A 55,932-nucleotide genomic window follows, 5' to 3' on the forward strand; every position below is an offset into this window, starting at 1 on the left:
GAAGCGTCGGACATGGAAGTTGCTGCCATGGCGACGAATATGGTGGTCGTCGCCACCTACTGGCTGTCGTACGAGTACGTGCGCAACCCGCGCAAGTACAGCGAGCAGCAATCGATGTCCGATGCGCTGGCGCGCGGCTGCTACCAGGTGCTGTCCCTGATCGGGCCGTATTTGCGCAATGAAACGCATTTGCTGTTTCGCAAACTGTCGGAAGAGTATGTGACCAAACTCAAGAACGACTGACGCGGCTGCTGGCGCCACGTCGTCAATTACAGGAGAGAGATATGGCTTGGAAACAATTCCCTTATCCGGACGAAGCATATGTCTACACGCCGCAAACCCTGGAAGCGGCCTGGCCGCGCCTGCATGCGGGCGATGTGGAACCGTTTCCCACGCACCCTGCGCTGCTGCAAGCCTGGCTGGCTTTCCATGCGGGCGACTTCGAGCGCGCCGTGAAGCTGGGCCTGGCCGTCGGTGTGCCCGGCTATGCGGTGGCGCACAAGGCCACCTGCATCTATGCCACGCACCTGGAAGGAAACGACAGCCAGAAACTCGACATGTACGAGGAAGTGGCCGAGCGCTGCGAGCGCCAGCAGAGCGAGCAGCCTGACAATCCGGCCGGCTACTACTGGCATGCCTACAGCCTGGGCCGCTACGCGCTGGGCACGTCCGTCGTCAAGGCACTGGCGCAGGGCATGGGCGCGCGCGTGCGCAACAGCTTGGACCGCACGATGACGGTAGCGCCCATGCATGCGGAAGCGCATATCGCGTTTGGGATTTATCATACGGAAATTATCGACAAGGTCGGCGCCATGATAGGCAGCTTGACCTACGGCGCCAACAAGGAGGACGGCTACCAGCACTTCAAGACGGCGCTGGCCCTGACGCCATATTCGGCGCTGGCGCACAGCGAATATGCGCGTGCGTTGAACATGCTCGACGGAAAGAAAAAGCTGGCGGAAGCGCTGGCCCTGTATGAAAAAGCGGCCGAGTGCGTGGCATTGGACGCCAAGGAACGCCTCGAAGTCGAGGCGGCAATTGATGAATTGAAAGGGTAGGGATTACTGTGATCAAGGCTTTATGTGTGTACTGTGGCGCCAACGCGGGCGTTTCGCCGGACTATGCCGTGGCGGCGCGCGCACTGGCGCGCGTGCTGGTGGCGGAAAATATTTCGCTCGTGTATGGCGGCGGCAAGGTGGGCCTGATGGGCGTGATCGCCGATGAAGTGCTGCGCCTGGGTGGCGAGGTGACGGGCGTGATTCCCACCCAGCTGGTCGAGCGCGAAGTGGGCCACATGGGCCTGACGCGCCAGTTCATCGTGAAGGACATGCATGAGCGCAAGGCGATGATGGCCAGCCTGTCCGACGCCTTCATCGCCATGCCCGGCGGCTATGGCACCCTGGAAGAACTGTTCGAGATGCTGACGTGGGCCCAGCTGGGCTTGCACGCCAAGCCCATCGGCCTGCTCAATGTCGACCGCTTCTACGATGGCTTGATCGCTTTCGTGCAAAACGGCAAGGAACAGGGTTTCATCCGCCCGCAGCACGCGGCATTCCTCAATGCCGACGCCGATCCGGCAGCGCTGCTACAGCGCCTGAAGGAGTGCGCGCCGTAAGAGACCATGTTTGCCTGGCCGTGCGTGCGCCGCCGATCAACTATTTTTTCTGTCGCCTGAAAGAGCCATGCGGTGCTGAACTGCATGGCTTTTTTATTTCTGCACGGGAAAATTGATCGGGCTGAATGACTTAATTAATAAAAATATGGCTATAAAATTGCTCTGTAGGCATGTTTTTTTGAAAATGAAGATGATTTTTAATCATGGCTGTGGTCTACTGTCAGGGTTCAAACGTTAGGAATATCGGACACCGACGAGCGTTGTACAGACTCCCCAAAAAAAGTGCCGAGCCGTTTCAAGTTGCCACAACCACGCTACTTCTTCATCTCGAAAGGATGCTATTTTGAAACCTATGACCCTCTTGCGAGCGACCGCTGTCGCTGCCATTCTCGCTGCCGCTGGCGGTGCCCACGCAGAAACCACCACCATCGGCTTCGATTCGCTGGAACAACCGGGCTACTTCGGTTCCGTGTTCAATTCCTACTCCGAAAGCGGCTATAACTTCGACAGCAGCTTCCTCGGGCTGCTGAGCTCGGCACATCAGGATAGCTTCGCCTATGCCGGCTCGGCCGGTCTCGGTGCGACACCCCTGTCGACGACGACCCTGAGCCGTGCCGATGGCGCCGCCTTCTCGCTGAGCTCGATCAGCCTGGCCGACTTCGTGAGCTTTCCCGGTTCCTTTGATGTGACGTTCGTCGGCCACCAGGTGGGCGGCGGCACGGTGACCCAGACCTTCACCCTCGGTGGCGGCCACACTTTTGCCGATTACACGTTTACGGGTTTCAGCAATCTGCTGTCGGCAACGTGGAAGGAAGGCGCTCTGCACACCTTCCAGGTCGACAATATCGCCGCCACTGTCAGCGCCGTGCCGGAACCGGCCACCTACGGCATGCTGCTGGGCGGTCTGGGCCTGCTGGGCTTCATGCTTCGCCGCAAGAACGCCGCCTGAGCTTGAACATGGTGCCGGTCATGCCGGCGCGCATGTGAAAAGCCGCCCGTTTTACGGGGCGGCCATGCTGACGAACCAGCGCACACGAACAATGCCGTCCAGTTGATGCTGGACGACATTGTTACTTGGACCCCATGAGCGTGACTTTCCCTGGACTTCATCACCCTGGACTTCATTACCCTGACCTCATGACCAGGACTTTACGATCAGGACTTCATGACCACAGGCGCTGGCCTGACAGGTCGAGCTGGGTCAGGTACAGGCGCACGTCGAATTCGTACTGGTGGTACTGCGGTTCCATATACGTGCACAGCTTGTAGAACGCCTTGTCGTGCTGCTTTTCCTTGACGTGCGCCAGTTCGTGCACGGCAATCATGCGCAGGAATTCCAGCGGCACTTCCTTGAACATGGTGGCCACACGGATTTCATGCTTGGCCTTGAGCTTGCCGCCCTGCACGCGCGAGATCGAGGTATGCAAGCCCAGCGCATGCTGGATCACATGGATCTTGCTGTCGAACGCCACTTTGTTGATGGGCTCGGCATTGCGCAGGAATTCATTCTTCAAATCCTGCACGTACTGGTACAGCGACTTGTCGTTGCGCACATCGTGCGCGTTCGGATAGCGTTTCAACAGGACGTCGCCCAGCTTGTCTTGCGCGATCAGTTGCTGCACTTGCGCCTGCGTTTGTTCGGAATAGGCGCTCAGGTATTTCAGGGATGGCTGCATGCGGGGAAGGGCGGGGCGTGGCGCGGAGGTGTCGGTAAGGCGAGAATGTACCATACCACCGCGCCCCGCGCTGCGCCATGGCTTGCACAGGACCGCCAGGGCCGCCCCGTGCCTTCCTGCGTCAAGCCGCGCACTGCCGGGCCAAGCCGCTCAGCCCGGCCATTCGCGCCAGCCCCGGTCAGCCCTTGTCGTCTTCGTCCTTGCCGCCTTGCCGGCCAGTGCTGCCGCTGCGCGCCGCCGTGCTGCGGCTTTCATTGACGCGCTGGGCCGATTGCCGGCTTTCGCCGCCTTTGCGGCCGATTTCCGCCATGTGTTCGCGGTTGCGGCTGACGGCTTCGCCGCCTTTCTGCCCGGCCCGGCGCGCTTCCTCCGAATCGAATTCATGCGCCGTGCCCTTTTGATGGGCTGCCTGGCCGCCCTTGCTGGCAATTTCGCGTTGCTGCTCCTCATTCATGGCGGCAAAACCGCGTTTGCTCGTGCCTTTGGCGCTGCCCGATTCGCTGGTTTTCTGGCTGCTGCCAGTGCCTTTGCCCTGTTCATTTCCTTGATTGCTAGCCATGTCGCTCTCCTTGCTGTCGAGTGGGGTCAAGTGGTCAATGCAGACGCTCAATGCGCCTGCTCGGATTGCCTGCTGGTATCGCGGCTGCTGCCCGAGCCGTTGCGGTGGCCCGTGGCATGCATTTTTTCAATCATTTCACGCTGACGCTGCGTGGCTTTTTCCGTTTCTTCTGCCGTCTTGCGCACTAATTCGTCAGCGAAGGCCACGGCCGTGCGGCCCGCTTCGGGCAGGTGATTCTCTGCAGTGCGGTTCATTTCAACATTGGCGTTGGCGACGAGATTGCCGAGTTGCTGCTGGTACTGGCGCAGCTTGTTGCCGCTTGGCTGCAACTGGCCGGCGGCCATCGACATGAACTCGCCTGTGTCGCGCGCGCACAGCAGTTGCTGGCTGGCGCTGCTCCATTCTTGCAGCAGGTCTTGCGCCAGCCGCAGATGCAGCTCGCTCAATTGCTGCACCGTATCGAACATCTTGCGCGATAGTTCCGTGGCGAAATTGCACTGGGCCTCGAGATGGGACTTCAGGGCGGGGCTGAGACTGGGGGAAATACTGTTTGGGAACATGTTCTACCTCAATGAAAAACTGATCCGGGAAACACCCGGTGCACCGGGTGCGACGTATGGTGAAACAAGCAAAGAGATAGACGCCCAATGGCGTGTCAGGTTCCACGCCTGATGCCGGTTTGACGCGAGAATGGGGGCTGGCAGGTGGAAAAACGCGGCGACTTTGTGCCAGATCAAATGAACGTCAATCGGCTCGCCGCCGCCAGCAGCCATGCCGCTTGTGTGGAAAATGCATGTTTACAGGCCCGGCCGTGCGACAATAGCCGGCTCGCGGCAGCGCAGCCGATGGCCGGCGCGCGTGGCTGAGCCGAGCATCGCCTTACTTTTTACCTGATTCCGCGACCATGACGCATCCCGAATACATCCTGACCCTGTCCTGCCTGGACCAGCGCGGCATCGTGCACCGCGTCTCCGGCTTCCTGGCCGAACACGGCTGCAACATCCTCGATTCCGCCCAATTCGGCGACCAGGAATCCCAGCTGTTCTTCATGCGCGTGCATTTCGCGCTGGAAGACGGCGCCGTCAGCGACGCCCAGTTGCGCAGCGACTTCGCCGACTTGTCGCAAGCCATGCAGTTGAACGGCGCCTTCCATGGCCAATTGCACGATGCGCGCGTCAAGCCGCGCGTCATGCTGATGGTGTCGAAGATCGGCCATTGCCTGAACGATTTGCTGTTCCGCTACAAGAGCGGCTTGCTGAACGTGGAAATTCCCGCCATCGTGTCGAACCACATGGAGTTCTACCAGCTGGCGGCCAGCTACAATATTCCCTTCCACCACCTGCCGCTGGCCACCGGCGCGCCGGAAGCGGCCAAGCTGGCGCAGGAAGCGAAGATCATCGACCTGATGGACACGCACAAGATCGACCTGGTGGTGCTGGCGCGCTACATGCAAATCCTGTCGCCGGGCCTGTGCCAGGCGCTTGATGGCCGCGCCATCAATATCCACCATTCCTTCCTGCCCAGCTTCAAGGGCGCCAAGCCGTATGCGCAGGCGCATCACCGCGGCGTCAAGCTGATCGGCGCGACGGCCCATTTCGTCACGGGCGACCTGGACGAAGGCCCGATCATCGAGCAGGACGTCGAGCGCGTCGACCATGCGATGGATGCGGACACCCTGACGGCCATCGGCCGCGACGTCGAGTGCGTGGTGCTGGCGCGCGCCGTGAAATGGTTCGTCGAGCACCGCATCCTGAAAAATGGCGACAAGACGGTGGTTTTCCGCTGATACCGACTTCACTATTCACTTTACCGAGACAGAAACACGATGGCCCTTAAAGCAACAATTTTCAAAGCCGATCTGCAGATCGCCGACATGGACCGCAATTACTACCAGGATCACGCGCTGACCCTGGCACGCCACCCGTCCGAAACGGACGAGCGCATGATGGTGCGCCTGCTGGCGTTTGCCATCCATGCCGACGAGGCGCTGACGTTCACCAAGGGCCTGTTCGACACGGAAGAGCCCGACCTGTGGCAGAAAGACTTGACGGGTGCCATCCAGCTGTGGATCGAAGTGGGCCAGCCCGACGAAAAGCGCATCCTCAAGGCGTGCGGCCGTTCGGAACAGGTCATCGTTTACAGCTATGGCGCAACGAGCCACATCTGGTGGAAGCAGATCGCCAACAAGCTGGAGCGGGCGAAGAACTTGACCGTGATCAACCTGCCATCCGAGGCGGCGCAAGACATGAGCAAGCTGGCGCAGCGCACGATGCAGCTGCAATGCACGATCCAGGATGGCCAGATCTGGCTGACGGACAGCGTCAACACGGTCTTGATCGACCGCGAACCGGTCAAGCCGGCCCGCTGATTTGACTGTTTGAAATGCAAAAAGCCCGGAGCGATCCGGGTTTTTCTCATTGTGATTGATCAATTCGGTGCTGCGCCCAGGCGGCGGATGCTGCTCGAACGCTGCATGCTGCGGCTGATGCGCGGATCGCCGTAGTAGCTCACTTCGCCCGAACCGCCGATGCTGATGGCCAAGTCTTGCTTGGCCCACACGGTGGCTTCGCCAGAGCCGCCGATGCTCACCTGCACCTCGCGCGCGGCCAGGCGGCCCGCCTCGATATTGCCGGAGCCGCCGATCGATGCCGTCAGCTGCTCCGTCTTGCCGCTGGCCTTGAAGCTGCCGCTGCCGCCGATGGCGATGGAAACCTGACGGCTGTCGAGGTCGCGCGCGTGGATGGAACCGGAACCGCCCACGTCGAAGCGCAGGTTCTCGGCGCGCAAGCCCGTTGCCGTGATGTTGCCCGAGCCGCCCACGCTGACGCGCTCCACCTGGCGCGCCTGGATGACGATGGTCAGGCTGCTCTGGCGGAAGTTGGCGTTGCGCTTGGCGGGGCGGATGCGCAGGGTGCCGTTTTCCACGGCCGTGTCGATCAGCGGCAGGATATTGTCGTCCGCTTCGATCGTGACGCTGTCCGTGTTGCCGATGCGCAGTTCGACCGTGCCCGGCACGTTCAGCGCCACGGCATGGAAACTGCCCACTTCGCGCGCCTGCTTTTGCAGCTTGCCGCTACCCTGGATGCTGTTGCCGGAAATCCAGTCAAGCGGCGACGCCAGCGCCGGCGCGGCCGGGAGGGCCAGCGCGCAGGCGGCCAGCAGCAGGGCGCTCACGGCGCTAGCGTGGCGGCGGTGGAAAAGTGGCTGTGTCATTCTTGCTCCCTGTTGGAATTGGTATGAGAGCATGGTATGCCAGCCGGCCGCGTCTGCGTACCGTCCTGCGACAGACTGCGCCAGCAGCGGCATGGAATGCAGGAGGCTGCGACAGGATGGCATGAGGTATCATGCCGGTATTGGACATACGACGAGCGGCACGCGCCGCTCACACTACTGGAATTACATGCTGATCATCACCATCAAACAGGGCAAGGAAAAGAGCTTGCTGGGCCAATCGTGGATTTACGCATCCGCGATTGAAAAAGTCGAAGGCAAGCCGCAGGAAAAAATGAAGCCCGGCTCGACGGCCATCGTGCAAAGCTCTTCGAAGCAGTTCATCGCCCGCGCCGCCTACAATTCGAAGTCGCAGATCCGCGCGCGCATCTGGAGCTTCAAGGAAGACGAACCGGTCGACCACGCGCTGATCAAGCGCAGGGTCAAGGCCGCCATCGAGAAAAAACTGCCAGCCATCAAGAAGGCGGGCGAAAACCAGCTGCTGACTCTGATCAAGGGCGAGGACGAGGGCTTGCCGGGCCTGGTGGTGCAGCTGTTTGGCGGCGTGCAAGGCTATCTGATCTGCGAATTCAACGCTGGCGGCGTCGACGCGTGGAAAGTGGCCATCGTGCAATCGCTGATGGCATCCACCGGTTGCGCGAACGTGTACGAGCGCTGCGATGACCTGATGCGCAAGGGCGAAGGCTTGCCTTTGATCGATGGCGCCCTGGCCGGCGAAGAGCCGCCCGATGAAGTCATGCTGACGGACAATGGCGTGCGTTATGCGCTGGATTTGAAGACGGGGCGCAAGAGCAAGTTCCGCTGAGGATTACTGTGGTTCATGAAAAAGCCGGCGCAAGCCGGCTTTTTCATGTCTCCTATTCCAGCGGCACGCTGCGGTATTTATTGACTTCCAGCGCAGAAACCGCCGGCGCATCATTGCCCCACGACGCCCGCAGATAGGTGACCACGGCTGCCACTTCCGCGTCATCCATGACGGGGCCGAACGGCGGCATGCCGTAGGGACGCGGGTTGCCGCGGGTGCCGGGCGCGAAGCCACCGTTGAGCACGAGGCGGATGGCGTTCACGGCCGACTGCGTCGTCAGCGCGCGGTTGCCGGCCAGCGGCGGGTAGCCGGGCGGCACGCCCTTGCCGTCGGCCTGGTGGCAGCTCGCGCATTGCGCCTCATACAGTTTCGCGCCCAGCGCCAGTTGCTGCCTGGCTTGTTCCGACGTGTCGCGCGGCGCCCGTTGTGCGGGCTGCGCGGGGCCGGGCAGGCTTTTCAGGTAGACGGCCATCGCCTGCACGTCGGCGTTGCTCATGTGCTGCAAGCTTTGCCGCACGACTTCGGCCATGGGGCCGAAGACGGTGGCGCGCGGCGATACGCCCGTTTGCAGCAATTCCACGATATGCGCCGTATCCCAGTCGCCCAGACCCGCTTCCGCATCCGACGTCAGCGACGGCGCGTACCAGCCCAGCACGGGGATCAGGCCGCCCGACAGGCCGTCGTCGCTGCCGCCCAGGGTGGTGCGGCTGCTATGGCAGGCGCTGCAGTGGCCCAGGCCTTGCACCAGATAGGCGCCGCGGTTCCATTCCATGCTTTTGTTTGTGAGCGGCTGGTACACGCCCGGCTTGAAATACAGGGCGCGCCAGGCGGCCAGCGCGATCTGCTGGTTGTAGGGAAAGCGCAGCGCGTTCGGCGCGTTCGGCTGCTTGTGCGGCGGCACGCTCTGGAAATACGCGTACAGGGCGTCGCTGTCTTCGCGCTGCACCTTGGTGTAGCTGGTGTAGGGGAAGGCCGGATACAGTAGCCGGCCATCTTTCGACTTGCCGTTGTGGATGGCGCGCCAGAAATCGTCGGCCGTCCAGCTGCCGATGCCCGTTTCCCTGTCCGCCGTGATGTTGGGCGAGAGCACCTTGCCGAACGGCGTCTGCAAGGCCCGTCCGCCCGCGTAGGGCACGCCGCCCCGCGTCGTGTGGCAAGCCATGCAGTCGCCCGCCTTGGCCAGGTAGGCGCCGCGCGCGACCAGCTGATCCTGGCTCAGGGTGCTGGCTACGGCGGGCGGCCCCATGTCGTCCGCTGGCCACAGGAGGACTTTGGCGCCGACCGCAACGATGGCGACGCCGGCCAGCGCGAACATCCATTTTTTCATGGCGCCACCTGCGCGCTGGAACCAGGCACGCCGCCGCAATGCAGCGGCAAGGGCAGGGCGATGCTGCTGGCGGGACGCGCGTCGACGCTGGCCACTTGCGTACCCAGCCAGGCCGAGACGGCGCCCACGTCCGCGTCCGACAGGCGCTGCGCCACTTGCGCCATGCAGTCGGGAGAGTGGGCGCGGCGGACGCCGTTCTTCCACGCGCCCAGCTGGGCGTTGATATAGTCGCGCGGCAAGCCCAGCAAGCCGGGGATGGCGGGCGCCACGCCGGCCAGCTGCTGGCCGTGACAGGCGATACAGGCGGGAATTTTTTTGCCGGCGTCACCGCGCAGCACCAGTTGCTGTCCCCGCGCCAGGGCGACCGCGCCAGCGCCGCTGGGCTGGGCCGGCGGCGGGACAGGGTGCTGCGCCGCAAAATACTCGGCAATTTCGCGCAGGTAATCGTCAGGCAAGTGTTCGACCATGTAGTTCATCAGCGGATACTGGCGCCGCCCCTCGCGAAAGTTCAGCAGCTGGTTGTACAGGTAGCCGGCCGGCTTGCCGGCGATGCGGGGAAAGAAGGCGTCGTGCTTTTCCTGTTGCGCATGGCAGGACGTGCACGCCTTGATGCGTTGCTCCAGGCTGTCGTGGCTGGCGGAGATGGCAGCGGGCGCGGCCAGTGCCATGCCGGGCAGCGCGAGGGTCAGCACCAGCACGAGGGGGGAATGCAGTAGCATGGAGAGTTGCATGGGAAAATAGCCTGTCTCGTCGGTCGATATTGTGTGCCGGTGTTGCTGCCCGGTTAATTTTTATGAGCCTAGCATATACCGGGCGCTGTCACTGTGACAGGATCAGTTGTGCAATAAAACTACGGATCAGTTTGAGGAGCAGGGTTGAAACGATATGAGGAGTTGGCGGAAGAAGTCGCCGCCATGATCAGCGCGCAGCTGTTGCTGCCTGGCGATAAGTTACCGTCCGTGCGCCAGCAGCATGCGCGCAGGGGCGTCAGTCCGTCGACGGTGTTCCAGGCCTATTATTTGCTCGAAGCGCGCGGCATGATCGTCTCGCGCCTCCGCTCCGGCTATTACGTGGCGCCGCAGCGTGCCGCGCTGGCGCCCGAACCGGACAGTTCCCATCCGCTGGCCGCCAGCACCACCGTCGACGTCAGCGACCTCGTGTTCGAGGTGCTGGGCGCCGTGGGCGCGCGCGATATCGTGCCCTTCGGCTCGGCGTTTCCCAGCCCGCATCTGTTCCCCTTGGAACGACTGGCGCGGGCCGTGTCGGCCAGCATGCGCCGCCTCGACCCGTGGAGCACCGTCACGGATTTGTCCTTGGGCAATGCGGAGCTGCGTCGCCAGATCGCCCTTCGCTACCAGCTCGACGGCGTGCCCGTTTCCAGCGACGACATCGTCATCACGAATGGCGCGCTGGAAGCGCTGAACCTGTGCCTGCAAGCCGTCACGCGGCCCGGCGACACGGTGCTGATCGAGTCGCCCAGCTTTTATGCCTGTTTGCAGGCGCTGCAGCGGCTGGAACTCAAGGCCGTGGAAATTGCCACCAGCCCCCGCGATGGCGTCGACCTGGCTGCGCTGGAAGAGCTGTTGCAGCGCCACCAGCCCAAGGCGTGCTGGCTGATGACGAGTTTCCAGAATCCCCTGGGCAGCTTGATGCCGCCGGAAAAGAAGCGCGCGCTGGTCGAATTGCTGGCGCGCCATGGCGTGCCGCTGATCGAGGATGACGTATATGGCGAGCTGTACTTTGGCAGGCAGCGCCCGGGTCTGACGAAAAGCCACGACAGCGCGGGCTTGGTGATGCATTGCAGCTCGTTTTCCAAGACCCTGGCCCCCGGCTTTCGCCTGGGTTGGGCCGTGGCGGGCCGCTATGCGCGCCAGGTCGAGCGCCTGAAACTGACGACCAGCCTGTCGGCGCCCATTCCCCTGCAGATGGCGCTGGCCGATTACCTGGCGCAGGGCGGCTACGACCGCCATTTGCGCCAGCTGCGGCTGACCTTGGCGGCGCAGCAAAACACCATGCTGCAAGCCATCGCCGTGCATTTTCCACCCGGCACGCGGGTGACGCGGCCGCAGGGCGGCTATTTCGTCTGGGTGGAGATGCCTGCCCGTATCGATGCGCTGGCCTTGCACCGCAGCGCGCTGGCGGCCGGCATCAGCATCGCGCCCGGTCCCATTTTTTCCGCCACGCGCGCATTTCGCCATTGCATTCGCCTCAATTACGGCCACCCGTGGAGCCCGCAGCTGGAAGAGGCCATCGCCACCCTGGGGCGGCTGGCGCAGGCGGCGGCAAGCGGTGCCTGAAAAAAAGGGCTCTGTCATCGACAAGTAGGGGAAATGCCGGAATCTTCCTGTGGCTGTGCTGTCTGACTCTGCATACCGATTACGCAGGGAGCAGATCATGCAGCCAGCCGAATGGAGAAGCCTTATCGCGCAGTTTGCTCACCTGAGCAGACGCCAGCGGAAGGCAGGCATTGTCCTGCTGCGTGGCAACGCGCCGCACGACGCGACCGTCGCGTTGCTGGAAAGTGTGACCCAGCCGCGCTTGACCTGTCCCGCCTGCCACTCGCATCACTTGCACCGACATGGTCACGCGCACGGTCTGCAGCGCTACCGCTGCGTTCCCTGCGGACGCACCTTCAATGCGCTCACCGGCACGCCACTGGCGCGCTTGCGCCATAAATCGCTGTGGCTCGATTACGCCGATTGTCTGCTGGCATCGGATTCCGTGCGCAAGGCCGCGCGCCAACTGGGCGTGCACCGTAACACCTCGTTTCGCTGGCGTCACCGGTTTTTATCGCTGGCAAAGACGGACCGGCCGCATGGTCTGCACGGGATCGCCGAGGCCGACGAGTTATATCTGCTGGCATCGGAAAAGGGATCCAGAAACATGACGCGTCCGCCCCGCCGCCGGGGCGGCCATGCCCATAAACGCGGCATATCGAACGAACAGGTCTGCATCCTGGTGGCGCGCGACCGTACGGGACAGACCCTCGATTTCGTCACGGGAAAAGGAGCGCTAACCAAGGCGCAGTTGCACCACTGTTTGTTGCCCGTCATCGACAAGGATGTGCTGCTGGTCACCGATGGTCATGCCACCTACCGGGCCTTCGCCAGGGAAGCGGGTATTAGCCACGTGGCCGTCAACCTGCGCGCCGGCATTCGCGTGCAGGGCGCCGCCCACGTGCAGAACGTCAACGCTTATCACAGCCGCCTGCGGCAATGGCTCGGCCCGTTTCACGGCGTGGCGACGCGCTACCTGCCAAACTACCTGGGGTGGCGCTGGATACTCGATGCCGGGCGCATCCGTTCTCCAGAAATATTATTGAAGGCAACACTGGGCGCATTCCCACATCTGACGGTGACATAGCCAAAAAAAGTGCTTGCGCCAGCAAGTGTTTCATTCCAAAAGGAAATATTGCTGTTATATTGAAGTATCTATAACTAATGATGGGAATGATAATGGATAACACGCAGCCGGAAGTGGGTCGTACGCAAGATACGACGATCGCCATTCTGTCCCACGTTGGCGGCCTGTTCACCAGTTGGGTGGCGCCGTTGATCATTTATTTGATCAAGAAAGATGATGCGGATAAATTCTCGGCCGAGAACGCCCGCGAAGCGCTCAATTTCCAGATTACCCTGATCATCTGGTATTTCGCCTGCTTCATCCTGTCGTTCGTGCTGATCGGCCTGTTCCTGTTCTGGATCGTGGCGCTGGCCAACCTGGTGTGCTCGATCGTCGCGGCCGTCAAGGCCAGCAATGGCATCACTTACCGCTATCCGCTGACCTTGCGTCTCGTCAAATAAGGCTGCGCCGGCCGCCGGGGTTCAGCCCGGACGGCCGGGCAGTATCAGGAATGACGCATAGTCGGGCGCCACCGCGCCGGTGGCGCCTGTTTCGTGCGACCACAGCACGACCACCGGTTCACCGGCCGGCCCCGTTTGCGCATAGTCAAAACAATAGTAATCGCCCGTGCCGAACTGGGCAAAGGGCAGCAGGCTGGCGGCATCGTTGCCGCCACCCACATTCTCCAGCCATTCCTGCCAGCCCGTGTTGTAGTGGCGCTCGATTGATTCCCACGTCTTGCGCGCATTGGCCGCGTCGTAGACGGGAAATACGCTCAAGGCACCCAGTGCACGGCCATTGTTTACCAACAACCATTGCACATAGGACGCGGGCAGCGAACGCCCCAGCGCCTGTTCGGCGGCGGCGATCGCCTCAAGCGTGGTTCCGATGGACTTGTTCTTGTTCATGCTGCAGGAAGGCGCCAGCTTCAGGCGGGGGCGGGCGGCGGGGCCGGTGGCGTGCTGGCGCGCGGGTTTTTTTGCGGCGCCACTTTACCGCCTTCGGCGATCCAGCGGCGGTATACGCGCAGCGCCACTTGTGCATCGTCGGCCGCGTACAGGATCTGCTTTTCCGTCAGGCGCGACGTGGCCCAGTTGGTGGTGGAGATCTTTTTCGATTTTTGCAGGTGCAGGCCGAAGAACTTGGCCACGGCCGTCTTCGCGCCCAGGTCGTTGCGCTGGCCGCCGCGCAGGGCGACGGACAGGTCGAGCACCTGGGCCGGGGCGATACCGAGCTTGTTGCGCAGACGCTTGACGTCGTCGGACAGGCCAAAACCCACCTTCAGGGTGGTGGTCGATTCGAGGATGGCTTTGAGTTCGGCCAGCGCCGGCGCCGGCGTGCTGCCCACCTGGAACAGGTAGGCGATGTCGTCGGTGGCCAGTTGGATCAAATGCGGTCCCGTGGAAGACTCGCCCTTGACGAACGTCGGCTTCGATTCCGTATCGAAGCCGATGGCGTCCGCTGCCAGCAGGGCGGCCATGGCCGCTTTTGCATCATCGCTGGTGCGTACCAGCTTGACGTGCTCGAGGGCGATGCCTTGATACGGGGGGAGTGGCGGTGCGGCAGCTGTGTCCATGAAACCGGATCAGCCTTTGCGCGAGAATTTCGCGGTCAGCTGATTCAGTTTTTCCAGGCGCAAACGGTTCGCTTCTTCGGCGGCCGCCGCATCGCGCTCGGCTTTCTTGCGCTCGGCTTCCTTCTTGAAGCGCTGCTGCAATACTTGCGTGGCGTGGTCGCGGTGGGTTTGCGTCACTTCCGCGCCGGCGGTGCCGTCGAGGTCGTAGCGTACCTTGGCTTTTTCCATCACGCGCAGGTAGCGCAGCGAACCCGTGTGGATGCCCAGCGCCGTGCGCATCAGCTTGCGGTCCAGGTCCGGCAGGCGTGCCAGGATCTGCTTGTCGATACCGATCGACAAGGGCAGGCAATCGCGGAATGGCGGGAATTGCTCCTGGAACTGCTTCAGCAGGGCGCGCGCGGTCAGGCCGGCAGGTGCCGGCGTGGTCGCTGCGGCCGGTGCCGCCGCTGGGGCTGCATCGACTGGCGTGTCAGGAGTGGTGGCTTGCTGGTCTGGCGTGGAGCTGGTCATCGACATCATTGGTTGGGCTATAAAAGGGGAGCATAGCACGCGCCACAGGCAAGTGCATTGTCTTTTTTGGCAACTTGACCTGCGATAAACGGCTTCGCGCTACAGTGGGCACAGCGCGAAATGCGGGAAATGTGTATAATGTCGGCTTGCGCTGATGACTGGACCCTGTTTTTGACGGTCTGGCTCAGGTGTGCAGGGGATAGGAGCAGTGCGGTACAGGCCATCACTATTAGTATTTTTGATATCGGATATTCCGCTTATCAATTATCCAGATAACTGGCCTTCGTGCATAATCTTGCTCTCCGCTGTGTCTTCACTGAACAACAATAGATTCAAGCCCGTTCTGGTACGGGCTTTTTTTCATTCCGCAATGTACATCGCTTATTTATCTGACCCGGCTTCGGCCCCGCCGCTCCGCATGACGGATGCGCGGGCTTTGAACGTCCCGATAGACAGGCGCCGCTGCCGTTAACACGGCAGCCGCAACAATACGCTCCATCGAGTCCGGTTTCGCAGGCTTAGGTGGAATCATTCACTTCGCGCCGACACCATCTGGTCTCGCATTAAGAGATATCTCATGAAGAATACGCCAAAAACTTTAACGTTGTCCGCCAAGGCGCCACGCCCAGCCGCGGCACCACTTGCCGTACCCAAAACGACTTTATCTTACTTCATCGATAATGCGCAAGCGAATCCGGAAGCGACCGTCACGACGGCGCCGACCGTCGTCACCGTGGTGAAGAAAAGCCGCTCGCGCCTGGCCGCCGTGCCACCGGCCGATGCGGCTGCGGAAGCGGACGTCAGCGCGCCGGCCGCCGAGGCTGTTGCCGACGTGACCGAGGCCGCTGAAGCCGCCCCGGCGAAGACGCCAAGCGTGAAGATCGCCCCCGGCGTCAAGGCCCCGGCCGCGCCGCGCAAGGTCAGCGAAAGCGCCGCCACGAATAAAGTGGTGACGGCAGCCCGTTCGAAAGTCGTGCGCGCCAAGCCGGAAGCGGCGCCCGTGACCATCATCACCGGCGCGCAAGTGGTCAGCAAGACCACGGACGCCGATGCCCTGGCCGCCATCGATACCTCGAATTACTTCCTGCCAACCGTCAAGGTACCAGGCCGCCGCGGCCGCAAACCAAGCGAATTCACGCCGGAAAACGATGAAGTGGCAGCACTGAACGCCGTCGAGCGCGCCGAACTGAAGGCCGTGTCGAAAGCGCGCGACCGCAAGGCCAAGGGCGGCCTGGCGGACGCATTGGGCGATCCGGAAGCATCGGCAGCGGACTTGGAACGCCGCCGCAAGCAGATCACGGGCTTGATCAACATGGGCAAGGAACGCGGTTTCCTCACCTATGCCGAGATCAATGACCAATTGCCGGAAAACATCATCGATCCGGAAGCGATCGAAGGCATCATCGCCACCTTCAACGACATGGGCATCGCCGTCTACGAGCGCGCCCCTGACGCGGAAAGCCTGTTGTTGACCGACAACGTCGCCACCGTCACCAGCGACGATGAAGTGGAAGCGGCTGCCGCGACCGCCCTGTCGACCGTCGACTCCGACTTTGGCCGCACCACCGACCCCGTGCGCATGTACATGCGTGAAATGGGCGCCGTGGCGCTGCTGACGCGCGAAGGCGAGATTGAGATCGCCAAGCGCATCGAAGGCGGCCTGAAAGACATGATCCAGGCCATTTCCGCCTGCCCGACCACGATCGGCGAAATCGTCGCGCTGTCGCAAAAAATCGCGCGCGACGAAATCAAGGTCGATGAAGTGGTCGACGGCTTTGTCGATCTGAACGAAAGCAATGCCCCGGCGCCAGCCGCTGCCGCCGCGCCTGCCGCCGCCAGCGGTGACGACGAGGAAGAGGAAGAAGAAGCCGAGGAAGAAGACGGCGACGCCAATGGCGGCGCGGCCGGTTTCTCCAGCGAGCAACTGGCTCAGCTGAAAAAGAATGCGTTGGAGAAATTCAACGTCATTTCGACGCAGTACGACAAGATGCGCAAGGCGCCCGAGGGTTACAACTCGAAAGCCTACATCAAGGCGCAGGAAGCTATTTCGCAGGAATTGCTGGGCATCCGCTTCACGGCCAAGGTCGTGGAAAAGCTGTGCGACACCCTGCGCGGCCAGATGGAAGAAGTGCGCCACATCGAGCGCGCCGTGCTGGAACTGTGCGTGAACAAATGCGGCATGCCGCGCGCCCACTTCATCAAGGTGTTCCCAGGCAATGAATGCGACCTGGAATGGGTCGACCGCGAAGTCGATTGCAAGTATCCGTACAGCGCCATCCTCAGCCGCAACGTGCCTGCCGTCAAGGAACTGCAAAAGAAAATGATCGACCTGCAAGCGCGCGTGGCCTTGCCGCTGGCTGACTTGCGCAAGATCAACAAGCAGATGGCTGCCGGCGAAAAGCGTGCCCGTCACGCGAAACGCGAAATGACGGTCGCCAACTTGCGTCTGGTCATTTCGATCGCCAAGAAATACATCAACCGCGGCTTGCAATTCCTCGATCTGATCCAGGAAGGCAACATCGGTCTGCTGAAGGCCGTCGACAAGTTCGAATACCGCCGCGGCTACAAGTTCTCGACCTACGCCACATGGTGGATACGCCAGGCGATCACGCGTTCGATCGCCGACATGGCCCGCACCATCCGCGTGCCGGTGCACATGATCGAAACGATCAACAAGATGAACCGCATCTCGCGCCAGATCATGCAGGAAACGGGCAGCGAGCCGGACCTGGCGACCCTGGCAGTCAAGATGGAAATGCCGGAAAACAAGGTGCGCGAAATCATGAAGATCGCGAAAGAGCCGATTTCCATGGAAACGCCGATGGGCGAAGATGGCGATTCGCAACTGGGCGACTTCATCGAAGACAACACGACGTTGGCGCCGCTGGACGCCGCGCTGCACGCATCGATGCGCAACGTGATCAAGGAAGTGCTGGACTCCCTGACGCCGCGCGAAGCGAAAGTGCTGCGTATGCGTTACGGCGTGGAAATGTCGAACGACCACACACTGGAAGAAGTGGGCAAGCAGTTCGACGTGACGCGCGAGCGCATCCGCCAGATCGAGGCAAAAGCCATGAGCAAGCTGCGCCAGCCTTCGCGTTCGGACAAGCTGAAAACTTTCTTGACGCAAAACTAGAGACACCTGTCAGAACCTACTGCGCGTCGTGACTTGCGGCCTGCGATGCTCACTGTACTAAAGTACAGTTCCGCGTCTCGGCCACAATTCACTTCCGCTCGCTACGGTTCTGTCAGATGTCGCGATAGTTGTTGAGTATATTTAAAAAGAGGCGCAAGCCTCTTTTTTTCGTCCATCCGCAGCGTTGGCTTACATGAAATACGTACGCTGGCCTTGCAGGCCGGCGCGGTGATGGCGCTGCAGCTTGTACAGCGCCACGCCGCTGGCGCCGACGATGACGGTCATGAAGAACCAGTCCAGCGGGTTGCGACGCGGCGGCGCCGGCGACGCTTGCGACGGCACGGCGAAGGCCTGGAACTTATGCCCCGTGTAGACGGCGCCCACCACCAGCCCGGCGTCCGTGATCTTGTTGGTCAGGTACAGGCCATCGTCGCGGCGGCGCACCGTCATCACGCCTTCCTTGTAGACAAAGGTCATCGGTTCAAAGCCGTTGATGTTGACGCTGCCGACCACGTGTCCGGCCGCGTTGACTGCCGTGGCGTAGCTGTCGCCCTGGCCGATCATGGCGCCCAGGTCGAGCATGCGCTTGCCGTCCCAGGCAAAAGCGTGCCAGCGCCGTTTCTCCGTTTCCGAGGCGCCCACGATCAGGCCCGCGTCATTGATGGCGGTGGCCGAGCTGATGCGTCCGCCGGGCAGGGTGCCGATTTCCTGCATGCCCGCGCCGGGGCGGTAGACGAAGGCGCGGCGGTAGCCGTCGTCGCGCTGGGCCGTACCCACCACCACGCCATGGCTGTTCAGGCCGCTGGCATAGCTGCTGGCGCCGCCCAGGGTGCCCAGGTCTTGCAAGCTGTGGTCGGCTTTCGTCACAAAGGCGTGGAAATCGCCGCCGCTCGTATCGGCGTAGCCGGCCACCTGGCCGCCGCGCGCGATGGCCGTGGCATAGCTGCTGGTGCCGCCCAGGGTGCCCAGGTCGCGCATGCCGCCCGCCGCGTCGTAGCGGAAGGCGTGCCAGGCGCCGCTGGCCGTCTGCGCCGAACCGACCACCACGCCATGGATATTGATGGCCTTGGTAAAACCTTCATCGCCGCCCAGGGTGCCCAGCTCGCGGATGCGGCCATGCTGGTATGTCACGGCGCGGCGCCGTCCTTCTTCTTCCATGATGATGCCGGCCACGAGGCCCGCCGGGTTCAGGTCGGACGCGATGCTGCCGTTGCCATCCCTTTCACCAAAGCCCCGTTCGGCATAGATGGTGGCGCTGGCGATGGGGGCGGCGGCCAGCAGGCACAGGCCAAGCAGTGGGGAGCGGAAGCGGGAGAGCCGTGGCAGCATGATAGTTTCCTCAAAGAAAAAAACTTACTATACTTTTTAATGTTTAAAATACATACTTAATTTTCTACTGTTTTTGCTAATTTTTGTGTTGCGTCATGATTGGCTGGGTGGCCTTTCCTGGCCCGCGGCAAGTGGATAGCCAGCACCGTGCCCTGGCCGGTCTGGCTGTCGATACGCAGTTCGCCGCCCAGCGCGTGGACACGTTCGCGTATGCTTTTCAGTCCGAAGGCGGCCCGCTTGCCGTGGTCGCCCGGCTGCATGCCGATGCCGTTGTCGCTGATGCGCAGCACGATGGCGTCAGCGTCCTGTTCCAGCGCCACTTCCACTTCGCTGGCCTGGGCGTGGCGCACGATGTTCGACAGCGATTCCTGCAGCACGCGGAAGATGGCCGACGTCTGGCGCTGGTCCAGGCCCAGGTCCGGCGCTTCACTGTCGAGCTTGAGCCGGTAGCGGATGGCGCCGCGCCCCTCCATCTGGCGGATCAGCCATTCGGCCGCCGGGCCCAGTCCCAGTTCGAGGGTACTGGGATGCAAGTCATTGATGATGGTGCGCACGGAGCGGATGGTGGTATCGATGGTGTCGAGCACGCGCTGCGCGTGGCGGTGCAGGCGCGGGTGGCCCTTGGCCGTGCGCGCGTGCAGCAGCGATACATCGATGCGCAGCACCATCAGGTTCTGGCCCAGGTCGTCATGAATGTCGAGCGCGATGCGGCGCCGCTCTTCTTCCTTGATGGTTTGCTGGTGGTCGGTCAGTTCGCGCAGCTGGGCCAGCGTGCGTTCCAGGTTTTCCTCGTTGCGCTTGCTCTCGGTGATGTCGATGGCCATGGCGATGATCATCTGCGGCCGGCCGTTGGCGTCAAACACGGGTTTCTTGTGCGTCTGCACGAGGCGGTTTTCCTGCAACTGCGCGTTCCATACCAATTCTTCGCGGATCACCACCTTGCGGCTGGCAAACGCTTCCCGGTCCGCCGCGCGGAAGCCCACGTTCTGATCGCTGGGGAAGTGCTGCAGGTCGCGTCCTTCGGCGATGTCCTGCTGGCGCACGCCCCATTGCTGTTCGCAGGCCTGGTTCATCAGCAAAATGCGCGAATCGGCATCCTTGAGGAACAGCGACAGGGGCATCATGGAAATGATGTCCTGCAGCCGCTCTTCGCTGCGCGCCAGGGCCGCTTCCGTTTGCGCGCGCATGGCGATTTCAGCGGACAGCTGGAGATTCACGTCGAGCAGCTGGGCCGTGCGCAGGGCCACGCGGCTTTCCAGTTCCGCATGGGCGACGCTCAACGCGTGTTCGGCCCGCTTTTGTTCCGTGATGTCGCTGGCCAGCACGAGCGCGCCCGTCAGGGTGCCCAGCTGGTTGTACAGGCAGCGGCCTCTGATCATGGCCCAGCGCTCCGAGCCGTCGCCATGGCGGTACTGCAGTTCCCCCATGCAGCTGCGTTCCTGCTCGCGCATCAGCGGGCACAGGCGCAGCAAGGTCGCTTCATCGTGGAATTCGCTCATCTTGTGGCCCAGCAGCTTTTCCGCCGGAATGCCCAGCATGTCGCACAGGCGCTGGTTGAGATGCAATATCGTGCCTTCCGCATCCGTTTGCCACATCCCGTCCTGCGCCGTCTCGCTCAGGTCGCGGTAGCGCATGACGCTGGCGTCGAGCTGCAGTCGCGTGCTGGCCAGATGGTTGCGCAGCATGCGCAGCAGCCACAGTGCGATGCCGCCAGCGGCCGCCAGCAGCAGCGACAGCCAGACATGTTCCCAGAAGTCGAGCTCCTGCCAGGCCGCGCCCGCCAGCCAGCCCAGCACGATCAGGATGAGGGCGGCGCATGCCGCACCCAGCGTTTCAATCGACCATTTGCTCATCCGCGCTCCTGGCGTCGTGGTTGGCCGCTGCGGTGCGCCTGGCGCCGGAGAGGGAAAGTGTCAAGCACTAGTGTAATACCAAATGTTGCTTTCTTGAGAATATTTTTCCATTGAGCAAGCAAAAGGGCCGGCCCTTGCGGTGCCGGCCCCTGTCTGCCGATGGCAATGTAGTGCGATCAGCCCGTGTTGCGCAAGCCTGCCGCCACGCCGTTGATCGACAGCTGGATGCCGCGGTGCACCCGTTCATCGACTTTAACGGCGCTGGACAGGGCGCGGTTGCGCTTGATCAATTCCACCTGCAAATGGTTCAGCGGGTCGAGATAGGCGAAGCGGTTCTGGATCGAGCGGGCAAGCAGGGGATTGCCCGCCAGGCGCTCGGTATTGCCGGTGATCAGCTCCAGGCAGCGCAAGGTGTTGCCATGCTCGTCCGTGATGCGCTTGTAGATGCGTTCGCGCAAGCCCTGGTCCGCCACCAGTTCCGCATAGCGCGAGGCGATCGCCAGGTCCGTCTTGGCCAGCACCATGTCCATGTTCGACAGCAGGGTGGCAAAGAATGGCCATTCGGCGTACATGGCGCGCAGGGTGGCGATCTTGTCATCTTTCGCGGCGCCGTCGGCCTCGTTGATCCAGGCTTCGATGGCGCTGCCGAAGCCGAACCAGCCCGGCAGCAGCAAGCGGCATTGGCCCCAGGAAAAGCCCCAGGGAATGGCGCGCAAATCTTCGATGCGCTGGTTGGCCTTGCGCGAGGCGGGGCGCGAGCCGAGGTTCAGTTCGGCAATTTCCGCAATCGGTGTGGCCGAGAAGAAATACTCTGTAAAACCCGGCGTTTCATACACGAGGTGGCGGTAGGCGTGATAGGCGAGGTCCGACAGCTGCGCCATCACGGCTTCGAACTGCGCCAGCTGGCTGTTGCGGGCCGGATTGGCTTCGTGCGGCGCCAGGCTCGCTTCCAGGGTGGCGGCGACCAGCAATTCCAGGTTGCGCCGGCCGATTTCCGCGTTGGAAAACTTCGAGGCGATGATCTCGCCCTGTTCCGTCAGGCGGATTTGGCCGTTGACGGTGCCCGGCGGCTGGGCCAGGATGGCTTCGTAGCTGGGTCCGCCGCCGCGGCCCACCGTGCCGCCGCGGCCATGGAACAGGCGCAGCTTGACGCCGGCCTTTTGAAAGTCGGAGACGAGCGCCAGTTCCGCCTTGTACAGTTCCCAGTTCGACGTGAGGAAGCCGCCATCCTTGTTCGAGTCGGAATAGCCGAGCATGACTTCCTGCAGCTGTCCCTGCTTGGCGATCAATTGTTTTACCAGGGGCAAGGCCATGACCTGGCTCATGATGCCGGCCGCGCGCTGCAGGTCGGGTATCGTTTCGAACAGGGGGATGACCATCAGTTCGCACGTGCTGTCGCCGTCGCCTCCGGCCTTCCAGTCCGTGCGCAGCAAGCCTGTTTCCTTTTGCAGCAGCAACACTTCCAGCAAGTCGGACACGGTTTCCGTGTGCGAGATGATGTAGTTGCGAATCGCCCGCGCACCGTAGCGCTGGCGGATGTCGCGCGCCGCGCGCAAGATCGCCAGCTCGGAATCCGTCTCCGTGGCGTAGGCAATGTAGGGCGAGTACAGCAGGCGCGGCTGGGCCAGTTCGTTCAGCAGCAGCGCTTGCTTGTCTTCCTCGGACAGGGCCGTGTAATCGGCGGCCACGCCGCTTTTTTCGAACAGGTCGGCCAGCACGCGCTCGTGCACGTCGGAGGTCTGGCGCATGTCGAGCGACGCCAGGTGGAAGCCGAAGATGTCGGCCGCGCGCGCCAGGGTCGCCAGGCGCGGGCGCACGAGGGCGGCGCCGTGGTGCGACTCGAGCGAGGCGACGATGGTGCGCAAGTCGGCCACAAAGGCGGCCGCGTCAGGATAGGCGGCTGCCGCGCCCACTTCCTTGCGCAGGATGTTGGTGGCGCCCAGCGCGCGGGCCGTGGCGGCCAGACGCGCATAGATGCCGATCAGGGCGCGGCGGTACGGCTCGTCGCTGCGGTGCGGCGAAGCGTCCGGCGACTGGTCGGCCAGCGCCTGCAGTTCCGCGCTCACGCCCACCATCAGGGTCGAGACGGACAATTCCGCGCCCAGCGCGTGCACTTCGTCGAGGTAGAAATCGAGGATGGTGGTGGCATGGCGCGCCAGCGCGTGCTGCATGGTGCCCGCGTTGACGTTCGGGTTGCCGTCGCGGTCGCCGCCGATCCAGCTGCCCATCTGCACGTAGGCGGCATTGATCGGTTCTCTCGTGCCGTCGCCGTTCGGATACTCGGCGGCGATGTCTTCCTCGATGTCGTCATACAGGCCCGGCAGTTCGCGCAGGAAGGTGATGCGGTAGTAGGACAGGGCGTTTTCGATCTCGTCGGCCACGGTCAGCTTCGAGTAGCGCAGCATGCGCGTCTGCCACAGGGTGGCCACGCGCGAGCGCAGCAGCTGCATATTGGCTTGCCGTTCTTTCGGCGTCTGCGGCAAGTCGCGCTCGGCCAGCAGGCGGGCGATGTCGTGCTCGGCGTCGAGGATGCTCTTGCGCTGCACTTCCGTCGGGTGGGCCGTCAGCACGGGCGCGATCAGGGCGTCCTGGAAGAAGGTGTCGACGGTCTTGCGCGGCACGCCGGCCATGCGCAGTTTTTTCAACGCGAAGCTGACGCTGCCCTTTTGCGCTGGCGAGCCGGCCAGCAGGTGGGCGCGGCGCCGGCGGATGTGGTGCTGGTCCTCGGCAATGTTGGCCAGGTGCGAAAAGTAGGAAAAGGCGCGCACGACGGAAATCGTCTGTTCGCGGCTCAGTTCCTTGAGCATGGCGTCCAGTTCCAGCGCGGCGTGCGCGTCCGCTTCGCGGCGGAAGCGCACGGAAGTCTGGCGTATGGTTTCCACCACATTGAAGACGGCGTCGCCTTCCTGCTCGCGCAGCACGTCGCCCAGCAGGCGGCCCAGCAGGCGGATGTCTTCTTTCAGTGGCGCGTCCTTGTCGGAGGCGGCCGCTGGAACTATTTCTGGTGCTACTGCGTCATTGAGCATAATAAAGAACCAAAGTAAGTGTAAAAGCAAGGGAATGTGGATCGCACCGGGCGTTTGGCCGCAGAGGGGAGGGGGCGCATGATAAAATTTGTGGTCTTCAACATGGACGCTAGCCTGACTTGGCCTTCTAGGCCAAGGGATAACGATTATAGCGACGCCGGGCGCCATTCCGATACAAATTGATATCGGACGGGCGAATTGGCAACGATAATGACAACGACAGTCACAGCGAAAGAACTTGTTTTGAAAGCATCCGAATTGACCCCGAACGAATTGAATATTCCTGCCCGCCTGGTGATTGCCACGCGCGAGAGCCGTCTTGCCATGTGGCAAGCTGAACACGTGCGCGCGCGCCTGGCCGCCCTGTATCCGCAGTGTAGCGTTGAAATTCTCGGCATGACCACACGCGGCGACCAGATTCTGGACCGCGCCCTGTCCAAGGTAGGCGGCAAGGGCCTGTTCGTCAAGGAGCTGGAAGTGGCGATGGAAGAAGGCCGTGCCGACTTGGCCGTGCATTCGCTGAAAGACGTGCCGATGGAGTTGCCTGAAGGCTTTGCCCTGGCCGCCATCCTCGAGCGCGAAGACCCGCGCGACGCGTTCGTGTCGAACGATTACGCCAGCCTGGCCGAGCTGCCGCATGGCGCCGTCGTCGGCACCAGCAGCCTGCGCCGCCAGTCGCTGATCGCCGCGCGCTATCCGCACCTGACGATACTGCCCCTGCGCGGCAACCTCGATACGCGTTTGGGCAAGCTCGACCGTGGCGACTATGCCGCCATCATCCTGGCCGCCGCCGGCTTGAAACGCCTGGGCCTGGCATCGCGCATCCGCGCCGTGCTGGCGCCGGAAGACAGCCTGCCGGCGGCAGGCCAGGGCGCCATGGCGATCGAGATCCGCAGCGGGCGCGCGGACGGCGCCGACCTCGTGCGCCTGCTGGCGCCGCTGAACCACACGGCCACGGCGCAAGCCGTCACGGCCGAGCGCAAGGTGTCGAAGATTTTCGGCGGCAGCTGCCAGATCCCGCTGGCCGCGTTCGCCACCGTCGAGGGCGAACAGATGCGTTTGCGCGCCATGGTCGCCACGCCGGACGGCGCGCGCATGGCCAGTGCCGACGTCAGTGGTCCGGCGGGCGCACCCGAACTGCTGGGCGAGCAAGTGGCCGAACTGCTGCGCGGGCAAGACGCCGCCGGCATCCTCGCCTCGTGCGCCGTCACGCCCGACAACCATGAAGGCCTGGCGCCGCATGCCTGACACCGTGGTGATCACGCGGCCCGCGGCACAAGCGGGGCCGCTGGCCGCCCACATCGCGGCGCTGGGCTTGCCCGTGCAACTGCTGCCGCTGCTGGAAATCCATGCGCTTGACGGCGAGGACGAATGCGCGCACTTGCAAGCCGTGCTGGCGCGTCTGCGCGAGTTTGACTTGGTGGCGTTCGTCTCGCCGAACGCCATCGACTGCGTCTTTGCGCACTTGCCCGCGTGGCCGCCAGGTGTGCCGCTGGCGGTGGTGGGCGAGGGCAGCAAGATGGCCCTGGCCGCGCATGGCGTCACGGAGGTCAACGCGGCCATCACCAGCCCGCTGGATACGGCGCGCAGCGATTCCGAACATTTGCTGCTGGCGCTGGACTTGCCGGCCCTGCGCGGCAAGCGCGTGCTGATCGTGCGCGGCGATGGCGGACGCGATTACCTGGCCGACGGCTTGCGCGCGGCCGGCGCCGAAGTCGAATTCGTCACGGCCTACCGCCGCAAGGTGCCGACGCTGACGCCGGCCTTGCGGGCGACCCTGGAAAACCTGTTGCAGCATAATAATGACTGGATCATCACCAGCTCGGAAGCGCTGCGCGGTTTGCTGGCGCTGCTGGGCGAAATGGATGCTGAAAAGACGGCTGTTGTGAAAATGCAACAGCAGCATCTGATCGTGCCGCACGCCCGCATTGCACAAACGGCGGCGGCCCTGGGTTTTGCCCGTGTCACCCTGACAGGATCAGGCGACGCAGGAGTGCTCGCCGCGTTACAATCACGACCATGAACGAAATGCCTACACTCTCCGAACCGAATGCAACGCCTGGCGGCGCCGTGAAGACGGCGCCGCAGGCGGCCGACCAACCTGCCGGCCGCGCGCCGACCTTGCTGGAACAGCTGCAAAAGCCCATGAGCATCGCCGTCATCGTGCTGGCCGTGCTGCTGGCTGCGCAAAGCTGGTCGACCAGCAAGCAGATCCGCAACCTGCGCGAAGAAGTGGCCAAGCGCCTGCAAAAGGGCGATGTCAGCAATGCCGAAACGGGCGTGCTGGCGCGCAACGTGCAAGAAGGCACGAAAGAGCTGGAAATCAAGGTGGGCGCGCTGGAAAACCGCCAGAGCGAAACGCAAAGCCAGCAGCTGGCGCTGGAACAACTGTATAACGACTTGTCGAAGAACCGCGATGAGTGGGCGCTGACGGAAATCGAGCAAGTGCTGTCGACGGCCAGCCAGCAGCTGCAACTGGCCGGCAACGTGCCCGGCGCGCTGATCGCCCTGCAAAACGCGGACCGCAGCCTGTCGCGCTCGGACAAGCCGCAATTCATCACCATCCGCCGCGCCATCGGGCGCGACATGGAAAAACTCAAGGCCCTCCCTAGCGTCGATTCGACGGGCGTGGCCCTGCGCCTCGACGCCGTGATCGCCCAGATCGATTCCTTGCCGATGCTGTCCGACGAAACGCCGGCCTTGCCGGCCGCGCCGGAAAAACCGGGCAAGGCCAAGCCCGTGCGCGATGCCGCCGGCAAGCTGGTGGGTCCGCCTGCGCCGGAACCGATGCTGCAAAAAGTACGCGACGGCTTCAATACCTGGAGCGGCGACATGTGGGCCGACGTGCGTCAGTTGATCCGCATCCGCCGCGTCGATACGCCGGAAGCGCTGATGCTGTCGCCGACGCAATCGTATTTCTTGCGCGAAAACGTCAAGCTGCGCCTGCTCAATGCCCGCATGGCCTTGTTGTCGCGCAATGAAACGGCTTTCCGTAACGACTTGATCGCTGCGCAGGATGCGCTGGCCAAGTATTTCGACACCCGCGCCAAGAGCACGCAGACGGCGCAAGCCCTGCTGCGCCAGGTGCAGGGCAGCAATCTGGCCATCGAAATGCCAACCTTGTCCGACAGCCTGACGGCTGTGCGCAACTACAAAGCGAAGTCCTGAGCCCATGCGTCTATTTCTCTGGTTACTCGCCCTGATGGCCGCGGCGATCGGTATCGCCGTGACGGCCCGTTTCAACCCTGGCAACGTGGTGCTGTTCTATCCGCCATACCGCATCGACTTGTCGCTGAACTTCTTCCTGCTGCTGCAGGTCGTGCTGTTCGTGCTGCTGTACCTGCTGGTGCGCGCCGTGCGCGCCACCGTGCGCATGCCGGCGCAAGTGGCGGCCTACCGCCAGCGCAAGCGTGAGCGCGACGGCAACAAGGGCTTGCGCGAAGCTTTGAAGGCCCTGTTCGAAGGCCGTTTCGGCCATGCCGAGAAGGCCGCCTTGCGCGCCGCCGAGCTGGAAGAAAACGCCGGCCTGGCCGCGCTGATCGGCGCGCGCGCCGCGCACCGCATGCGCCAGTCCGAACGCCGCGACAGCTGGCTGTCCCGCGTCGAAGGCGATGCCAGCCTGAAGACGGCGCGTTTGATGACGGTGACGGAATTGCTGGTCGACGACCACCAGCCGGAAGCGGCCCTGGCCGCCGTGCGCGAACTCAATGCCAGCGGCACGCGCCACATCCACGCGCTGCAATGGTCGCTCAAGGCCGAGCAGCAGGCGAAGAACTGGCCGGAAGTGCTGCGCCTCGTGCGCTCGCTCGACAAGCACCGCGCCCTGCATCCGGCCCTGTCGTCGCGCCTGCGCGAGCTGGCCTACGATCATTTGCTGTCCGACCCGTCGCATGACGCGGAATCGCTGATGCGCGTCTGGTCCACCGTGCCGAGCGCGGACCGGGTCAAGCCGTACATCGCCTGCCGCGCCGCCACGGCCCTGAATGCGCGCGGCCTGCACGATGAAGCGCGCCTCGTGTGCGAAGAGTCGCTGGCCGCCGACTGGGACGACAGAGTCGTGCGCGCCTACCGCGAAGCGGCGGCGCCAAGCGGCACGCCGGCCTTGCTGCTGCAGATCGAGCATTGCGAACAATGGATGAAACAGCGTCCGCTGGACGCGGAACTGGCGCTGACCCTGGGTACCTTGTGCCTCAAGCAAAAACTGTGGGGCAAGGCCCAGCGCCACCTGGAGCAGGCCTTGTCGGACGCGAACGAGCCGCAAATGGTGCGCGACGCCCACCTGAAGCTGGCGCAGATGCACGACGCCTTGCAGCAGACGGAACAGGCTGCCGCGCATTACCGGCAGTGCGCCTTGGCGACCATCCTGTAATCAAGCTGTTTCTTCAGACGTAAAAAAGCCGTTCAGTGCAGACTGAACGGCTTTTTTTGCGCTGCTACTTTGCTACTTTACTTCTTCGACCTTTACTTCTTCGCGCTTTACTTCTTCTCTACGGCAGCGCCTTCGGGCAAGGCATACGCGACCAGAGTGTCGCTCATCTTCGTGCCCAGCGAACCGTGGCCGCCGGCCATGACGACGACGAACTGGCGTCCCGACTTGTTCGACACATAGCTCATCGGCGTAGCCTGGCCGCCGGCTGGCAAGCGGGCTTTCCAGATCACTTTGCCGTTGCTGACGTCGTAGCCGCGGATGTAGTAGTCGAGCGTGCTGCTGAGGAAAGTCACGCCGCCACCGGTGGTGACCATGCCGCCCAGGCTGGGCACGCCCAGTGGCAGCGGGATCGGCACGGGGCCGCTGTCGCGCGTGGTGCCGTTCTTGTGCATCCACACTTTTTTCATCGTGCGCAGGTCGACGGCGGCCACATAGCCCCATGGCGGTGCCTGGCACGGGAAGCCCAGCGGCGACAAGAAGGCCTTGATTTCCACGGCGAACGGCACGCCCGTCTGCGGCTGCAAGCCCATTTCGCCGCCCGTGCCGCCCTTGGCTGTCGTTTCCGCGCGCGGTACGAGTTTTTCCAGGAAGCCCATGTAGTCAGGGTTGACGATCAACAACTGGCGCACGGGATCGATGGCCGCGCCACCCCATTCGAAAATACCCAATGGGCCCGGGGAGATGACGGCGCCCTTGCCGGCCGTTTGCGGCGTGAACGGGCCTTCATAGCGGCGTTCCTTGAAGATGATGCGGCAGGCGAGCTGGTCGAACGGTGTCGTGCCCCACATGTCCGCTTCGCTGATATTGCGTTCAGGCAGGAAGGTCAGGGCCGAGAACGGCTGCGTGGGCGACAGGGTGTCGCCAGCGGCAGGATTGCTCGTCGGCACGGGTTTTTCCGGCGCCGGTACGACCAGGCTGCCGTCGCGGCGGTCGATCACGTAGATGTCGCCGCGTTTTGTCGTGGCAACAACTGATGGCACTTTGCCTTTCGGCGTGTCGATGTCGACCAGGCTAGGCTGGCCGCCGATGTCCATGTCCCAGATATCGTGGTGTACGGTCTGGTAGACCCAGCGCACTTTACCCGTTGCCAGGTCCAGCGCGACGATGGCGCTGTTGAATTTCTCGCCATTCTTGTTGCGGTTGCCGCCCCAGGTATCGGGCGTTTCATTGCCCATCGGGATGTAGACCATGCCCAGCTTTTCATCGATGCTGGCCACGCCCCACGAATTGGGCGAGTTGTTGGTGTAGTTCTTGCCTTCAGGGAAAGGCGCGGTATCTTCCGGCGTGGCCGGGTCCCAGTTCCACATCAGCTTGCCGGTGACGGGATCGTAGCCGCGGATCACGCCCGATGGCTCTTCCGTCGAATGGTTGTCCGTCACGCTGGCGGCGATCACGGCCATTTTCTGCGACACGGCCGGCGGCGACGTCGGCATCAGGAAACCGCGCTTGATCATCGCCATGTTCTTGTACAGGTTGACGACGCCGTTGTTGCCAAAGCTCTTGCACGACTCGCCCGTATCGGCGTTGACGGCGATCATGGTGCCATCCATGGTGGGCGCCAGGATGCGGCGCGGGCATTCCATGCCGGCAGCTTCGGGGACGGGATTGTTCTTCGCGCGGCCCGCGTTCACGTCCCAGTACGCCACGCCACGGCAGATCATGTGCTGGTAGCTGGCCGCGTCGCGGTTGATCTTCGGATCGTGGCGCCAGATTTCCTTGCCCGTGTCCGGGTTCAGGGCGATGACGATATTGTGCGGCGTGCACAGGTACAGCATGTCATTGACCTTCAGCGGCGTGACTTCGTTGGCGATTTCGCCCGGGTCGTTCGGTCCCTTGAAGTCGCCCGTGTGGTAGGTCCAGGCTTCTTTCAGGCCGGAAATATTCGCCGGCGTAATCTGTGCGGCCGGGGCATAGCGGTCGCCATAGCCGGAACGGCCATATGCGGACCAGTCATTGTGCTCGACGCCGGGCGCCAGGTCGCCCGCGGCGGTGGCGGCCATGTTTTCGGCAGGTACGTCGCCATGCAGGTCATGGTAGTCCTGGAACAGGGCGATGACACCGGCGATGACGGTCAGGGCCACGGCGGCGGAAAGCGCCGTCTTGCCCGCTTGTCCCTGTTTCGCCGCGGCGGCTGGCGCCAGGCGGCGGTTGACGAAGGGCAGCAGCAGCCAGACGGCGGCGGCAAACCAGATGTCGAGACGCGGCAGCAATTGCCACCAGTCGAATTTCACTTCAATGACGGACCAGATGAGGGTGGCGATCAGCAGCAGCGCCATGAAGGCTTGCGCACTGCGCTTGCCCTGGAACACCAGCGCGCCGGCAACGAGCATGCCGATACCGGCCAGCAGGTAGTACCAGGAGCCGCCCAGAGAGGCCAGCCAGATGCCGCCGCCCAGCAGGGCGAGGCCAAACAGAATGAAAATAACGCCGGTGACCTTTAATAAAGGCCCGGGCCGGAAAGAGGGAATCATCATATTCCTTTTTGCAAGGATTTATCGGTGGCGCGTGATGCGCCATATTGAATCTAGCGAAGGCTTTGTTTGCAGAGTATGCGAAGTTTTGGAAACACCAGAATGTGACAGTTTATCAGAATTGATGAATGTCTTCTGGTCGCGCCATTTTTTGGCAGGGCCGCCATTTGAATAAATAAATGCTTCAAGTAAGCACAAATATTATGCTGGAAGAGGGAATTCCCGGGCTGGAGAAGTGTGTTGAAGCGGCGACGTCGTCATGCGCCCGCATTGTGGGGGAAATAAGATTGACGATGTTGTTATAAGTGACTGCATAAAATGCAATATCAAATATAATAACCATGTTTGCCGCATGGTGATATTGAAATAAAAATAGGTCGATCTTGACGGTATTAACTCGGGGCTGACCGTAGTAATGCTTAAGTGTTTCTACTTATTGTTTTCGGTGGCCTGTTTATTCTCCCGGTGGCAGGCTGCGGGGTTCAGGGAACCGGGCGCGCCACTGTTGCTGGCAGGACGCGCAAAACGCCGGCGGGCCGCTGCTGCGTCGCACAAGCGGCCTGTACTTCGCTATAATTGCGCGGTTAAAACACCACCCGCTAATGAGGAATCCCATGAGTTTGAATAACGTCTCTTCCGGCCGCGACCTGCCGAACGATTTCAACGTCGTCATCGAAATCCCGATGAATGCCGATCCGATCAAGTACGAAGTCGACAAGGAAAGCGGCGCGATCTTCGTCGATCGCTTCATGGGTACCGCCATGCATTACCCGTGCAACTACGGCTACGTGCCGAACACCCTGTCGCCGGACGGCGACCCGGTTGACGTGCTGGTCATCACCCCATTCCCGCTGATCCCGGGCGTGGTCGTGCGCTGCCGTCCTATCGGCGTGCTGAAAATGACCGACGAGTCGGGCGAAGACGCGAAAGTGCTGGCCGTGCCAGTCGACAAGGTCCTGTCGATCTACAGCCACTGGCAAAAGCCGGAAGACCTGAACGAACTGCGTCTGCGCCAGATCCAGCATTTCTTTGAGCACTACAAAGATCTGGAAAAAGGCAAATGGGTCAAGATCGACGGCTGGTATGGTCCTGAAGTGGCCAAGGAAGAAATCCTGAACGGCGTTGCAGCGTTCAAGACCGACGCCGCCAAAGCCTAAGAACACCGAGCAAGAAGAACGCTCCCCGCCAGTCATGGCCGGGAGCGTTTTTTTATGCGCGAAACGGACTGAGCTCGTTCAATTCATCGAGGTAGGCGTCGATGCCGCCCCGTTCGCGCTCGAGGAAGCGCTGCACGGCGTCGGCAAAGGCCGGGTGCGCCAGCCAGTGGGCGGACCACGTCTTTTGCGGCAGGAAGCCGCGCGCCATCTTGTGCTCTCCCTGGGCGCCCCCTTCGAAGGTGGCGATGCCGTTGGCGATGCAAAACTCCAGCGGCTGGTAGTACGCCGTCTCGAAATGCAGACAGGGCACGTGCTCGAGCGCGCCCCAGTATCGGCCATACAGGGTGTCAGCCGTGTGGATCACCAGCGAGGCGGCAATGGCCCGCCCTTCGCGCTCGGCGATCACCAAGAGAATGTTTTCCGGCATGCTGGCGCCTATGCGCCGGAAGAACTCCAGCGACAGATAGGGGGAGGAGCGGTGTTCCGCATAGGTATTGCTGTAGCAGCGGTGGAACAGTTTCCAGTCGGCGTCCGTGGCGTTCGCTCCGCGCACCTGGCGCATGGTGATGCCCGCTTCCCGCACCTTGCGCCGCTCGGCGCGGATATTCTTGCGCTTCTTGTGCTCGAGAGTGGTGAGGAATTGCTCGAAATCCGTGTAGCCGGGATTGAGCCAGTGAAACTGCACACCACTACGCATCAGGTAGCCAGCTTCCTCCAGCTGGCGTGCTTCGCTTTCCGGCGAGAACAGGATGTGGCAGGACGAGACTTCGCTGGCTTGCTGTTGCGCCTGCAGAAAGGCCAGCAGGGCGGCGCGGGCCTCGCCATCGCGGGCCAGCAGGCGCGTGCCGCTGACGGGCGTAAACGGTATCGCGGACAGCAGTTTCGGGTAATATTCAAGGCCGTGTTGCTGATAGGCGTCGGCCCAGGCCCAGTCGAACACGTATTCGCCATACGAGTGCATTTTCAGGTACAGGGGCAGGGCGGCGGCCAGCACATCGCCTTGCCACAGCACCAGGTAATTTGGCTGCCAGCCCGTATCCGCGCTGGCGCAGCCGGACTCGTGCAGCGCGTGCAAGAAGGCGTAGGAAAGGAAGGGATTGGCGTCCGCCTGGCGTGCCAGCAGTTCAGACCAGGCCGCTTCGCCAATTTCAGCCAGGGTAGTGACGATAGCCGTGCGATAATTCATTGTTGTAGTGTGCATTCATCACTCTCGGGGCGCCGCCACCGGCCTGCGCGCCCCTGTCTTGTTTAATAGAACGAAAATATCCATCATCATCATGACAGTCAAAGTCGCAATTGCTCAAATGAATAGTACGGTCGGCGATCTGGCCGGCAACCGTGCCAAGATCTTCGACCTTTCCCGCCGCGCCTTTGAAGCGGGCGCCGATATCGTGCTCACGCCGGAATTGTCGCTGGTCGGCTATCCACCCGAGGACTTATTGCTGCGCAATGCATTCTACGCAAAAACGCAGGAAGCGTTTGCGGGACTGGCTGCCGACCTGGCCCAGTTCAAGGATTTGCACGTGGTGGTGGGTTTGCCCCTGCAAGACGAGAAGGGCGTGCGCCACAATGCCGCCTCCGTGCTGCTGAACGGCGAAGTGCTGGGCACCTACCGCAAGCATGATTTGCCGAACACGACCGTGTTCGATGAAAAGCGTTACTTCACGTCGTCGGACCAGGCATTCGTGTTTGGCGTGAAGGGTGTGCGTTTCGGCATCAATATCTGTGAAGACACGTGGTTCGAGCACGCGCCGATGCGCGCCCGCGCGGCCGGCGCGCAAGTGCTGCTGGTGCCGAACGGCTCGCCGTACCACATGAACAAGCAGCATCTGCGCTATGACACCATGCGCAAGAATGTCAGCGCGCAAGGCATGGCCCTCGTGTACGCGAACCTGGTCGGTGGCCAGGATGAACTGATTTTCGATGGCGACTCGTTCGTCATGGATGCGGCAGGCACGATGTGCGCCCAGCTGCGCCACTTCGAGGAAGACTTGCAACTGGTCGAGTTCGACGGCGCCACGCCCGCGCCGCAGTCGCTGGCCACGCCGTTGACCACCGAGGCGCAGGTGTACCAGGCACTGGTGCTGGGCGTGCGCGACTATATCGGCAAGAACGGTTTCCCTGGCGTACTGATCGGTATGTCGGGCGGTGTCGATTCCGCCCTGACCTTGGCGATCGCCGTCGATGCGCTGGGCGCCGACAAGGTGCGCGCCGTCATGATGCCATCGCAATTTACGGCCGATATCTCGTGGATCGATTCACGCGACATGGTAAAACGCCTTAATGTGCGCTACGATGAAATTCCGATCAAGCACACCTTCGATGCCTTCCGCGCCACCCTGGCTGACGAGTTCGCCGGACTGGCGGAAGATGCGACGGAAGAAAACATCCAGGCGCGCATCCGCGGCACCTTGCTGATGGCCCTGTCGAACAAGCATGGCAGTATCGTGCTGACGACGGGCAACAAGAGCGAGATGGCTGTCGGTTATTGCACCCTGTACGGCGACATGGCGGGCGGCTTTGCCGTGATCAAGGATATCGCCAAGACCCTTGTGTACCGGCTGTGCGCGTACCGCAACAGCGTGTCGGACGTGATACCCGAGCGCATCCTGACGCGTGGACCGTCGGCTGAATTGCGCGCCGACCAGCTGGATCAGGATTCCTTGCCGCCATACGACGTACTCGACGGCATCATGCAGCTGTACATGGAAGAAAACCGGCCGATCGCCGACATTATCGAGGCTGGCTACCCGCCGGCCGACGTGGCGAAAATCACGCGCCTGATCAAGATCAATGAATACAAGCGGCGCCAGTCGCCCGTGGGCATCCGCGTCACGCACCGTGGCTTCGGCCGCGACTGGCGCTACCCGATTACGTCGAAGTTCTACGAATAACGAGGGGAACCCCGCCAAACCTACTGCGCAGCTCACTACCGGGCATCCGTTGCTCACCGTACTTAAAGTACGGCTCCGCTACTCAGCCCGGTATTGAACTTGCTCGCTACGGTTTTGCGGGGTCCCGTTAAGCCAGTTGGTGAAGAATTGTCGATTATCAATAAGGAGAAAGCCATGAAACAGATTACCGCCATCATCAAACCATTCAAGCTCGACGAAGTACGCGAGGCCTTGGCCGATGTGAACGTGACGGGCTTGACCGTGACGGAAGTGAAGGGATTTGGCCGCCAGAAGGGCCATACCGAGCTGTACCGTGGCGCCGAGTACGTGGTCGACTTTCTGCCGAAGGTGAAAGTCGAAGTGGTGGTGGACGACAGCGTGTCGGAACTGGTGGTCGACGCCATCATCAAGGCAGCCCGCACGGGCAAGATTGGCGATGGCAAGATATTCGTGCGCGACGTGGAGCAGGTGATCCGTATCCGCACGGGTGAGACCGGTCCGGACGCGGTGTAAGTCTGGGCCAGCAATGGTGTCGGATTACGGTCCTTCGGACCTAATCCGACCTACGCAATATATCGCTTATCTGGCTGTAGGTCGGGTTAGCGCGCCAGCGCGTAAGCCGACATGCGCCGCCAACAACGTTGCCGGTTGACGCATCAGCGCCCCAGGCGCATGTCGAATTTCCAGCAAATCAGGCGCAAGATCGTGATGCCGCTGGCGCTGGTCCACAGCGCGAAGTCGTGCTCGGCGCCGAAGTGCATCTGCAATAAATAAGCCCAGCAGCCGAAAAACGCGCAGATCGCGTACGGTTTGCCGTCGCGGAACACCATCGGCACTTCGTTGCAGACGATGTCGCGCATCACGCCGCCAAAAATCCCCGTAATCACCCCCATCATCGACGCGATGAACAGCGGCATGCCGGCGCGCGTCGCTTCGGCCACGCCCGCGATGGCGAACATGCCCAGGCCGATGGCGTCGGCGATGACGATCAGGCGTTCCGAGACGATTTGGCGCAAATGCTGGATCAAGGGCGCGGCCGTCAGGGCTAGCACGAAGATGAGAATCGCGTATTCCTGGTGCGAAACCCAGAACAATGGGCGCTTGTCGAGCAGGATGTCGCGCAAGGTGCCCCCGCCGAATGCCGTGATGAAGGCCACGACGAACACGCCGACCAGGTCCATGCGCTTGCGGCGCGCTTCGATGAAGCCGGAAAACGCGCCCACCAGGATGGCGATGACCTCAATGATCTTGATCAGCGAGCCAGGCGGCAATTGGGGTGGCATCATGGGTGGAGCGCTTGAGCAGGAAATAATTGTCACAGGTTAACATGACACGGCCCCGAATGGTGACAAACGGGGCCGTGTGCGAGAGCTAACTTGTTACTGAATTGTGATTTCTTGCTGCGGTGTTCAGCGGATGGGCTGCAGGGCGGAAGAAAGCAATACGACGAGCGCGCCATCGCCCCCTTCGGAGCGGCGCGCCTGGCAAAAGGCGATGACTTCATCCTTTTGCACGAGCCAGCTGTGCACCATCGATTTCAACACCGGTTCCTGGCCTTTCGAGCCAAAACCCTTGCCGTGAATCACGCGCACACAGCGCAGCTTGCGCCGCGTCGCCTGGTTCAAAAAGGCGCCGATGCCGTCGCGCGCCTCGTCGCGGCGCAAGCCGTGCAAGTCCAGCTCATCCTGGATGGGCCAGTGGCCCTTGCGCATCTTTTTCACCACGTCCGGTCCCACGCCGGGGCGGGCGTAGTTCAGGGCAGGATCGTTTTCCAGGTAATGGTCGACTTCGAACAAGTCCGACAGCGACTCGCGCAGCACGGCTGCATCGTCCTCTTCCGGGGACAACTTGCGCGCCGGCTGCTGGGCCGCCATGGCGCCCGTCTTGGGCAGGCTGGGCACGTAGCGGTCCGCCTCGGGCAGGCGCTTGACGCCGCCGATGCTGGCCTTGAACAGATTGCTCTCCACGGCCTGAACCTTGACCTGCCTGGCGCGCTCCGCTTCAGCCTGGGCGCGCGCATCGGCCTGCTCCTTGAGTTGCTTGCTGACCGCTTTCAGGTCGGCAAAGTCTTTCATCGACGCCATGCGACGCTTACTCCTGGCCTTCCAGGTAGCGCTGGGCGTCCAGTGCTGCCATGCAACCCGTGCCGGCGCTGGTGATGGCCTGGCGGTAGATGTGGTCTTGCACGTCGCCGGCGGCAAACACGCCTGGCGCGCTGGTGGCGGTGGCCATGCCTTCCAGGCCCGTCTTGGTCTTGATGTAGCCGTTGTGCATGTCCAGCTGGCCTTCGAATATGCCCGTGTTCGGCTTGTGGCCGATGGCGATGAACACGCCATGCACACTCAACGCTTCGACTTTGCCGTCGATGGTCGACTTGATGTTCAAGCCCGTCACGCCGCCTTCGTTGCCCGTCACTTCGTCCAGAGTGTGGTTATATTTCAACACAATCTTGCCTTCGGCAACCTTGGCGTTCAGGCGGTCGATCAGGATGGCTTCCGCGCGGAACTTGTCGCGGCGGTGGATCAGCGTAACTTTATTGGCGATGTTCGACAGGTACAGCGCTTCTTCGACGGCCGTGTTGCCGCCGCCGACGACGGCCACTTCCTGGTTGCGGTAGAAGAAACCATCGCAGGTGGCACAGGCGGACACGCCCTTGCCCATGAATTCCGCTTCCGATGGCAGGCCCAGGTATTGCGCGGACGCGCCCGTGGCGATGATCAGGGTGTCGCACGTGTATTCGTGGCTGTCGCCCTTCAGGCGGATCGGTTTTTCATTCAGGAACGTCGTGTGGATGTGGTCAAACACGATTTCCGTATTGAAACGCTCGGCATGCTGCAACAAGCGCTGCATCAGGTCCGGGCCTTGCACGCCCATCGGGTCGCCAGGCCAGTTTTCCACGTCGGTGGTGGTCATCAACTGGCCGCCTTGTTCCACGCCGGTGACCAGCATCGGGTTCAAGTTGGCGCGGGCGGCGTAGACGGCGGCGCTGTAGCCGGCTGGGCCGGAGCCGAGGATCAAAACGCGGGCGTGTTTGGTAGTGGTCATGGGAGGCTTCTCTATGAGTGGGGTCTATCCGAATTGGGGGCATACGCGCGAAGAACAAGGGCGTATTGCGCTTGCGCAAGCAATCCACGATTATAGACCAAGCCGCCTGTAGCGACGAATCGTGGGGCCGTCCGGGGCATATATGGCTTAGAATACTTCCTTATTATGGGAAATTCCCTTTCAGAAACATTTTTCACCTTGCAGCGCTTCCCAGAATGACTAAACCAGCCCAGGCCAATCAAAATAGCTACACCCGAAAACCGGTCGAACGCCGGCCCCTGCCCAACCGGCTGGTGCGGCTGCTGTCCGAGGCGCGCTGGTTCGCGCTGGCCGCGTTTGCCTTGTATTTCGTGCTGATCCTGGCCAGCTTCAACAAGCTCGACCCCGGCTGGTCGCACGCCACCAACGTCGACAAGGTGGCCAACCTGGGCGGCAAGCTCGGCGCGACCTTCTCCGATTTGCTGCTGTATATCTTCGGCTTTTCCGCCTGGTGGTGGTGCGTGTGGCTGCTGCGCACGGTGTGGCATGGCTATCGCCGGCTGAGCAAGCGCTTCCTGCTGGAAGAGGAAGAGGTGGAGCGCGAGCACCATGTCGAGATGCTGATCCGCATCGTCGGCTTTTCCATCATGCTGATTGGCAGCATGGGCCTCGAATACCTGCGCATGGCAAAAAGTTTGCACGTGCAGCTGCCGCGCGACCCGGGCGGCGTGCTGGGCCAGCTGGTGGGCCACTCGGCCCATGTGGCCTTTGGCTTCACGGGCGCGACCTTGCTGCTGTTGCTGCTGTTCGGCCTGGGCTTTAGCCTGTTCTTCCACGTGTCGTGGTTGCAAGTGGCCGAGCGCATCGGCGGCGCCATCGAAGACGCCGTCAACTGGTTCGTGCTGCGCTACCAGGACCGCGAAGACCGCCGCCAGGGCGAAGTGGCCGCCGTGCGCCGCGACGAAGTGGTGGTGATCGAACGGGCCAAGCATGTAGAGAAACACGTGGCCGCGCCGCCCGTGAAGATCGAACCGCAGGTGGTGACGGTCGTGAAATCGGAGCGCGTGGAAAAGGAACGCCAGGCCCATCTGTTCGAGAACCTGGGCGATGGCAAGCTGCCGCCGCTGTCCTTGCTCGATGAAGCGCCGCCCGTGGTGGAAACGGTTTCCGTGGAAACGCTGGAATTCACGAGCCGCCTGATCGAAAAGAAATTGTCGGACTTTGGCGTCGATGCCAAGGTAGTGGCCGCTTACCCCGGCCCCGTCGTCACGCGCTATGAAATCGAGCCGGCCACAGGCGTGAAGGGTAGCCAGATCGTGGGCCTGGCGCGCGACTTGGCCCGTTCGCTGTCCCTGACGTCGATCAGGGTCGTGGAAACCATTCCCGGCAAGAATTACATGGCGCTGGAGCTGCCGAACACCAAGCGCCAGATCGTGCGCCTGACGGAAATCCTCGGCTCCAAGGTCTACAACGATGGCGTGTCCAGCCTGACGATTGCGCTGGGCAAGGATATCGCGGGCAAGCCCGTCGTGGCCGACCTGGCGAAAATGCCCCACTTGCTGGTGGCCGGTACCACCGGTTCCGGTAAATCCGTGGGCATCAACGCGACGATTTTGTCGCTGCTGTACAAATCCGACCCGCTCGACGTGCGGCTGATCCTCATCGATCCGAAGATGCTGGAAATGTCCGTCTATGAAGGCATTCCGCACTTGCTGGCGCCCGTGGTGACCGACATGCGCCAGGCCGGCCACGCGCTGAACTGGGCCGTGAACGAGATGGAGCGCCGCTACAAGCTGATGAGCAAGATGGGCGTGCGTAACCTGGCCGGCTACAACGCGAAGATTGCCGACGCGAAAAAGCGCGAAGAACATATCCCGAACCCGTTCAGCCTGACGCCGGATTCGCCGGAGCCGCTGGAAAAACTGCCGACCATCGTCATCATCATCGACGAGCTGGCCGATCTGATGATGGTGGTGGGTAAAAAAGTCGAGGAATTGATCGCGCGTATCGCGCAAAAGGCGCGCGCCGCCGGCTTGCACTTGATTCTGGCCACGCAGCGCCCATCTGTAGACGTGATCACGGGCTTGATCAAGGCGAACATCCCGACGCGTATCGCGTTCCAGGTCTCGTCGAAGATCGACTCGCGCACCATTCTCGACCAGATGGGCGCGGAAACCCTGCTGGGCATGGGCGACATGCTGTACATGCCGCCCGGCACGGGTTTGCCGATGCGTGTGCACGGCGCGTTCGTGTCCGATGAAGAAGTCCACAGAGTCGTCAGCCATTTGAAGCTGCAGGGCGAACCGAATTACATCGAGGGTATCCTCGAAGGCGGCACCCTGGAAGGCGACGGCGCCGAAGGCGGCGTGCCGGGCGAGGGCGGCGGCGAGGCCGATGCCCTGTACGACCAGGCGGTGGCGGTGGTGCTGAAAAACCGCCGCGCCTCGATTTCGCTGGTGCAGCGTCATTTGCGCATCGGCTACAACCGCGCCGCCCGTCTGCTCGAGCAGATGGAGCAGAGCGGGGTGGTATCAACCATGCAATCCAATGGCAACCGGGAAATCCTGGTGCCGGCGGCCAGTAGTGAACAAGGGTAAACAGAATGAAGAACACGAATTTCGCAGCAAAAATGATGATCGGCGCGGCCAGCGTTGCCTGCGGCCTGCTGTTCGCGGCCAGTGCCTCGGCCAGCGCCCTCGAGCAATTCAAGAGCTTTGCGGCCGGCACCAAGTCGGCCAAGGGCGAGTTCGTGCAGCGCCAGGTCAAGAAGGCGGACGCCAGCGGCAAGGCGAAAGTGTCGACGCCGGCCAGCGGCACGTTCGAGTTTGCCCGTCCAGGCAAGTTCATCTGGACCTATCTGAAACCATACGAGCAGCTGCTGCAAGCCGATGGCGACAAGCTGTACATCTACGACAAGGACTTGAGCCAGGTAACGGTCAAGAAACTGGGCGACGCGCTCGGTTCCTCGCCAGCGGCGATTTTGTTCGGTAGCAACGACCTGGAAAAGAATTTCACCCTGGCCGAAGCGGGCACGCGCGATGGCCTGGAATGGCTGAAAGCGACACCGAAAGCCAAGGACACGACGTTCGATGAAATCACCATCGGCTTGCGCAATGGCGTGCCGGAAGCGATGGAATTGCGCGACTCGTTCGGGCAGACGTCGGTGCTGGCGTTCAAGAACTTCCAGAAAAATCCGGCCTTATCAGCCAATCACTTTCAATTTGTCATGCCCAAGGGCGCGGATGTTATCAATAATTGATTGTTGACGTCTTGCTGTTGACCGGCCTCGCAGCGATGCGGGGCTTTTGCATTCTTACCCGGTAAATATTATGGCGGATCTCTTTTCCACCGCACCGCGCCAGCCCTTGGCCGAAGCCTTGCGGCCAGCCACCCTGAACGAAGTCATCGGACAGACGCATCTGCTGGGCGTGGGCAAGCCGCTGCGCCTCGCGTTCGAGGCGGGCAAGGCCCATTCGATGATTTTGTGGGGGCCGCCCGGCGTGGGCAAGACGACCCTGGCACGGCTGATGGCGAACGCGTTCGACAGCGAGTTCATCGCCCTGTCGGCCGTGTTTGCTGGGGTAAAAGATATCCGTGCGGCCATGGATCAGGCACGCCACAGCCTGGACCAGTTCGGCAAGCACACGTTATTGTTTGTTGACGAGATTCACAGGTTCAACAAGTCGCAGCAGGACGCCTTGCTGCCCTTCGTTGAATCGGGCCTGGTGACGTTTATCGGCGCGACGACGGAAAACCCCAGCTTCGAAGTGAACTCGGCGCTGCTGTCGCGCGCGCAAGTGTATGTATTGAAATCGCTCAACGAAGACGAGATGAAACAGTTGCTGGCCAAGGCGCAGTCCACGGCGCTGACACACCTGACTTTCGACGAGGCTGCCGCCGATACCCTGATCGGCTATGCGGACGGCGATGCGCGGCGGTTTCTGAATTTGCTGGAACAGGCCGAGACGGCCTCCAGCTCGACGGGTACGACCAGGATCGACGCGGCCTTTGTCGACAACGCGCTGACCCTCAATTCGCGCCGCTTCGACAAGGGTGGCGACAATTTCTATGACCAGATTTCCGCGCTGCATAAATCCGTGCGCGGCTCGAACCCCGATGCGGCCCTGTACTGGTTTTGTCGCATGATCGACGGCGGCGCCGACCCGCGCTATTTGTCGCGGCGCATCGTGCGCATGGCTTGGGAAGACATCGGCCTGGCCGACCCCCGTGCATTGACCATGGTCAATGACGCGGCGGAAACGTATGAACGCCTGGGTTCGCCCGAAGGCGAGCTGGCGCTGGGCCAGGCCGTGATTTACCTGGCGATTGCCGCGAAAAGCAATGCCGGCTATAACGCGTTCAATACGGCCATGGCGTTTGTGAAGAAAGACAAGTCGAAGGAAGTGCCCGTGCATCTGCGCAATGCACCGACGAAGCTGATGAAGGAACTTGGCTACGGCCACGCCTACCGCTATGCGCACGACGAACCCGATGCGTATGCGGCCGGTGAAACCTACTTCCCGGACGGCATGGCCGAACCGGGCTGGTATCAGCCCGTGCCGCGCGGTCTGGAAAGCAAGATCGCCGATAAATTGGCGTGGCTGCGCGAGCTGGACAGGAAAGCCGGCAAGGGCTGAGGTTACAGTCCCAGCAGGCTGAAACCGTCGTCCTGCGGTGCATAGCCGACCAACTGGCGCGTCGCCGCGATCGACAGCCGCTTGTAGCGGTTGTCCGACACCCCATGCACGACGTGGTAACCGGCCGGTAGGTCCGCCGTCACGCAGCGGGCCAGCAATTGCACCACGTCACGCTCGCTGATGAAGGCGGCGATGTCGCGCGCGCTGTGCTGCCGGCCTGGCGAAAAATGGGCCACGTTGGCGATGCGCACGGCAATCGCCGTCATGCCGTGCTGGTGCGCAAATGCGGAAGCCACGCCTTCGCCAAAGGCCTTGCTGGCGCCATACATGTTCGCGGGGCGCGCCGGCATGCTTTCCTGTACTTGCACGTCCAGCGGATAGCCTTCGATGGCTTGCGCGCTGCTGGCAAGCACCACTCTTTTCACTCCCTGTTTCTGTGCCGCGCGGAAGATGTTGTGCGTGCCGACGATGTTCGGCTGCAGCAATTGCGTATCGAAATCGGCGCTGGCGTGCGGCACGCCTGCCAGGTGCAGCACCACGTCAATATCGGCGCAGGCAGCCAGGCAGGCGGCATAGTCGGCGACGTCAAGCTGAATGGCCGGGCAGGGCGCTTCGGCCAGCTTGCCTAGGTCGGCCAGGCGCAGGGAGAATTCCCCGTGCCGGCGCTTCCAGAAAGCGGTGCCGATGATGCCTGCGGCGCCCGTGACGAGGACGCGCAGTAGTGCTTGTGTCATGTATTCCTTGTGATCAGTGTGTGAGGCAGTGCCAGGTTCAGCCAGCGCAGCAGGGCAGGGCGCGGGGCGGCGGTCCCATGCACGCGGATGTGTCCGCTACCGACGGCTTCGACCAGCACCAGGCCGTCGTTCGGTATCGTATAGCGTTCGCCGCTGCGCAGCACGCAATCCTCGAACTGGGCGTAGGCCGTGATCCACGCCGTGCCGGACAGGCATTCGATGACCCTGGCGTGCGCTTTTTCCAGGCGCAAAGGCCGTTCGCTGCGTAATTCGTGGTCGGTATGCATGGCATCGCTCCTGTTGTGCTGACAGGAACAGCTTAGGCGCTTGCCGCGAACCATGGCAGATGCAGGAAAACGAAATTGTCATGAGCACAGAGTACTTCGTCGTACACTGTGCTTGTCAAAAAACTCGGCAACTGTATCTGTGCCGGCCACGCGCGCCAGCCGCATACTGAAGGGATGAACATGAGCGCGCATTTGAATCTGTACGAGCACCTGGCCAACGAGCTGGGCGCCTTGATCGACTCGCGCGTCTTCGCGCCCGGCGACCGCCTGCCATCGATCCGCCACCTGGCGCAGCAAAAGCGCATCTCCGTCAGCACGGTGATGCAAGCCTTGCGCCTGATGGAAGACCGGGGGCAAGTCGATGCGCGGCCCCAGTCCGGCTATTTCGTGCGCCACCGCGCCCCGCGACGCCCGTGCAGTGCGGACGCCCAGCATTTGAAAGAGCCTGCCTTTGTCGGCATCAATAATCTGTTGATGCGCGTGCTGAAGGAAAACGAGGCGCCCGATATCGTGCAACTGGGCACGGCCTGGCCGCCCGACGAGATCTTGCCGATCAAGCGTATGCAGCGCACCATCAGTGCGGTGGCGCGGCGCGAGCCCGCTTTATTGAGCAAGGTCAGCTGCTACGACGTCAGCGAAAGCAATTTCCTGCGCCAGGTGACGCGCCGCGCGCTGGACTGGGGCAAGCTGGATCCGCACGAGATCGTCGTGACGAATTCCTGCACGGAAGCGATCAGCCTGTGTCTGCGCGCCGTCGCCAGGCCGGGCGACACGATTGCCATCGAGTCGGCCACGTATTTCGTGCTGCTGCAGATGATCGAAAGCCTGGGCATGAAGGCGCTGGAAATTCCCACCGACCCGAAGACGGGGCCGTCGCTCGACGCGCTGGAGCTGGCCTTGCGCGCCGGCCTCGTGCAAGCCTGCCTGTTCGTGCCGAACGCCAATAATCCCCTCGGTTGCGTCATGCCGGAAGAAAACAAGAAGCGGCTGGCGGGGCTGCTGTCGGAATTCAATATTCCGCTGGTGGAAGACGATGTATATGGCGACCTGTGCTTTGCCCCGCAGCGGCCGTGGCCCGTGAAAGCCTACGATACGAGCGGCAATGTGCTGCTGTGCTCTTCGTTTTCCAAAGCGATTACCCCTGCCTCGCGCGTCGGTTACGTGCTGGCCGGCCGCTTCGCGCAGGAAGTGGCCTTGCTGAAAACCGTGTCGAGCGGCGCCACCAGCCATTTCTTCCAGGCCGTGCTGGCCGATTTTCTGGAGGGCAGCAGCTACGACCAGCAACTGCGCAAGATGCGGCGCACCCTGGTGCAGCGCATCGCCCGCATGTCCGACGCCGTGGCGGCCAGCTTTCCGGCGGACTGCATGCTGTCCGAGCCGCAGGGCGGTTTCGTGCTGTGGGTGCAGATGCCGCCGCAAATCGATGCGCTGGCCTTGCATGGCCCAGCCATCGCGGAAGGCGTGGCGTATATGCCGGGCCAGTTGTTCTCAGCCTCGGGCAAGTTCGGCAATTATCTGCGCCTCAACTGCGGCAATCCGTGGACGCCGCGCATTGAGCAGGCTATCAGTCGCTTAGGGCGTATCGTCAAGGACGCCTTGTAACTATTCTGCGCGCTTCAGTCCCCGTTTTTCACCGTTCGCTCCCTGTTTTTCGCCGCTGGTCGCAAGCCGGTGGCCTTGTTCGCGGCCGTTGGCTAAAGTAGCACCATACCAGCAGCAGTCAACGAAACAAACTAACCAGGAGTCACATCATGAACGCACTGAAAAACATGGAAATCACCTTTGTCGCCGCCGCCATCATCGCCATCGGCGCCAGCTTCGCCACCGCCGGCGCGAACACTCTGGAAGTGAGCGCCAGCAGCACCGTGATCGCCCAGGCTGCCGACAGCACGATGCCTGTCGTCACCGTCAGCGCCCGCCGCTTGAGCGCCGCCGAAAAAGCCGCCTTTATCTAAGCGCTGGATGTAAAGCGGGCGCGAGTGCCCAGCCATGCCGCCATGACGATGGCCGGCCATGTGCAAAACTCATAAAGAACTGAACGGGTCTTGGTACAATGAGTGCTTTCGATACATCGGCACCGCCATCCACCCATGATAGATATCCAACTTCTCCGTAAAGACATCGCCACCGTCGCAGAACGCCTGGCGACGCGCAAATTCCAGCTCGACGTGGCAGGTTTTACCGCCCTCGAAGCCGAACGCAAGGCGATCCAGACGCGCACCGAAGAGCTGCAGGGCAAGCGCAACGCGCTGTCCAAGCAAATCGGCATGTTGAAAGGCAAGGGGGAAGACACCTCGGCCGTGATGGCACAAGTGGCCGGCCTGGGCGATGAGCTGAAAGCCGATGAAGCGGCCCTGACCGTGGTGCAAGCCAAGCTGAGCGATTTCATCATGGCCGTGCCGAATTTGCCGCACGAATCGTCGCCCGTGGGCACGGACGAGTCGGGCAACGTGGAAGTGCGCAAGGTCGGCACGCCGCGCGCCTTCGATTTCGAAGTCAAGGATCACGTCGACGTGGGCGGCCCGCTGGGCCTCGACTTCGAAGTGGCCACCAAGCTGACCGGTTCGCGCTTCTCCGTCATGAAGGGCGGCATCGCCCGTCTGCACCGCGCGCTGGCGCAATTCATGCTCAACACCCACGTGGACGAGCACGGCTACACGGAATGCTATACCCCGTACATGGTCAACGCCGATTCCTTGCGCGGCACGGGCCAGCTGCCGAAATTCGAAGCGGACCTGTTTTCGGTGAAAAAAGGCGGCGCTGAAGGCGAGGGCGAGACCTTCTACCTGATCCCGACGTCGGAAGTGTCGCTGACGAATATCGCCCGCGATGAAATCCTTGCGCTCGATCAATTGCCATTGAAAATGACGGCCCATACGCCATGCTTCCGTTCGGAAGCGGGCAGCTATGGCCGCGACACACGCGGCATGATCCGCCAGCATCAGTTCGATAAAGTCGAAATGGTGCAAGTGGTGCATCCGGATACCTCGTACCAGGTGCTGGACGAAATGGTCGGCCATGCGGAAACGATTCTGCAACGCCTGGGCCTGCCATACCGCGTGATGTCGCTGTGTACGGGCGACATGGGTTTCGGCGCTACCAAGACCTTCGACCTGGAAGTGTGGTTGCCGGCGCAAAACACCTACCGCGAAATCTCGTCCCTGTCGAACTGCGAAGCCTTCCAGTCCCGCCGCATGCAGGCGCGTTTCCGCAACGCCGCCGGCAAGCCGGAACTGGCGCATACCCTGAACGGCTCCGGCCTGGCAGTGGGCCGCACCTTGGTGGCCGTGCTGGAAAACTACCAGCAGGCAGACGGCAGCGTCGAGATCCCGGCCGTGCTGCGCCCGTACATGGGCGGTCTGACGCATCTGAAGGCCTAAAATAGTCCTTTTCTTTTCGCTGCGGGCTGCTATAATCTTGCCTTCTCGCAGCAATGCGGGAAAGACCGCAGCAAATGGAGAGGTGGCAGAGTGGTCGAATGTACTTGACTCGAAATCAAGCGTACGTTAAATCGTACCGTGGGTTCGAATCCCACCCTCTCCGCCAGAACAAATAGAGAAAGCTCCCGCAAGGGAGCTTTTTTTATTTGTGGCGGCGGAGAGGAGTACGCCCCCTGCGGGGCGTACGCGTGGGATTCGAAGACGAGCGCGTACTCGCGCGAGGCTCCCCGAATCGTCCAACTAGGTTTTGATTTACCTGCAGCCCTCAGTTGCAAATCACCAATAAACCCCTACCCAACCCAGCAACACCCATGCTAAAATAGCGCCTCGTTCAAACCGGCACGCCAGCTTGAATGAATAGACCGCAGTAAACGGAGAGGTGGCAGAGTGGTCGAATGTACTTGACTCGAAATCAAGCGTACGTTAAATCGTACCGTGGGTTCGAATCCCACCCTCTCCGCCAGAATACATAGAAGAAGCTCCCGTAAGGGAGCTTTTTTTATACCCACCACAGATGCAAGCCACCAGCGCAACAAGGTCAGGTAGAAAAACCGCCCAAAGCGCGCAGCGCAAGGCGTTTTTTCCTCCATTCAGCTTTGAAAGCCAGCGTCCCCGTTAACGCAAGCCAGTGGCAAGCTAGTGCACCAGCCGCGCCACCGCAAAGGCCACGCCTGACATGGCAATTATCGTCCCCACGCACGACAGAATGACAGCCGACTTCGCCTCAGCCACATCGGACTTGGTCGCATAATTGGAGCGCACCACCGCCACGTCCATTTTCAAATTACTGACATCCGTCTTGAGACCAGTGACATCCGTTTTCAGGCCGGCAACATCCACCTTGAGACCCGCAACATCCGTTTTCAGAGCCGCAACATCCACCTTGATACCAGCAACATCCACCTTCAACTCAGCAACGTCGAGTTTCACACCAGCCATGTCCTTTCCCAATGTGTTGGCCTGCTCTTCCATGGCGCAATCCTCCATGCTTTTCACTTCATGCTCCTCGCATTTTTCACCGCTGTCAAATAGTGTGCCGAGGGTATCGTGCATGGCCTTGCTATTCCTCGCCAGGCGTTGCGCCAGTGCCGTCGCGCGTTGCAAGTCGGGCATTCCTTCGCCCTGTAGCTGGTCTGTTGCAGTCTGCAATTCGGCAGCGATCTGTTCGCTGAGGCTGGCCGCGACTTGCAGCCATGCGTCGATCTTGCGCTGGCGTACCTGTCGCTCCAGCGCGTCAGGCCGCAGCCACGGATCGCTCAGCTTGTGCATGCTATTCATGCTGCGTCCTCTTCAGCTTCGGCCGATGCCGATGCAATCCACGCTACCCCTCGCCGTCGTCACCGACCTTGACCCCGCTCAGCCTATGGTAATCTACCCCCTCCCATCCCGCCCCCACCAATAAAAGCAATGAGCCGATTCTGGAGCAACATCGTCAGCGAGCTGACCCCCTACATCCCTGGCGAGCAGCCGAAACTGCCCGACCTGGTCAAACTCAACACCAACGAAAACCCCTACGGTCCATCGCCCCACGTCCTGGCTGCGCTGCGTGAAGCAACTGAAGACAGCCTGCGCCTCTACCCCGATCCCACGGCCAGCGAGCTGAAGCAAACCTTGGCCGACTACCACGGCTTGAACAGTGCGCAAGTGTTCGTCGGCAACGGTTCCGACGAAGTGCTGGCGCTGGCCTTCATGGCCTTGCTCAAGCACGATGCGCCGCTGCTGTTTCCCGACATCAGCTATAGTTTCTATCCCGTGTATTGCAAGCTGTACGGTATCGATTACCGCACGGTAGCGCTCGACGATGCCATGCGCATCCGTCCGGAAGACTATCAAGGGCCGTGCGGCGCCATCATCTTCCCGAATCCCAACGCGCCGACAGGTGTCGACTTGCCGCTGGCCGGCGTGGAAATCCTGTTGCGCGACCATCCCGATGCCGTGGTGGTGGTCGATGAAGCGTATGTGGATTTCGGCGGCGAGAGCGCCGTGGCTCTGGTTGGGCGTTATCCGAACTTGCTGGTGGTGCAGACGTTCTCGAAATCGCGTTCGCTGGCCGGTTTGCGCGTCGGCTGTGCCTTCGGGCATCCGGACCTGATCGAGGCGCTGGAACGTGTGAAGAACAGTTTCAATTCCTATCCGCTGGACCGGCTGGCGCTGGCCGGTGCCGTCGCCTCGCTGCACGACGAAGCGTACTTCCAGCAGACGCGCCAGGCCGTCATCGCCAGCCGCGAGCAGCTGACGGCGGACCTGGAGGCGCTGGGTTTCGAGGTGTTGCCGTCGGTGGCCAACTTTGTCTTTGCCCGCCACCCGCAGCATGACGCGGCGTCACTGGCGGCCGGCTTGCGCGCCCGTTCCGTGATCGTGCGCCATTTCAATGCGCCGCGCATCAGCCAGTATCTGCGCATCAGCATCGGCAACGTGGGCGAGTGCGCGGCCTTGATGGCGGCCTTGCGCGAGATATTGTCGTGATAGCAGGCCTGGTACGGCTGCCGGCAGCCGTACCAGGCACCAGTTTGCTTACTGCTGGCTGGCCCGGCGGCGGCGCGCCATGAAGCCCAGCAAGCCCAGACCGCCCAGCAGCATGCCGTAGGTGGCTGGTTCCGGTACGGCCGACACGGACAGGTTATTGATGGTTGGCCAGATGCCGACCTGTCCGGCCGTGCTGACGGCCAGGTCCGAGAAGGCGCCCGTCGACAGGAAGCCGACAAACGATGCCTGTGTCGGCAATGCCAGTTCGTAGGTGAGCAGCTCGCCCAGCGCATTGCGTGCTGTCAAAGTGATGCTCTGAGCGTTGGCATAGCCACCGGCAGCGTTCGAGCCGAAGAAGAATCCCCCCACACCGCGTACGGCGCTGGAAAAGTTAGAGAACACGACGCTGTCGTTGCGGTTGTTCGTGCTCAGCCAGTTGTCGCTGCCCGTGCCGGCGCCATACAGGATGGGCGAGGCGCCAACGCTGCTTGCCGTGTAGGCGTAGCTGCCGGCATTGCGGAACAGCGGGCTGTCGAGCGCATCGATGGGCAAATCATCAAAGGTATCGACGCTGGTATTGCCTGCCGCTGCCAGATAGGCGGACTGGCTGGTGAAGACCGTGATGTCTGCGTGGGCAACGCTGGCGGCGAGCAGCAGGGCGGCGGCGCTGATGATTTTCATGCGGGTGAGTGAGGTTTGCAAGATCGACTCCTTAACGAGGGTTGGGAAAAGGATGTGGCAAAAGTTTCCTTATTTGTAATGCCAGTTCAATGTAATATTAAATAGAAAAAAATACAACATAAATCATTTATGATAATTTTGATCTTGCATATGTCAATCGCTGATGTTTGCCAATTGCTAATGCATGGCGACCAGAGTTGGCGTCTGGCGGCACGATGCTGCTGGCGCGGGCCATTTGTGCAACAATAATCGGATTCATACATCGACAGGACGGACAATATGGCAAAAGTGGCATTCATCGGTTTGGGCGTCATGGGCTTCCCCATGGCAGGCCATCTGGCGGCGGGCGGGCACGACGTCACCGTGTACAACCGCAACCCGGCCCGCGCGGCCGCTTGGCTCGAGCAGTACAAGGGCAGCAGCGCCGCCACGCCGGCGGCCGCCGCTGCCGGCGCCGAGTTCGTCTTCACCTGCATCGGCAACGATAACGACCTGTACCAAGTCATTTTGGAAGAGGGCGGCTTGCTGTCCGCCATGGCGCCGGGCAGCATCCTGATCGACCATACGACGGCCTCGGCCGAAGCGGCGCGCACCATCCACGCGGCGGCGAAAGAGAAGAGCGTGTTCTTCCTCGATGCCCCCGTGTCCGGCGGCCAGGCTGGTGCGGAAAACGGCAAGCTGACGGTGATGGTGGGTGGCGACGCGGAAGCGTATGCACGCGCCGAGCCCGTCATCGCCCTGTTCTCGCGCGCCGTCACCTATATGGGCGCGTCCGGTTCCGGCCAGTTGACGAAAATGGTCAACCAGATCTGCATCGCGGGACTCGTGCAGGCCTTGAGCGAAGGCATCGCCTTCGCTGAAAACGCGGGCCTGGACGCGGCGCTCGTCGTCGACGTGATTTCCAAAGGCGCGGCGCAGTCGTGGCAGCTGGAAAACCGGGGCAAGACCATGATCGAACGCAAGTTCGACTTCGGTTTCGCCGTCGACCTGATGCGCAAGGATCTCGGTATCTGCCTCGCCGAAGCCAAGCGCAACGGCAGCGACTTGCCCGTGACGACCTTGACGGACCAGTTTTACAGTGAAGTGCAGCAGGCGGGCGGCAACCGTTACGATACGTCCAGCCTGATTACCCGTTTGAACAAAAAGTAAAGTTTAACTCGTCATTAGCGAGCGGCGCGTCCCTGCAAAGGGCCGCGCCGCTTGTCGTTTACGGCGCTGGAAAGTAAAAAACGTCAGTTTCCGGAACATCAGGTTTCGATTTTCGTGGAAAAGCATGGACTTCGCTAGCTCATCGTGTATTATTAAAAAACGAGATGAAATGTCCCAATTTTTAAAACATTATGAGCGGACCCGCATGAAAACCAACTCCTCAGCGATAACACGCGTTGTCGACAAGAACATTCCCTACCTGTCTTCCGCCGTCGCCATCTGGCGTCCCCGCGCCGTGCTGCGCAGCTGGCCCGGCGTGGCCATCGCGCTGGTGATCGCCCTGTCCGCCACCTTCATTTCCAGTAATTACGGCGGCCCCCAGCTGCTGTATGCACTGTTCTTCGGCCTGGCTTTTCATTTCCTCGCCGCTGACCCCACCTGCAAGCCCGGCATCGAGTTTTGCAGCAAGGTGCTGCTGCGCACGGGCGTGGCCCTGCTGGGCGCGCGCATCACCTTCAACCAGATCGCCTCGGTCGGTGTGACGCCGTTATTGATCGTCGTCGGCGGCCTGGTGGCGACTTTGGGCTTCGGCTATTTGCTGGCCAAGTGGCTCAAGCGGCCCATCACGGAAGGGATTTTGTCGGGCGGCTCGGTCGCCATCTGCGGCGCGTCGGCCGCGCTGGCCATTTCCGCCGTGCTGCCGCAAACCAAGGAAAACGAAAAATTCACTCTGCTGACGGTGGTCGGTGTGACGACCTTGTCGACCTTGGCCATGATCGTCTATCCGTTGCTGGTCAAGCTGCTGGGCTTTGACCCGACCGAGGCGGGAGTGTTCATCGGCGGCACCATTCATGACGTGGCGCAAGTGGTGGGCGCCGGCTATCTGGTCAGCAACCATACGGGCGACGTCGCCACTTTCGTCAAACTGACGCGCGTCGCTTGCCTCGTGCCTGTCGTGCTGGGCCTGTCGATCATGTTCAAGCGCAAGGAAGGCAAGAGCGAAGTCGATGCGCCGCCGCTCGTGCCTTTCTTCCTGATCGGCTTTGTCTGGCTCGTCATTACCAACAGCCTGGGCCTGATTCCGCAGGAAGTGAATGGCTGGATCAACAATGCCTCGCGCGCCTGCCTCGTCATCGCCATTGCCGCGCTGGGCGTCAAAACGTCGTTCCAGTCGCTGGCCTCGCTGGGCTGGCGTCCCGTGATCATGCTGGTGATGGAAACCGTGTGGATCGCCGTCTTTGTCGCCATCGCCGTCCTGCTGACCCGTTAAGCGAGCCGGGCCCGCCATGAAGATCCTTGTCCTCGGCGCCGGCGTGGTCGGCACGGCATCGGCCTGGTACTTGCGCCAGGCGGGCCACGACGTGCGCGTGCTCGAGCGCCAGGCGGGTGCCGCGCAGGAAACGAGCTTCGGCAATGGCGGCCAGATTTCCGTCTCGCACGCGGAACCGTGGGCCAATCCCGCCACCCTGCGCAAAGTCTTGACCTGGCTGGGCAAGGACGATGCGCCGCTGCTGTTCCGTCCCCGTCTCGATACGCTGCAATGGCAGTGGGCCTTGCATTACCTGCGCGAATGTTTGCCATCGAGGGTCTCGCGCAATATGCGCCAGATCGTCGCCCTGGCCGAGTACAGCCGCCAGAGCCTGCAAGCGTTGCGCCGAGAAACGGGCATCGAATATGACCACCTCGAGCGGGGCATATTGCATTTCTATACGGACCAGCAGGAGTTCGATAAATCGCAGTCGGGCGCCGCGCTCTTGCGCGAGCTGGGCTGCCCGCGCAATACCGTCAGCGCCGATGAAGTGATCCGGCTGGAACCGGCCCTGCGCCATGCACGCAGCCAGATCGTCGGCGGCGATTTCACGGCCAGCGACGAGTCGGGCGACGTGCATTTGTTTACCACGGCCTTGGCGGCCCGCGCGGCCGCGGCCGGCGTGGATTTTCAGTATGGCACGACGGTGACGCGCTTGCTGGCGGATGGCGAACGCATCACGGGCGTGGAATGCATCGATGCCTACGGCCGTCACCGCTTCGATCATGCGGACGCCGTGGTGGTGGCCATGGGCAGCTTTTCCGCGCCTCTGCTGCAGCCGCTCGGCATCCGCTTGATGCTGTATCCGGGCAAAGGTTACTCGGCTACCTATCCGATACTCGACCCTGCCAGAGCACCGACCGTCTCGCTGACGGACGACGGCCACAAGCTGGTGTTTTCGCGCCTGGGATCGCGCTTGCGCGTGGCGGGCACGTGCGAGCTGAGCGGCTACACGCGTGAACTGAACCCCGTGCGCTGCGCCGCCATCACGCGCAGAGTGCAGGCGCTGTTCCCCCACGCCTGCGATTACAGCGATCCCGTCTACTGGGCCGGCTTGCGCCCCCTGACACCGTCGAACGTGCCGTATATCGGCGCCACGCGTTACCGCCAGCTGTTCCTCAACACGGGCCACGGCACCCTGGGCTGGACCATGGGTTGCGGCGCGGGCAGGGCGATCGCCGAGCTCGTGTCGGGACGGCGGCCGGAAGTCGATTTTGCGTTTTGCGGAGAAACCCTTCGCGAGGTACCGCAGTTACATCAACTTAGGAGAGCATCACGATGAGAGACGACGCCACCCCCAGCCAACCACCGACCGGCCTGACCCTGGCCGGCACCACCTACCAGTCGCGCCTGCTGGTGGGCACGGGTAAATACAAGGATTTCGAGGAAACGCGATTGGCCATCGAAGAGAGCGGCGCCGAGATTGTCACCGTGACGATCCGCCGGGTCAACATCGGCCAGGAAAAGGGCGAGCCGAACCTGCTCGACTTCATACCGCCATCGAAATACACGATCCTGCCCAACACGGGCGGCTGCTACAACGCGCGCGACGCCGTCTACACCTTGCAGCTGGCGCGCGAGCTGCTGGGAGGCCACCAGCTGTGCAAGCTGGAAGTGCTCGGCGATGAAAAGACCCTGTTCCCGAACATGCCGGAAACATTGAAGGCGGCGCAGGAACTGGTGCGCGACGGTTTTCAGGTGATGGTGTATTGCAGCGACGACCCCATCCAGGCGCGCATGCTGGAAGACATCGGCTGCATCGCCGTCATGCCGCTGGCGTCATTGATCGGCTCGGGCATGGGCATTCTGAATCCGTGGAATTTGTCCCTGATCATCGAGCAAGCCCAGGTTCCCGTGCTGGTCGATGCCGGCGTGGGCACGGCGTCGGACGCTGCCATCGCCATGGAACTCGGTTGCGACGGCATCCTGATGAATACCGCCATCGCGGCGGCGCGCGAACCGATACGCATGGCGCGCGCCATGAAATTGGCAGTGCAGGGCGGACGCGAGGCCTATCTGGCCGGGCGCATGCCCCGAAGAGCAGGCGTCATGAGCGCCTCGCCGTCGTCGCCGATGGCCGGGCTGATCGCCTGAGTCCGATTTGTAGCAAGGCAGTTGTTTATCGTTTCAAGCGTTTATAAAAACCACAATACCTGGAGATGACATGAATCACACACTCGTAGCGGCAGCCATCCTGGCCTCCTTCTTCGCCGGCAACGCCAGCGCCCAATCGTCCGTCACCGTGTACGGCTTGCTCGATGCGGGCCTGACGTCCGAACACGGCGGCGCTGACGGTTCCGTTACCAAGCTGGCCACCGGCGTGCAGTCGGGCAGCCGCATCGGCTTCAAGGGCACGGAAGACCTGGGCAACAACCTGAAGGCCAATTTCGTGCTGGAAAATGGTCTCGACGTGGATACGGGTGCCAACCGCCAGGGCGCCCTGTTCGGGCGCAAGGCTTACGTGGGCCTGTCGGGCGGCTACGGCGCCGTGAACCTGGGCTTGCAGCACAACCCGCTGTTCACCGCGCTGGACAATATCGACCCCTTCGAGACGGGCATGACGGGCGCCTCGATCAACCTGATGAGCGTGGCCAGCTTGCGCACGAAAAATTCCATCATGTATGAAACGCCGAAGGTGAACGGCTTGTCGGCCGCCGTGATGGTTGGCCTCGGCGAAAAGCCGGACAGCAATACCCTGGGCCGCACCATCGACTTTTCCATCGATTACGCCAACGGCCCGCTGGTGCTGACCCTGGCCCATGACAACCGCAAGGACACGCCGCTGAACACGGCGAAGGTCACCTTGCTGGGCGGCACCTACGACTTCGGCCCCGCCAAGCTGCACGCCGCCTATGAAACGGACAAGGATGACGCGGGCACGGATTTCCGCAGCTACATGCTGGGCGCGTCGGCCCCCGTGGGCGCGGCGGGCAGCGTGATGGCGTCCTATATCAAGAAGGATGACCGCACGAATGCGCGCCGCGGCGGGCGCCAGTTGGCCATCGGCTACACCTATGCCTTGTCCAAGCGCACGAATCTGTACACCTCGTACGGGCGCATCAACAACGATGGCGCTGGCACCAATTTCGTCGGCGATGCATCAAGCGGCGGCAGCGTGCCCTTGCCTGGGCATAACTCGAGCGCCTTCACGGCCGGCATGCGGTTGAAGTTCTAAGCACGGCGGAGCAGGGAGCGATGGCGGCTTGTCTGTTGCGGATAAGCCGCCATTGTTGTTTCAGCAGCGGTGCACATGCATGGATTCCGGATTC

Annotated in this window: 51 protein-coding genes and 2 tRNA genes (1 of these 53 running past the window's edge); 32 read left to right on the forward strand and 21 right to left on the reverse strand. The window is 62.1% G+C overall.

All coding sequences use genetic code 11. From position 1 onward, the window contains the following. The 4 genes from ACQ4WO_RS27335 to ACQ4WO_RS27350 all read left to right on the forward strand — a co-directional run. Positions 1-243: the final stretch of a TetR/AcrR family transcriptional regulator gene (locus ACQ4WO_RS27335; RefSeq protein WP_034758777.1), read on the forward strand. It extends 429 nt beyond the left edge of the window; 243 of the gene's 672 nt are visible here — the last part of the coding sequence; the start codon falls outside the window, past its left edge; the stop codon is at positions 241-243. 41 nt (positions 244-284) lie between these two features. Continuing rightward, complete coding sequence (locus ACQ4WO_RS27340; protein WP_034758773.1) at positions 285-1,058, forward strand: tetratricopeptide repeat protein; 774 nt, start codon at positions 285-287, stop codon at positions 1,056-1,058. Between the two features lie 11 nt (positions 1,059-1,069). Further along, positions 1,070-1,615: an LOG family protein gene (locus ACQ4WO_RS27345; protein WP_436484075.1), complete on the forward strand. Its 546-nt coding sequence runs from the start codon at positions 1,070-1,072 to the stop codon at positions 1,613-1,615. Positions 1,616-1,967: 352 nt separating this feature from the next. Continuing rightward, positions 1,968-2,564 carry a PEP-CTERM sorting domain-containing protein gene (locus ACQ4WO_RS27350; RefSeq protein ID WP_436484038.1) on the forward strand — a complete coding sequence of 199 codons (597 nt, stop codon included), beginning with the start codon at positions 1,968-1,970 and terminating at the stop codon, positions 2,562-2,564. A 214-nt stretch (positions 2,565-2,778) separates the two neighbouring features. On the opposite strand, the gene ACQ4WO_RS27355 is transcribed toward ACQ4WO_RS27350, so the two are convergent. The 3 genes from ACQ4WO_RS27355 to ACQ4WO_RS27365 all read right to left on the reverse strand — a co-directional run bounded on the left by ACQ4WO_RS27355 (position 2,779) and on the right by ACQ4WO_RS27365 (position 4,410). Further along, the gene (locus tag ACQ4WO_RS27355) at positions 2,779-3,291 is read right to left on the reverse strand and encodes a YgjP-like metallopeptidase domain-containing protein (RefSeq protein WP_072456536.1); all 513 of its coding nucleotides are present in this window, start codon (positions 3,289-3,291) and stop codon (positions 2,779-2,781) included. 178 nt (positions 3,292-3,469) lie between these two features. Beyond that, positions 3,470-3,850, reverse strand: a complete 381-nt coding sequence (locus tag ACQ4WO_RS27360; RefSeq protein WP_436484039.1) for a KGG domain-containing protein — start codon at positions 3,848-3,850, stop codon at positions 3,470-3,472. 47 nt (positions 3,851-3,897) lie between these two features. After that, positions 3,898-4,410 carry a phasin family protein gene (locus tag ACQ4WO_RS27365; protein ID WP_139090957.1) on the reverse strand — a complete coding sequence of 171 codons (513 nt, stop codon included), beginning with the start codon at positions 4,408-4,410 and terminating at the stop codon, positions 3,898-3,900. A gap of 344 nt (positions 4,411-4,754) precedes the next feature. Between ACQ4WO_RS27365 and purU the strand changes: the two genes are divergently transcribed. Then, on the forward strand, positions 4,755-5,636 hold the full coding sequence (purU, locus tag ACQ4WO_RS27370) for a formyltetrahydrofolate deformylase (RefSeq protein WP_436484040.1): 882 nt from the start codon (positions 4,755-4,757) through the stop codon (positions 5,634-5,636). 39 nt (positions 5,637-5,675) lie between these two features. After that, positions 5,676-6,218, forward strand: a complete 543-nt coding sequence (locus ACQ4WO_RS27375; RefSeq protein WP_070291303.1) for a YaeQ family protein — start codon at positions 5,676-5,678, stop codon at positions 6,216-6,218. 59 nt (positions 6,219-6,277) lie between these two features. Here ACQ4WO_RS27375 and ACQ4WO_RS27380 read toward each other — a convergent pair whose 3' ends face one another. After that, a complete protein-coding gene (locus tag ACQ4WO_RS27380; protein ID WP_436484041.1) occupies positions 6,278-7,063 on the reverse strand; it encodes a head GIN domain-containing protein in 786 nt (261 codons plus the stop codon). Positions 7,064-7,250: 187 nt separating this feature from the next. Here ACQ4WO_RS27380 and ACQ4WO_RS27385 point away from each other — a divergent pair, with 187 nt between their 5' ends. Further along, the gene (locus tag ACQ4WO_RS27385) at positions 7,251-7,886 is read left to right on the forward strand and encodes a class I SAM-dependent rRNA methyltransferase (protein WP_436484042.1); all 636 of its coding nucleotides are present in this window, start codon (positions 7,251-7,253) and stop codon (positions 7,884-7,886) included. A 52-nt stretch (positions 7,887-7,938) separates the two neighbouring features. On the opposite strand, the gene ACQ4WO_RS27390 is transcribed toward ACQ4WO_RS27385, so the two are convergent. Together ACQ4WO_RS27390 and ACQ4WO_RS27395 are read right to left on the reverse strand one after the other, a co-directional pair. Further along, complete coding sequence (locus ACQ4WO_RS27390; RefSeq protein WP_436484043.1) at positions 7,939-9,213, reverse strand: c-type cytochrome; 1,275 nt, start codon at positions 9,211-9,213, stop codon at positions 7,939-7,941. After that, positions 9,210-9,932 (reverse strand): c-type cytochrome, encoded by a 723-nt coding sequence (locus ACQ4WO_RS27395; RefSeq protein WP_436484044.1) that lies wholly within the window; start codon positions 9,930-9,932, stop codon positions 9,210-9,212. The genes ACQ4WO_RS27390 and ACQ4WO_RS27395 overlap by 4 nt, the downstream gene beginning before the upstream one ends. Before the next feature lie 156 nt (positions 9,933-10,088). Between ACQ4WO_RS27395 and ACQ4WO_RS27400 the strand changes: the two genes are divergently transcribed. The 3 genes from ACQ4WO_RS27400 (at position 10,089) to ACQ4WO_RS27410 (ending at position 13,016) form a co-directional block, all read left to right on the forward strand. Beyond that, complete coding sequence (locus ACQ4WO_RS27400; protein WP_436484045.1) at positions 10,089-11,510, forward strand: aminotransferase-like domain-containing protein; 1,422 nt, start codon at positions 10,089-10,091, stop codon at positions 11,508-11,510. Positions 11,511-11,607: 97 nt separating this feature from the next. After that, positions 11,608-12,576, forward strand: coding sequence for an IS1595 family transposase (locus ACQ4WO_RS27405; protein WP_436484046.1), 969 nt, complete (start codon positions 11,608-11,610; stop codon positions 12,574-12,576). Positions 12,577-12,668: 92 nt separating this feature from the next. Beyond that, complete coding sequence (locus tag ACQ4WO_RS27410; protein WP_139090962.1) at positions 12,669-13,016, forward strand: DUF4870 domain-containing protein; 348 nt, start codon at positions 12,669-12,671, stop codon at positions 13,014-13,016. A gap of 21 nt (positions 13,017-13,037) precedes the next feature. Here ACQ4WO_RS27410 and ACQ4WO_RS27415 read toward each other — a convergent pair whose 3' ends face one another. Genes ACQ4WO_RS27415 through ACQ4WO_RS27425 form a run of 3 tightly spaced genes read right to left on the reverse strand, consistent with a single transcriptional unit; the run spans position 13,038 to position 14,650 of the window. Continuing rightward, positions 13,038-13,463 carry an SMI1/KNR4 family protein gene (locus ACQ4WO_RS27415; RefSeq protein WP_436484047.1) on the reverse strand — a complete coding sequence of 142 codons (426 nt, stop codon included), beginning with the start codon at positions 13,461-13,463 and terminating at the stop codon, positions 13,038-13,040. Between the two features lie 20 nt (positions 13,464-13,483). Continuing rightward, entirely contained in the window at positions 13,484-14,131 is a 648-nt protein-coding gene (locus tag ACQ4WO_RS27420; protein ID WP_436484048.1) for a 3'-5' exonuclease, read from the reverse strand. Positions 14,132-14,140: 9 nt separating this feature from the next. Continuing rightward, complete coding sequence (locus ACQ4WO_RS27425) at positions 14,141-14,650, reverse strand: ProQ/FINO family protein (RefSeq protein ID WP_034758713.1); 510 nt, start codon at positions 14,648-14,650, stop codon at positions 14,141-14,143. 568 nt (positions 14,651-15,218) lie between these two features. Here ACQ4WO_RS27425 and rpoD point away from each other — a divergent pair. Further along, the gene (gene rpoD / locus ACQ4WO_RS27430) at positions 15,219-17,777 is read left to right on the forward strand and encodes an RNA polymerase sigma factor RpoD (RefSeq protein WP_436484049.1); all 2,559 of its coding nucleotides are present in this window, start codon (positions 15,219-15,221) and stop codon (positions 17,775-17,777) included. 189 nt (positions 17,778-17,966) lie between these two features. Here the strand turns inward: rpoD and ACQ4WO_RS27435 are convergent, their stop codons facing one another. The 3 genes from ACQ4WO_RS27435 to ppc all read right to left on the reverse strand — a co-directional run bounded on the left by ACQ4WO_RS27435 (position 17,967) and on the right by ppc (position 23,985). Beyond that, complete coding sequence (locus ACQ4WO_RS27435) at positions 17,967-19,106, reverse strand: HAF repeat-containing protein (RefSeq protein WP_436484050.1); 1,140 nt, start codon at positions 19,104-19,106, stop codon at positions 17,967-17,969. A 56-nt stretch (positions 19,107-19,162) separates the two neighbouring features. Then, positions 19,163-20,959 carry a PAS domain-containing sensor histidine kinase gene (locus ACQ4WO_RS27440; protein WP_436484051.1) on the reverse strand — a complete coding sequence of 599 codons (1,797 nt, stop codon included), beginning with the start codon at positions 20,957-20,959 and terminating at the stop codon, positions 19,163-19,165. A gap of 176 nt (positions 20,960-21,135) precedes the next feature. Continuing rightward, a complete protein-coding gene (ppc, locus tag ACQ4WO_RS27445) occupies positions 21,136-23,985 on the reverse strand; it encodes a phosphoenolpyruvate carboxylase (RefSeq protein ID WP_436484052.1) in 2,850 nt (949 codons plus the stop codon). Between the two features lie 243 nt (positions 23,986-24,228). Here ppc and hemC point away from each other — a divergent pair, with 243 nt between their 5' ends. From hemC to ACQ4WO_RS27465, 4 genes are read left to right on the forward strand one after another with little or no spacing between them, the layout of a single operon-like run. Beyond that, entirely contained in the window at positions 24,229-25,233 is a 1,005-nt protein-coding gene (gene hemC, locus ACQ4WO_RS27450) for a hydroxymethylbilane synthase (protein WP_436484053.1), read from the forward strand. Further along, complete coding sequence (locus ACQ4WO_RS27455) at positions 25,226-26,008, forward strand: uroporphyrinogen-III synthase (RefSeq protein ID WP_436484054.1); 783 nt, start codon at positions 25,226-25,228, stop codon at positions 26,006-26,008. Before hemC ends, ACQ4WO_RS27455 begins: the two co-directional genes overlap by 8 nt. Continuing rightward, on the forward strand, positions 26,005-27,153 hold the full coding sequence (locus ACQ4WO_RS27460; RefSeq protein WP_436484055.1) for a uroporphyrinogen-III C-methyltransferase: 1,149 nt from the start codon (positions 26,005-26,007) through the stop codon (positions 27,151-27,153). Before ACQ4WO_RS27455 ends, ACQ4WO_RS27460 begins: the two co-directional genes overlap by 4 nt. A 4-nt stretch (positions 27,154-27,157) precedes the next feature. Further along, a complete protein-coding gene (locus tag ACQ4WO_RS27465; RefSeq protein ID WP_128139954.1) occupies positions 27,158-28,354 on the forward strand; it encodes a heme biosynthesis protein HemY in 1,197 nt (398 codons plus the stop codon). 107 nt (positions 28,355-28,461) lie between these two features. On the opposite strand, the gene ACQ4WO_RS27470 is transcribed toward ACQ4WO_RS27465, so the two are convergent. Further along, complete coding sequence (locus ACQ4WO_RS27470) at positions 28,462-30,888, reverse strand: membrane-bound PQQ-dependent dehydrogenase, glucose/quinate/shikimate family (protein ID WP_436484056.1); 2,427 nt, start codon at positions 30,886-30,888, stop codon at positions 28,462-28,464. A gap of 611 nt (positions 30,889-31,499) precedes the next feature. Here ACQ4WO_RS27470 and ppa point away from each other — a divergent pair. Then, entirely contained in the window at positions 31,500-32,042 is a 543-nt protein-coding gene (ppa, locus tag ACQ4WO_RS27475; RefSeq protein WP_034786159.1) for an inorganic diphosphatase, read from the forward strand. Positions 32,043-32,094: 52 nt separating this feature from the next. Here ppa and ACQ4WO_RS27480 read toward each other — a convergent pair whose 3' ends face one another. Continuing rightward, positions 32,095-33,228 carry a GNAT family N-acetyltransferase gene (locus ACQ4WO_RS27480; protein ID WP_436484076.1) on the reverse strand — a complete coding sequence of 378 codons (1,134 nt, stop codon included), beginning with the start codon at positions 33,226-33,228 and terminating at the stop codon, positions 32,095-32,097. Positions 33,229-33,319: 91 nt separating this feature from the next. Here ACQ4WO_RS27480 and ACQ4WO_RS27485 point away from each other — a divergent pair, with 91 nt between their 5' ends. Both ACQ4WO_RS27485 and ACQ4WO_RS27490 read left to right on the forward strand, forming a co-directional pair. Next, positions 33,320-34,936 carry an NAD+ synthase gene (locus ACQ4WO_RS27485; protein ID WP_436484057.1) on the forward strand — a complete coding sequence of 539 codons (1,617 nt, stop codon included), beginning with the start codon at positions 33,320-33,322 and terminating at the stop codon, positions 34,934-34,936. Between the two features lie 174 nt (positions 34,937-35,110). Next, positions 35,111-35,449 carry a P-II family nitrogen regulator gene (locus tag ACQ4WO_RS27490; protein WP_034758685.1) on the forward strand — a complete coding sequence of 113 codons (339 nt, stop codon included), beginning with the start codon at positions 35,111-35,113 and terminating at the stop codon, positions 35,447-35,449. 143 nt (positions 35,450-35,592) lie between these two features. On the opposite strand, the gene ACQ4WO_RS27495 is transcribed toward ACQ4WO_RS27490, so the two are convergent. The 3 genes from ACQ4WO_RS27495 to trxB all read right to left on the reverse strand — a co-directional run bounded on the left by ACQ4WO_RS27495 (position 35,593) and on the right by trxB (position 37,981). Then, positions 35,593-36,222, reverse strand: a complete 630-nt coding sequence (locus tag ACQ4WO_RS27495) for a trimeric intracellular cation channel family protein (RefSeq protein WP_034758680.1) — start codon at positions 36,220-36,222, stop codon at positions 35,593-35,595. 123 nt (positions 36,223-36,345) lie between these two features. Beyond that, on the reverse strand, positions 36,346-37,020 hold the full coding sequence (locus ACQ4WO_RS27500; protein WP_436484058.1) for a Smr/MutS family protein: 675 nt from the start codon (positions 37,018-37,020) through the stop codon (positions 36,346-36,348). 7 nt (positions 37,021-37,027) lie between these two features. Further along, positions 37,028-37,981: a thioredoxin-disulfide reductase gene (gene trxB / locus ACQ4WO_RS27505; RefSeq protein WP_034758671.1), complete on the reverse strand. Its 954-nt coding sequence runs from the start codon at positions 37,979-37,981 to the stop codon at positions 37,028-37,030. A gap of 215 nt (positions 37,982-38,196) precedes the next feature. Here trxB and ACQ4WO_RS27510 point away from each other — a divergent pair, with 215 nt between their 5' ends. From ACQ4WO_RS27510 to ACQ4WO_RS27520, 3 genes are all read left to right on the forward strand, one after another. Further along, positions 38,197-40,557 (forward strand): DNA translocase FtsK, encoded by a 2,361-nt coding sequence (locus ACQ4WO_RS27510; protein ID WP_070304042.1) that lies wholly within the window; start codon positions 38,197-38,199, stop codon positions 40,555-40,557. A gap of 5 nt (positions 40,558-40,562) precedes the next feature. After that, complete coding sequence (gene lolA, locus ACQ4WO_RS27515) at positions 40,563-41,219, forward strand: outer membrane lipoprotein chaperone LolA (protein ID WP_436484059.1); 657 nt, start codon at positions 40,563-40,565, stop codon at positions 41,217-41,219. 70 nt (positions 41,220-41,289) lie between these two features. Then, on the forward strand, positions 41,290-42,597 hold the full coding sequence (locus ACQ4WO_RS27520) for a replication-associated recombination protein A (protein ID WP_436484060.1): 1,308 nt from the start codon (positions 41,290-41,292) through the stop codon (positions 42,595-42,597). A gap of 2 nt (positions 42,598-42,599) precedes the next feature. Here ACQ4WO_RS27520 and ACQ4WO_RS27525 read toward each other — a convergent pair whose 3' ends face one another. Both ACQ4WO_RS27525 and ACQ4WO_RS27530 read right to left on the reverse strand, forming a co-directional pair. Next, positions 42,600-43,331: an NAD-dependent epimerase/dehydratase family protein gene (locus tag ACQ4WO_RS27525; RefSeq protein ID WP_436484061.1), complete on the reverse strand. Its 732-nt coding sequence runs from the start codon at positions 43,329-43,331 to the stop codon at positions 42,600-42,602. Beyond that, on the reverse strand, positions 43,328-43,618 hold the full coding sequence (locus tag ACQ4WO_RS27530; RefSeq protein ID WP_051991977.1) for a DUF2917 domain-containing protein: 291 nt from the start codon (positions 43,616-43,618) through the stop codon (positions 43,328-43,330). Before ACQ4WO_RS27530 ends, ACQ4WO_RS27525 begins: the two co-directional genes overlap by 4 nt. Before the next feature lie 180 nt (positions 43,619-43,798). Between ACQ4WO_RS27530 and ACQ4WO_RS27535 the strand changes: the two genes are divergently transcribed. From ACQ4WO_RS27535 to ACQ4WO_RS27555, 5 genes are all read left to right on the forward strand, one after another. Next, a complete protein-coding gene (locus ACQ4WO_RS27535) occupies positions 43,799-45,220 on the forward strand; it encodes an aminotransferase-like domain-containing protein (RefSeq protein ID WP_436484062.1) in 1,422 nt (473 codons plus the stop codon). A 149-nt stretch (positions 45,221-45,369) separates the two neighbouring features. Then, positions 45,370-45,573, forward strand: coding sequence for a hypothetical protein (locus ACQ4WO_RS27540; protein WP_070304037.1), 204 nt, complete (start codon positions 45,370-45,372; stop codon positions 45,571-45,573). Between the two features lie 135 nt (positions 45,574-45,708). Beyond that, entirely contained in the window at positions 45,709-46,998 is a 1,290-nt protein-coding gene (serS, locus tag ACQ4WO_RS27545) for a serine--tRNA ligase (protein WP_436484063.1), read from the forward strand. A 76-nt stretch (positions 46,999-47,074) separates the two neighbouring features. Then, positions 47,075-47,164: transfer RNA gene (locus ACQ4WO_RS27550), tRNA-Ser, on the forward strand. A gap of 267 nt (positions 47,165-47,431) precedes the next feature. Continuing rightward, positions 47,432-47,521: transfer RNA gene (locus tag ACQ4WO_RS27555), tRNA-Ser, on the forward strand. A 173-nt stretch (positions 47,522-47,694) separates the two neighbouring features. On the opposite strand, the gene ACQ4WO_RS27560 is transcribed toward ACQ4WO_RS27555, so the two are convergent. Continuing rightward, positions 47,695-48,336, reverse strand: a complete 642-nt coding sequence (locus ACQ4WO_RS27560; protein ID WP_436484064.1) for a hypothetical protein — start codon at positions 48,334-48,336, stop codon at positions 47,695-47,697. Positions 48,337-48,465: 129 nt separating this feature from the next. On the opposite strand from ACQ4WO_RS27560, the gene hisC reads away from it, so the two are divergent. After that, entirely contained in the window at positions 48,466-49,524 is a 1,059-nt protein-coding gene (hisC, locus tag ACQ4WO_RS27565) for a histidinol-phosphate transaminase (protein ID WP_436484065.1), read from the forward strand. 48 nt (positions 49,525-49,572) lie between these two features. On the opposite strand, the gene ACQ4WO_RS27570 is transcribed toward hisC, so the two are convergent. Then, positions 49,573-50,226, reverse strand: a complete 654-nt coding sequence (locus ACQ4WO_RS27570; RefSeq protein WP_436484066.1) for a PEP-CTERM sorting domain-containing protein — start codon at positions 50,224-50,226, stop codon at positions 49,573-49,575. Positions 50,227-50,484: 258 nt separating this feature from the next. On the opposite strand from ACQ4WO_RS27570, the gene ACQ4WO_RS27575 reads away from it, so the two are divergent. The 5 genes from ACQ4WO_RS27575 (at position 50,485) to ACQ4WO_RS27595 (ending at position 55,838) form a co-directional block, all read left to right on the forward strand. Then, on the forward strand, positions 50,485-51,354 hold the full coding sequence (locus ACQ4WO_RS27575; RefSeq protein WP_436484067.1) for an NAD(P)-dependent oxidoreductase: 870 nt from the start codon (positions 50,485-50,487) through the stop codon (positions 51,352-51,354). A gap of 205 nt (positions 51,355-51,559) precedes the next feature. Continuing rightward, positions 51,560-52,624, forward strand: a complete 1,065-nt coding sequence (locus tag ACQ4WO_RS27580) for a YeiH family protein (RefSeq protein WP_436484068.1) — start codon at positions 51,560-51,562, stop codon at positions 52,622-52,624. 16 nt (positions 52,625-52,640) lie between these two features. Next, the gene (locus ACQ4WO_RS27585) at positions 52,641-53,945 is read left to right on the forward strand and encodes a D-amino acid dehydrogenase (RefSeq protein ID WP_436484069.1); all 1,305 of its coding nucleotides are present in this window, start codon (positions 52,641-52,643) and stop codon (positions 53,943-53,945) included. Continuing rightward, on the forward strand, positions 53,942-54,757 hold the full coding sequence (locus tag ACQ4WO_RS27590; RefSeq protein WP_436484070.1) for a thiazole synthase: 816 nt from the start codon (positions 53,942-53,944) through the stop codon (positions 54,755-54,757). Before ACQ4WO_RS27585 ends, ACQ4WO_RS27590 begins: the two co-directional genes overlap by 4 nt. A 70-nt stretch (positions 54,758-54,827) precedes the next feature. Continuing rightward, entirely contained in the window at positions 54,828-55,838 is a 1,011-nt protein-coding gene (locus ACQ4WO_RS27595; RefSeq protein WP_436484071.1) for a porin, read from the forward strand. Positions 55,839-55,932: the final 94 nt, after the last annotated feature.

This window comes from Janthinobacterium aestuarii, assembly GCF_051380835.1.
GTDB classification, from domain to species: domain Bacteria; phylum Pseudomonadota; class Gammaproteobacteria; order Burkholderiales; family Burkholderiaceae_D; genus Janthinobacterium; species Janthinobacterium aestuarii.

Excerpts from the sequence above, each read along its gene's own strand:
- ACQ4WO_RS27460 (WP_436484055.1), top strand. The coding sequence starts at position 26,005 with ATGAACGAAATGCCTACACTCTCCGAACCGAATGCAACGCCTGGCGGC.
- ACQ4WO_RS27585 (WP_436484069.1), top strand. The coding sequence starts at position 52,641 with ATGAAGATCCTTGTCCTCGGCGCCGGCGTGGTCGGCACGGCATCGGCC.
- trxB (WP_034758671.1), bottom strand. The coding sequence starts at position 37,981 with ATGACCACTACCAAACACGCCCGCGTTTTGATCCTCGGCTCCGGCCCA.
- ACQ4WO_RS27560 (WP_436484064.1), bottom strand. The coding sequence starts at position 48,336 with ATGAATAGCATGCACAAGCTGAGCGATCCGTGGCTGCGGCCTGACGCG.
- hisC (WP_436484065.1), top strand. The coding sequence starts at position 48,466 with ATGAGCCGATTCTGGAGCAACATCGTCAGCGAGCTGACCCCCTACATC.
- serS (WP_436484063.1), top strand. The coding sequence starts at position 45,709 with ATGATAGATATCCAACTTCTCCGTAAAGACATCGCCACCGTCGCAGAA.
- ACQ4WO_RS27500 (WP_436484058.1), bottom strand. The coding sequence starts at position 37,020 with ATGGCGTCGATGAAAGACTTTGCCGACCTGAAAGCGGTCAGCAAGCAA.
- ACQ4WO_RS27340 (WP_034758773.1), top strand. The coding sequence starts at position 285 with ATGGCTTGGAAACAATTCCCTTATCCGGACGAAGCATATGTCTACACG.
- ACQ4WO_RS27490 (WP_034758685.1), top strand. The coding sequence starts at position 35,111 with ATGAAACAGATTACCGCCATCATCAAACCATTCAAGCTCGACGAAGTA.
- ACQ4WO_RS27385 (WP_436484042.1), top strand. The coding sequence starts at position 7,251 with ATGCTGATCATCACCATCAAACAGGGCAAGGAAAAGAGCTTGCTGGGC.
- ppc (WP_436484052.1), bottom strand. The coding sequence starts at position 23,985 with ATGCTCAATGACGCAGTAGCACCAGAAATAGTTCCAGCGGCCGCCTCC.
- ACQ4WO_RS27580 (WP_436484068.1), top strand. The coding sequence starts at position 51,560 with ATGAAAACCAACTCCTCAGCGATAACACGCGTTGTCGACAAGAACATT.
- lolA (WP_436484059.1), top strand. The coding sequence starts at position 40,563 with ATGAAGAACACGAATTTCGCAGCAAAAATGATGATCGGCGCGGCCAGC.
- ACQ4WO_RS27405 (WP_436484046.1), top strand. The coding sequence starts at position 11,608 with ATGCAGCCAGCCGAATGGAGAAGCCTTATCGCGCAGTTTGCTCACCTG.
- rpoD (WP_436484049.1), top strand. The coding sequence starts at position 15,219 with ATGAAGAATACGCCAAAAACTTTAACGTTGTCCGCCAAGGCGCCACGC.
- ACQ4WO_RS27480 (WP_436484076.1), bottom strand. The coding sequence starts at position 33,228 with ATGAATTATCGCACGGCTATCGTCACTACCCTGGCTGAAATTGGCGAA.
- ACQ4WO_RS27485 (WP_436484057.1), top strand. The coding sequence starts at position 33,320 with ATGACAGTCAAAGTCGCAATTGCTCAAATGAATAGTACGGTCGGCGAT.
- ACQ4WO_RS27350 (WP_436484038.1), top strand. The coding sequence starts at position 1,968 with ATGACCCTCTTGCGAGCGACCGCTGTCGCTGCCATTCTCGCTGCCGCT.
- ACQ4WO_RS27595 (WP_436484071.1), top strand. The coding sequence starts at position 54,828 with ATGAATCACACACTCGTAGCGGCAGCCATCCTGGCCTCCTTCTTCGCC.
- ACQ4WO_RS27575 (WP_436484067.1), top strand. The coding sequence starts at position 50,485 with ATGGCAAAAGTGGCATTCATCGGTTTGGGCGTCATGGGCTTCCCCATG.
- ACQ4WO_RS27395 (WP_436484044.1), bottom strand. The coding sequence starts at position 9,932 with ATGCTACTGCATTCCCCCCTCGTGCTGGTGCTGACCCTCGCGCTGCCC.
- ACQ4WO_RS27420 (WP_436484048.1), bottom strand. The coding sequence starts at position 14,131 with ATGGACACAGCTGCCGCACCGCCACTCCCCCCGTATCAAGGCATCGCC.
- ACQ4WO_RS27535 (WP_436484062.1), top strand. The coding sequence starts at position 43,799 with ATGAGCGCGCATTTGAATCTGTACGAGCACCTGGCCAACGAGCTGGGC.
- ACQ4WO_RS27510 (WP_070304042.1), top strand. The coding sequence starts at position 38,197 with ATGACTAAACCAGCCCAGGCCAATCAAAATAGCTACACCCGAAAACCG.
- ACQ4WO_RS27465 (WP_128139954.1), top strand. The coding sequence starts at position 27,158 with ATGCGTCTATTTCTCTGGTTACTCGCCCTGATGGCCGCGGCGATCGGT.
- ACQ4WO_RS27525 (WP_436484061.1), bottom strand. The coding sequence starts at position 43,331 with ATGACACAAGCACTACTGCGCGTCCTCGTCACGGGCGCCGCAGGCATC.
- ACQ4WO_RS27540 (WP_070304037.1), top strand. The coding sequence starts at position 45,370 with ATGAACGCACTGAAAAACATGGAAATCACCTTTGTCGCCGCCGCCATC.
- ACQ4WO_RS27415 (WP_436484047.1), bottom strand. The coding sequence starts at position 13,463 with ATGAACAAGAACAAGTCCATCGGAACCACGCTTGAGGCGATCGCCGCC.
- ACQ4WO_RS27380 (WP_436484041.1), bottom strand. The coding sequence starts at position 7,063 with ATGACACAGCCACTTTTCCACCGCCGCCACGCTAGCGCCGTGAGCGCC.
- ACQ4WO_RS27375 (WP_070291303.1), top strand. The coding sequence starts at position 5,676 with ATGGCCCTTAAAGCAACAATTTTCAAAGCCGATCTGCAGATCGCCGAC.
- ACQ4WO_RS27455 (WP_436484054.1), top strand. The coding sequence starts at position 25,226 with ATGCCTGACACCGTGGTGATCACGCGGCCCGCGGCACAAGCGGGGCCG.
- ACQ4WO_RS27435 (WP_436484050.1), bottom strand. The coding sequence starts at position 19,106 with ATGCTGCCACGGCTCTCCCGCTTCCGCTCCCCACTGCTTGGCCTGTGC.
- ACQ4WO_RS27410 (WP_139090962.1), top strand. The coding sequence starts at position 12,669 with ATGGATAACACGCAGCCGGAAGTGGGTCGTACGCAAGATACGACGATC.
- ACQ4WO_RS27495 (WP_034758680.1), bottom strand. The coding sequence starts at position 36,222 with ATGATGCCACCCCAATTGCCGCCTGGCTCGCTGATCAAGATCATTGAG.
- ACQ4WO_RS27365 (WP_139090957.1), bottom strand. The coding sequence starts at position 4,410 with ATGTTCCCAAACAGTATTTCCCCCAGTCTCAGCCCCGCCCTGAAGTCC.
- ACQ4WO_RS27360 (WP_436484039.1), bottom strand. The coding sequence starts at position 3,850 with ATGGCTAGCAATCAAGGAAATGAACAGGGCAAAGGCACTGGCAGCAGC.
- ppa (WP_034786159.1), top strand. The coding sequence starts at position 31,500 with ATGAGTTTGAATAACGTCTCTTCCGGCCGCGACCTGCCGAACGATTTC.
- ACQ4WO_RS27530 (WP_051991977.1), bottom strand. The coding sequence starts at position 43,618 with ATGCATACCGACCACGAATTACGCAGCGAACGGCCTTTGCGCCTGGAA.
- ACQ4WO_RS27440 (WP_436484051.1), bottom strand. The coding sequence starts at position 20,959 with ATGAGCAAATGGTCGATTGAAACGCTGGGTGCGGCATGCGCCGCCCTC.
- ACQ4WO_RS27390 (WP_436484043.1), bottom strand. The coding sequence starts at position 9,213 with ATGAAAAAATGGATGTTCGCGCTGGCCGGCGTCGCCATCGTTGCGGTC.
- ACQ4WO_RS27590 (WP_436484070.1), top strand. The coding sequence starts at position 53,942 with ATGAGAGACGACGCCACCCCCAGCCAACCACCGACCGGCCTGACCCTG.
- ACQ4WO_RS27355 (WP_072456536.1), bottom strand. The coding sequence starts at position 3,291 with ATGCAGCCATCCCTGAAATACCTGAGCGCCTATTCCGAACAAACGCAG.
- purU (WP_436484040.1), top strand. The coding sequence starts at position 4,755 with ATGACGCATCCCGAATACATCCTGACCCTGTCCTGCCTGGACCAGCGC.
- ACQ4WO_RS27425 (WP_034758713.1), bottom strand. The coding sequence starts at position 14,650 with ATGATGTCGATGACCAGCTCCACGCCAGACCAGCAAGCCACCACTCCT.
- ACQ4WO_RS27470 (WP_436484056.1), bottom strand. The coding sequence starts at position 30,888 with ATGATGATTCCCTCTTTCCGGCCCGGGCCTTTATTAAAGGTCACCGGC.
- ACQ4WO_RS27520 (WP_436484060.1), top strand. The coding sequence starts at position 41,290 with ATGGCGGATCTCTTTTCCACCGCACCGCGCCAGCCCTTGGCCGAAGCC.